50 protein-coding genes, 3 pseudogenes and 1 riboswitch are annotated in these 57,671 nt (G+C 62.3%); of the genes and pseudogenes, 33 read left to right on the top strand and 20 right to left on the bottom strand.

Features of this window, described 5'->3' with window-relative positions:
- Window positions 1-19: 19 nt before the first annotated feature.
- Together NKH37_RS22730 and NKH37_RS22725 are read right to left on the bottom strand one after the other, a co-directional pair.
- Window positions 20-502 (bottom strand): hypothetical protein, encoded by a 483-nt coding sequence (locus NKH37_RS22730; RefSeq protein WP_352589193.1) that lies wholly within the window; start codon window positions 500-502, stop codon window positions 20-22.
- A complete protein-coding gene (locus tag NKH37_RS22725; protein WP_353041383.1) occupies window positions 483-776 on the bottom strand; it encodes a hypothetical protein in 294 nt (97 codons plus the stop codon). Before NKH37_RS22725 ends, NKH37_RS22730 begins: the two co-directional genes overlap by 20 nt.
- 91 nt (window positions 777-867) lie before the next feature.
- Between NKH37_RS22725 and NKH37_RS22720 the strand changes: the two genes are divergently transcribed.
- From NKH37_RS22720 to NKH37_RS22690, 7 genes are read left to right on the top strand one after another with little or no spacing between them, the layout of a single operon-like run.
- Window positions 868-2,073, top strand: a complete 1,206-nt coding sequence (locus NKH37_RS22720) for an ROK family transcriptional regulator (RefSeq protein WP_245278510.1) — start codon at window positions 868-870, stop codon at window positions 2,071-2,073.
- On the top strand, window positions 2,070-3,329 hold the full coding sequence (locus tag NKH37_RS22715) for a M20 family metallopeptidase (protein ID WP_352483871.1): 1,260 nt from the start codon (window positions 2,070-2,072) through the stop codon (window positions 3,327-3,329). The genes NKH37_RS22720 and NKH37_RS22715 overlap by 4 nt, the downstream gene beginning before the upstream one ends.
- Window positions 3,330-3,362: 33 nt before the next feature.
- The gene (locus NKH37_RS22710) at window positions 3,363-4,424 is read left to right on the top strand and encodes a substrate-binding domain-containing protein (protein ID WP_352716355.1); all 1,062 of its coding nucleotides are present in this window, start codon (window positions 3,363-3,365) and stop codon (window positions 4,422-4,424) included.
- A gap of 59 nt (window positions 4,425-4,483) precedes the next feature.
- On the top strand, window positions 4,484-5,545 hold the full coding sequence (locus tag NKH37_RS22705; protein ID WP_031193416.1) for a substrate-binding domain-containing protein: 1,062 nt from the start codon (window positions 4,484-4,486) through the stop codon (window positions 5,543-5,545).
- A 35-nt stretch (window positions 5,546-5,580) separates the two neighbouring features.
- A complete protein-coding gene (locus NKH37_RS22700; protein WP_023717074.1) occupies window positions 5,581-6,555 on the top strand; it encodes an ABC transporter permease in 975 nt (324 codons plus the stop codon).
- 12 nt (window positions 6,556-6,567) lie between these two features.
- Window positions 6,568-7,767, top strand: a complete 1,200-nt coding sequence (locus tag NKH37_RS22695) for an alanine racemase (protein ID WP_023717073.1) — start codon at window positions 6,568-6,570, stop codon at window positions 7,765-7,767.
- A 9-nt stretch (window positions 7,768-7,776) separates the two neighbouring features.
- On the top strand, window positions 7,777-8,529 hold the full coding sequence (locus NKH37_RS22690; RefSeq protein WP_036244138.1) for an ATP-binding cassette domain-containing protein: 753 nt from the start codon (window positions 7,777-7,779) through the stop codon (window positions 8,527-8,529).
- Between the two features lie 104 nt (window positions 8,530-8,633).
- Here the strand turns inward: NKH37_RS22690 and NKH37_RS22685 are convergent.
- The 3 genes and pseudogenes from NKH37_RS22685 to NKH37_RS22675 form a co-directional block, all read right to left on the bottom strand.
- Window positions 8,634-10,058 (bottom strand): annotated as a pseudogene (locus NKH37_RS22685) (transketolase-like TK C-terminal-containing protein); the annotation flags it as partial.
- A pseudogene (gene traG / locus NKH37_RS22680) lies at window positions 10,025-11,464 on the bottom strand (IncP-type conjugal transfer protein TraG); the annotation flags it as partial. The pseudogenes traG and NKH37_RS22685, both read right to left, overlap by 34 nt.
- 518 nt (window positions 11,465-11,982) lie before the next feature.
- Entirely contained in the window at window positions 11,983-12,438 is a 456-nt protein-coding gene (locus NKH37_RS22675) for a YybH family protein (RefSeq protein WP_051409569.1), read from the bottom strand.
- Window positions 12,439-13,587: 1,149 nt separating this feature from the next.
- Between NKH37_RS22675 and NKH37_RS22670 the strand changes: the two genes are divergently transcribed.
- The 8 genes and pseudogenes from NKH37_RS22670 to NKH37_RS22635 all read left to right on the top strand — a co-directional run.
- The gene (locus tag NKH37_RS22670) at window positions 13,588-15,132 is read left to right on the top strand and encodes a Fic family protein (protein WP_352589116.1); all 1,545 of its coding nucleotides are present in this window, start codon (window positions 13,588-13,590) and stop codon (window positions 15,130-15,132) included.
- 182 nt (window positions 15,133-15,314) lie between these two features.
- Window positions 15,315-15,431, top strand: a riboswitch (TPP riboswitch).
- Between the two features lie 103 nt (window positions 15,432-15,534).
- On the top strand, window positions 15,535-17,370 hold the full coding sequence (gene thiC / locus NKH37_RS22665) for a phosphomethylpyrimidine synthase ThiC (RefSeq protein WP_353041382.1): 1,836 nt from the start codon (window positions 15,535-15,537) through the stop codon (window positions 17,368-17,370).
- Entirely contained in the window at window positions 17,367-18,368 is a 1,002-nt protein-coding gene (gene thiO, locus NKH37_RS22660) for a glycine oxidase ThiO (protein WP_023717066.1), read from the top strand. Before thiC ends, thiO begins: the two co-directional genes overlap by 4 nt.
- Window positions 18,337-18,534: a sulfur carrier protein ThiS gene (thiS, locus tag NKH37_RS22655; RefSeq protein ID WP_023717065.1), complete on the top strand. Its 198-nt coding sequence runs from the start codon at window positions 18,337-18,339 to the stop codon at window positions 18,532-18,534. The genes thiO and thiS overlap by 32 nt, the downstream gene beginning before the upstream one ends.
- A 3-nt stretch (window positions 18,535-18,537) precedes the next feature.
- Window positions 18,538-19,311, top strand: coding sequence for a thiazole synthase (locus NKH37_RS22650; RefSeq protein WP_023717064.1), 774 nt, complete (start codon window positions 18,538-18,540; stop codon window positions 19,309-19,311).
- Window positions 19,308-19,913, top strand: a complete 606-nt coding sequence (locus NKH37_RS22645) for a thiamine phosphate synthase (RefSeq protein WP_023717063.1) — start codon at window positions 19,308-19,310, stop codon at window positions 19,911-19,913. Before NKH37_RS22650 ends, NKH37_RS22645 begins: the two co-directional genes overlap by 4 nt.
- A complete protein-coding gene (locus tag NKH37_RS22640) occupies window positions 19,904-20,665 on the top strand; it encodes a hydroxymethylpyrimidine/phosphomethylpyrimidine kinase (protein WP_023717062.1) in 762 nt (253 codons plus the stop codon). The genes NKH37_RS22645 and NKH37_RS22640 overlap by 10 nt, the downstream gene beginning before the upstream one ends.
- Window positions 20,661-20,804 (top strand): annotated as a pseudogene (locus tag NKH37_RS22635) (ribosome small subunit-dependent GTPase A); the annotation flags it as partial. The gene NKH37_RS22640 and the pseudogene NKH37_RS22635, both read left to right, overlap by 5 nt.
- A gap of 228 nt (window positions 20,805-21,032) precedes the next feature.
- Here the strand turns inward: NKH37_RS22635 and NKH37_RS22630 are convergent.
- Window positions 21,033-22,310 carry a tyrosine-type recombinase/integrase gene (locus tag NKH37_RS22630; protein WP_352515843.1) on the bottom strand — a complete coding sequence of 426 codons (1,278 nt, stop codon included), beginning with the start codon at window positions 22,308-22,310 and terminating at the stop codon, window positions 21,033-21,035.
- A 716-nt stretch (window positions 22,311-23,026) separates the two neighbouring features.
- Between NKH37_RS22630 and NKH37_RS22625 the strand changes: the two genes are divergently transcribed.
- From NKH37_RS22625 to NKH37_RS22600, 6 genes are all read left to right on the top strand, one after another.
- Window positions 23,027-23,968, top strand: a complete 942-nt coding sequence (locus NKH37_RS22625) for an ArdC family protein (RefSeq protein WP_353041380.1) — start codon at window positions 23,027-23,029, stop codon at window positions 23,966-23,968.
- A 237-nt stretch (window positions 23,969-24,205) separates the two neighbouring features.
- The gene (locus tag NKH37_RS22620) at window positions 24,206-26,326 is read left to right on the top strand and encodes a ParB/RepB/Spo0J family partition protein (RefSeq protein ID WP_023717058.1); all 2,121 of its coding nucleotides are present in this window, start codon (window positions 24,206-24,208) and stop codon (window positions 26,324-26,326) included.
- 360 nt (window positions 26,327-26,686) lie between these two features.
- Window positions 26,687-31,045 carry a strawberry notch family protein gene (locus NKH37_RS22615; RefSeq protein WP_023717057.1) on the top strand — a complete coding sequence of 1,453 codons (4,359 nt, stop codon included), beginning with the start codon at window positions 26,687-26,689 and terminating at the stop codon, window positions 31,043-31,045.
- Entirely contained in the window at window positions 31,045-32,091 is a 1,047-nt protein-coding gene (locus NKH37_RS22610; protein WP_023717056.1) for a DUF7146 domain-containing protein, read from the top strand. The genes NKH37_RS22615 and NKH37_RS22610 overlap by 1 nt, the downstream gene beginning before the upstream one ends.
- Before the next feature lie 312 nt (window positions 32,092-32,403).
- A complete protein-coding gene (locus NKH37_RS22605) occupies window positions 32,404-33,339 on the top strand; it encodes a DUF2493 domain-containing protein (RefSeq protein ID WP_023717055.1) in 936 nt (311 codons plus the stop codon).
- A 785-nt stretch (window positions 33,340-34,124) separates the two neighbouring features.
- Window positions 34,125-34,454, top strand: coding sequence for a DUF736 domain-containing protein (locus NKH37_RS22600; RefSeq protein WP_023717052.1), 330 nt, complete (start codon window positions 34,125-34,127; stop codon window positions 34,452-34,454).
- Between the two features lie 194 nt (window positions 34,455-34,648).
- Here NKH37_RS22600 and NKH37_RS22595 read toward each other — a convergent pair whose 3' ends face one another.
- Window positions 34,649-34,864, bottom strand: a complete 216-nt coding sequence (locus tag NKH37_RS22595) for a helix-turn-helix domain-containing protein (protein ID WP_023717051.1) — start codon at window positions 34,862-34,864, stop codon at window positions 34,649-34,651.
- Window positions 34,865-34,990: 126 nt separating this feature from the next.
- Here NKH37_RS22595 and NKH37_RS22590 point away from each other — a divergent pair, with 126 nt between their 5' ends.
- The 9 genes from NKH37_RS22590 (at window position 34,991) to NKH37_RS22550 (ending at window position 41,012) form a co-directional block, all read left to right on the top strand.
- Window positions 34,991-35,269, top strand: a complete 279-nt coding sequence (locus tag NKH37_RS22590; RefSeq protein ID WP_023717050.1) for a DNA -binding domain-containing protein — start codon at window positions 34,991-34,993, stop codon at window positions 35,267-35,269.
- Between the two features lie 167 nt (window positions 35,270-35,436).
- Entirely contained in the window at window positions 35,437-35,622 is a 186-nt protein-coding gene (locus tag NKH37_RS22585; protein ID WP_352483886.1) for a transcriptional regulator domain-containing protein, read from the top strand.
- 46 nt (window positions 35,623-35,668) lie between these two features.
- Window positions 35,669-36,193, top strand: coding sequence for a DUF2285 domain-containing protein (locus tag NKH37_RS22580; RefSeq protein ID WP_352483885.1), 525 nt, complete (start codon window positions 35,669-35,671; stop codon window positions 36,191-36,193).
- Window positions 36,194-36,306: 113 nt separating this feature from the next.
- Entirely contained in the window at window positions 36,307-36,597 is a 291-nt protein-coding gene (locus tag NKH37_RS22575) for a helix-turn-helix transcriptional regulator (protein ID WP_023717048.1), read from the top strand.
- Between the two features lie 16 nt (window positions 36,598-36,613).
- Window positions 36,614-37,045, top strand: coding sequence for a replication initiator protein A (locus tag NKH37_RS22570; RefSeq protein WP_023717047.1), 432 nt, complete (start codon window positions 36,614-36,616; stop codon window positions 37,043-37,045).
- On the top strand, window positions 37,042-37,602 hold the full coding sequence (locus tag NKH37_RS22565; RefSeq protein WP_023717046.1) for a S26 family signal peptidase: 561 nt from the start codon (window positions 37,042-37,044) through the stop codon (window positions 37,600-37,602). Before NKH37_RS22570 ends, NKH37_RS22565 begins: the two co-directional genes overlap by 4 nt.
- 45 nt (window positions 37,603-37,647) lie before the next feature.
- Window positions 37,648-37,974, top strand: a complete 327-nt coding sequence (locus tag NKH37_RS22560) for a DUF736 domain-containing protein (protein ID WP_023717045.1) — start codon at window positions 37,648-37,650, stop codon at window positions 37,972-37,974.
- 433 nt (window positions 37,975-38,407) lie between these two features.
- Window positions 38,408-39,025 carry a lytic transglycosylase domain-containing protein gene (locus tag NKH37_RS34060; RefSeq protein ID WP_502898594.1) on the top strand — a complete coding sequence of 206 codons (618 nt, stop codon included), beginning with the start codon at window positions 38,408-38,410 and terminating at the stop codon, window positions 39,023-39,025.
- Window positions 39,026-39,269: 244 nt separating this feature from the next.
- Entirely contained in the window at window positions 39,270-41,012 is a 1,743-nt protein-coding gene (locus tag NKH37_RS22550; protein ID WP_023717043.1) for a relaxase/mobilization nuclease domain-containing protein, read from the top strand.
- Window positions 41,013-41,140: 128 nt separating this feature from the next.
- Here NKH37_RS22550 and NKH37_RS22545 read toward each other — a convergent pair whose 3' ends face one another.
- From NKH37_RS22545 to NKH37_RS22500, 10 genes are all read right to left on the bottom strand, one after another.
- The gene (locus NKH37_RS22545) at window positions 41,141-42,190 is read right to left on the bottom strand and encodes an L-idonate 5-dehydrogenase (RefSeq protein ID WP_023717042.1); all 1,050 of its coding nucleotides are present in this window, start codon (window positions 42,188-42,190) and stop codon (window positions 41,141-41,143) included.
- Window positions 42,187-43,593, bottom strand: a complete 1,407-nt coding sequence (locus NKH37_RS22540) for a TRAP transporter large permease (RefSeq protein ID WP_023717041.1) — start codon at window positions 43,591-43,593, stop codon at window positions 42,187-42,189. Before NKH37_RS22540 ends, NKH37_RS22545 begins: the two co-directional genes overlap by 4 nt.
- A 3-nt stretch (window positions 43,594-43,596) precedes the next feature.
- Complete coding sequence (locus tag NKH37_RS22535; RefSeq protein ID WP_023717040.1) at window positions 43,597-44,169, bottom strand: TRAP transporter small permease; 573 nt, start codon at window positions 44,167-44,169, stop codon at window positions 43,597-43,599.
- A 143-nt stretch (window positions 44,170-44,312) separates the two neighbouring features.
- The gene (locus NKH37_RS22530) at window positions 44,313-45,287 is read right to left on the bottom strand and encodes a sialic acid TRAP transporter substrate-binding protein SiaP (protein ID WP_023717039.1); all 975 of its coding nucleotides are present in this window, start codon (window positions 45,285-45,287) and stop codon (window positions 44,313-44,315) included.
- Window positions 45,288-45,338: 51 nt separating this feature from the next.
- On the bottom strand, window positions 45,339-46,058 hold the full coding sequence (locus NKH37_RS22525; protein ID WP_031193403.1) for a FadR/GntR family transcriptional regulator: 720 nt from the start codon (window positions 46,056-46,058) through the stop codon (window positions 45,339-45,341).
- 148 nt (window positions 46,059-46,206) lie between these two features.
- Window positions 46,207-47,169, bottom strand: a complete 963-nt coding sequence (locus NKH37_RS22520) for a DMT family transporter (RefSeq protein ID WP_023717038.1) — start codon at window positions 47,167-47,169, stop codon at window positions 46,207-46,209.
- A gap of 31 nt (window positions 47,170-47,200) precedes the next feature.
- Window positions 47,201-49,801, bottom strand: a complete 2,601-nt coding sequence (locus NKH37_RS22515; protein WP_023717037.1) for a TRAP transporter permease — start codon at window positions 49,799-49,801, stop codon at window positions 47,201-47,203.
- A gap of 56 nt (window positions 49,802-49,857) precedes the next feature.
- Window positions 49,858-50,811, bottom strand: coding sequence for a TAXI family TRAP transporter solute-binding subunit (locus NKH37_RS22510; protein ID WP_051409598.1), 954 nt, complete (start codon window positions 50,809-50,811; stop codon window positions 49,858-49,860).
- A gap of 94 nt (window positions 50,812-50,905) precedes the next feature.
- Window positions 50,906-52,237, bottom strand: a complete 1,332-nt coding sequence (locus tag NKH37_RS22505; RefSeq protein WP_023717035.1) for an aspartate aminotransferase family protein — start codon at window positions 52,235-52,237, stop codon at window positions 50,906-50,908.
- A complete protein-coding gene (locus NKH37_RS22500) occupies window positions 52,234-53,139 on the bottom strand; it encodes a MurR/RpiR family transcriptional regulator (RefSeq protein WP_023717034.1) in 906 nt (301 codons plus the stop codon). Before NKH37_RS22500 ends, NKH37_RS22505 begins: the two co-directional genes overlap by 4 nt.
- A gap of 96 nt (window positions 53,140-53,235) precedes the next feature.
- Here NKH37_RS22500 and NKH37_RS22495 point away from each other — a divergent pair, with 96 nt between their 5' ends.
- Together NKH37_RS22495 and NKH37_RS22490 are read left to right on the top strand one after the other, a co-directional pair.
- Entirely contained in the window at window positions 53,236-54,084 is an 849-nt protein-coding gene (locus NKH37_RS22495; RefSeq protein WP_023717033.1) for a beta-keto acid cleavage family enzyme, read from the top strand.
- Between the two features lie 167 nt (window positions 54,085-54,251).
- The gene (locus NKH37_RS22490) at window positions 54,252-54,644 is read left to right on the top strand and encodes a GFA family protein (protein ID WP_023717032.1); all 393 of its coding nucleotides are present in this window, start codon (window positions 54,252-54,254) and stop codon (window positions 54,642-54,644) included.
- A gap of 31 nt (window positions 54,645-54,675) precedes the next feature.
- On the opposite strand, the gene NKH37_RS22485 is transcribed toward NKH37_RS22490, so the two are convergent.
- Complete coding sequence (locus NKH37_RS22485; protein ID WP_023717031.1) at window positions 54,676-56,184, bottom strand: winged helix-turn-helix domain-containing tetratricopeptide repeat protein; 1,509 nt, start codon at window positions 56,182-56,184, stop codon at window positions 54,676-54,678.
- Between the two features lie 148 nt (window positions 56,185-56,332).
- Here NKH37_RS22485 and NKH37_RS22480 point away from each other — a divergent pair, with 148 nt between their 5' ends.
- Window positions 56,333-56,575: a DUF1127 domain-containing protein gene (locus tag NKH37_RS22480; RefSeq protein WP_023717030.1), complete on the top strand. Its 243-nt coding sequence runs from the start codon at window positions 56,333-56,335 to the stop codon at window positions 56,573-56,575.
- An 81-nt stretch (window positions 56,576-56,656) separates the two neighbouring features.
- Here NKH37_RS22480 and NKH37_RS22475 read toward each other — a convergent pair whose 3' ends face one another.
- Window positions 56,657-56,995, bottom strand: a complete 339-nt coding sequence (locus NKH37_RS22475) for a DoxX family protein (RefSeq protein ID WP_245278508.1) — start codon at window positions 56,993-56,995, stop codon at window positions 56,657-56,659.
- Between the two features lie 23 nt (window positions 56,996-57,018).
- Window positions 57,019-57,381, bottom strand: a complete 363-nt coding sequence (locus tag NKH37_RS22470; protein ID WP_031193399.1) for a VOC family protein — start codon at window positions 57,379-57,381, stop codon at window positions 57,019-57,021.
- Window positions 57,382-57,671 lie beyond the last annotated feature (290 nt).

Here is a 57,671-nt window from a genome sequence, read left to right as displayed (position 1 = left end):
CTGCGCACTTTTCCGCAGATCAACGTTCGTTGTTGTCATCCTCATAGCCTTCATAGTTGTCCTGCGGCGCATAATATTCCGCTGCGTCATAGACTTGGGTCTTCTTGTAGCGCTCTCCAGGCCAACCGCAGCGAGGCGCGAAAAGCCGTTGATCTTCAAGCCGCAGGCGATGCACTCGAAACGATTGGGCAGATATCTGCGTCTCGGTGATCTCGCCGTCCTCGAGTTTCTGTGTCGGCGCAGTGACGGGCTCACCCACGACCAACGCTTGGGAAGCGCACGATGGACAGTTCACCCGATGGCCGGCCGGGCGGATTGCCCAACCGGCCGCCGACTGGCTGAGCGTGGTGCGCTCCTCGTTGCTCTTGGCGGCCCAGGCGTTCTTGTGAGCGTCGACATCTCCCAGGACCGCCTTAGCGCCGTCATCGGCAGCGGCGGCGATGAGTTTGGCGGCGACTTTCGCCTCGGCATCCCCGATGAAGTCAGGCAGTGACATGCCCATCGAACCAAGGAGAACCTCGCATAACCGCCAGGCGATCGATGGATTGCGGTGCAATCTCGCATTTGATGAGCCCGTCGGCGACGATGCCGATATCGGACGACTTCACCTTCCTGAGCTTGGCAAGCGAGCGGTCGACGATCGGGTGCGGCGACGCAGCTTGGTCATCGCCACCAACGCCGCAAATCGGTAACACCTGGTAGTCGCCTTCGAAGGGCTTCCTGCTTTTCACCGGGACGTTAGATCGCCAGCGCTGCTGTTTTTCCCCGGTGTACAAACCCCTCTTTTGAGCGGCCAGTTGACTGCCGTCCAAAATGATTATTAAGTTCGGTGACAGAACGAATTAATCGGAGCTGCTGTTGAACGACGTGCCACGCATTTCTCGTCAGTTCTCGCAGCGCTCCGTCATGGAGGCGATCGTGCAAGGTGGGCCGATCTCGCGCGCTTCAATCGCAAAGCAGACCGGCTTGTCTAAGCAGACAATCTCCGAGATCGTCAGGACACTCGAGCAGGAAGGCTGGGTGCAGGAAACGGGGCGCACGAGCGGACATGTCGGACGCACGGCTGTCACTTACGAACTCGTATTTAACGCGGCCTACATCGCGGCGGTCGACCTCGGCGGCGCCAAAGTCCGGGTCGCCCTCACCGATCTTGCCTGCCAGATATTCGCGGAGGAAACGGCGCCGACCGATCCTCGGGGCGGACAGTTCGTCGTCGACCAGATCGTGGATCTAGCGCTTCAGGCGGCCCAGAGGCACCGCATCTCGCGCACAAAGATAAGGCTGGCGGTGATTGGTGTTCCCGGTGCACCCGACAAGAAGACCGGCCGCGTCCTGCTTGCCCCGAATATTGCCGGCTTTGGCACAATGAATGTCGTTCGCGCTTTCGAGCACGCATTCGGGTTTCATGTGGTGATCGAGAACGATGTCAATCTGGCGGTGCTCGGCGAGAACTGGCAGGGGTGCGGCCGCGGTATCGACAATCTCGCCTTCATAGCGCTGGGTACCGGCATCGGCAGCGGCCTCATGGTTGGAGGCAATCTGGTGCGGGGCGCCAGCAATGCAGCCGGCGAGATGGGCTTTTTGCCGATTGGCGCCGATCCTTTCGCGCCGACATCGTTGCGCGCCGGCGCTTTCGAGCGCGTGGTCGCAACCAACGCCATGGTTGAACGCTACGCGGCGCTGACGGGCAACATCGTCAACGTGCCGACGATTTTCCACAGTGCATTGGCCGGAGACAGGCATGCCGCGACGGTGCTCGACGAAACCGCGCGCTACCTGGCGCAAGGCATTGTGGCCATAGCGGCAATTGCCAATCCGCAAAAGGTCGTCCTGGGCGGCTCGATCGGGCTGCGGCCGGAAATCCTGTTGCGCGTTAGGGACCTGCTGCCGCGCTGCTTCCCCTATCCTATCGCCGTTGAGGCCAGCGAACTCGGGTCGCGGGCAGCGCTCATCGGCGCCGCCGCCATCGGGCTCGGCCAGTTGCACAACAAACTGTTCGGCGTCGACGCGCCCGACGGACGCATTTCGCTTCCCCCAGCCAGTTCGGCCGTGCTGCGCGAGGCCACGCTATGACCGCTTCAAAGGACATCACCGCCCGCTTGCGCGCCGCCCTCGATTGCGACGCAGCGGTGGAGCTTCTGCAGGGGGCAATCGGCCGCGAAAGCATAACCGGTCACGAAGAAAACTTTGTCGCCTTCCTTGAACACCGCATGCGCATGCTTGGCTTGAGCGAAATTCGGCGTGCGGAATTCGCGCCCGGCCGGCCCAATGTCTGGGGTGAGCGCAAAGGTGCCGGCGCCGGCAAGCGGCTGCTCTTCATCGGCCACACCGATACGGTTCATGTCGAGGGCTGGCGCGAGCACTGGGCTGGCACCGCCAGGCAGGATCCGTTTGCCGCGCCAATGATCGACGGGCAGATCTGGGGCCGCGGCGCCGGCGACCTCAAGGCCGGCATCTGCTCCGCGCTGTCGGCACTCTCTCTGCTCGACACGGCCGACATCGAACTGGCCGGCGACGTTGCCTTTGCCTTCGTCGGCGACGAGGAGAGCGGCCAGCCTGGAATCGGCGTCTCCGCCGGCATCAAGGACTTCGTCGGCCGCATCGAGAGAGGCGAAGTCGTGGCGCCCGATTTCATCGTCTATGTGGAGCCTACCCGCCTTTCGGTTTATCCGGCCCAAATCGGCTTCTTCATTACCGACATCACCGTCACCGGACGATCGGCCTATTTCGGCGTACCCGAACTCGGCAAGGATGCCTTGCGTGCAAGCCACGCCGTCATGAGCGCGCTGTGGAAGCATTCGGAAGATGTTGCAACCAGAGCCGAGCACCCGCTGATTGGGCGTGGCTTCCTGCTGATCACCGGGCTTGCGGGCGGAGGCTACATCGCGGTGCCCGAACGCTGCACGTTGTCGCTGATCCGCAAGCTGTTGCCCGGCGAGTCACTGGACGAGGCCGCCGGCGAAATCGAGGCAGTGGTGCGCGGCGCCATCACCGATCCTGAAATCATGTTGGCGTTCGCCTATCCGGCAGGCCGCGATCATCCGCTCGGGGGTAACGCCGCCGAGATTGCACCTGACAGGCCGGAGGTCGGCGCCCTTGCTGCCGCCATGGCCCGATCGATGGCTGGTCGCGGCGCCATCGAAGGCGCGCCATTCTGGTCAGAGTCATCATTTTTCACCAACCGGCTCGGCATCCCCGCCGTGTACTGCGCGCCAGGCGACATTCGCAACTGCCACACCTTCGACGAACACGTCGATGTCGAGGAATATCTGGCGGGCATCGTAGGCTTCGCCCGGTTCATGGCGGAGTATTGCGGCGTTACGGAATAAAGGACAACTGAGAGCGAAAATGGGAGAACTACCATGCTGATAGACAGACTTGTTGCTACAGCACTTGCAGGCAGTCTGATGCTGTTGGCCGGCGGAGCCGGCGCACAAACAGTGGGACCGAGCGGCGAGACGGCGACGCCCAGCGCCGAGGTTACTCTGTCGGACACAGATCTGGCCGCAGTGAAGGAGAAGGGCTACAAGGCCGCGCTGCTGTGGCACACCTCGTCCGACTTCACCAATGCGGTCAGCGCCGGCGCCAAGGATGAATTTGCCCGTGCTGGCATTCAGATCGTCGTGACCACCGACGCCGGCTTTGACGCGGCGCGCCAGCGCAGCGACATCGAAACCGCGCTCGCAGCCAAGCCAAACGTCATCCTGTCGCTGCCCCTCGATCCGGTCACTTCGGCCGAGGCTTTCCGTCAGGCGCTCACCGACGGGACCAAGCTGGTATTCCTTTCGAATCTGCCGAAAGGCTACAAGCACGGAACCGACTATGCCGCCATCGTCACTGACGACCTGTTCCAGATGGGCAAGCAGGCGGCCGATGCACTGGCCAAGGCGCTCGATGGCAAAGGCAAGGTCGGCTACATCTTCCACGACGCCAGTTACTATGTGACGAACCAGCGCGACCAGGCTTTCAAGACAACGATCGAGAAGGATTATCCCGGTATCAAGATCGTCGCCGAGCAGGGGATCTCCGATCCGGCGCGGGCAGAAGAGCTGGCCAGCGCCATGCTCGTGCAGCATCCCGATCTTGACGGCATCTACGTCACCTGGGCCGAACCGGCCGACGGCGTGCTGTCGGCCTTGCGGGCAAGCGGAAACACCGAGACCAAGATCGTCACGCTAGACCTCGCCGAACCGGTGGCGCTCGATATGGTCAAGGGCGGCAATGTGACCGCACTGGTGGCCGACAAGGCGTATGAGCTCGGTCGCGCCATGGCCGCTGTCGGCGTCAAGGCGCTGCTCGGCCAGGAAACGCCGGCCTTCGTCGTTGCCCCGGCGCTTACCGTGACCAAGCAGAACGTTGCGCAGGGCTGGAAGGATTCGTTGAACCGCGACGCACCGCAATCGGTGCTCGACGCGGCCAAGTGACAGGCGAATGCCGGCGGCCAATGAGGGCCGCCGACACCATAAAAACAAGGGGAACTGACATGCGCACAGCAATTGGAATGTTGTCGGCACTGGTAGCGCTCGTCGCCGCCAACGCCTTCGCAGCCGACGGCACCACCACGGGACCGAACGGGGAAAAGCCGACGCCGGCAAAGAGCGTCGTGCTCACACCAGCTGAGGAGCAGCAGATCAAGGACGGCAAATACACCGCCGCGCTGGTCTGGCATGAGATGAGCGAATACACCAACGCGGTGAACAGCGGCGCCCAGGACGAGTTGAAGCGGCTCGGCATCACGGTGGTCGCTCAGACCGACGCCGGCTTTGATGCAGCCCGGCAGAAATCCGACGTCGAGACAGTACTCGCCAAAAAGCCCTCGATTATACTGTCCCTACCGGTCGATCCCGCAAGTGCGGCCACCGTCTATGATCCTGCGCGCCAGGCCGGCGTGAAATTGGGATTCGTCGACAATTCGCCAGCAGGCTACGTTCACGACAAGGACTATGTGACCATCGTTTCGGACGACCTTTTCCAGATGGGCAATAAGGCCGGGATCGCAATGGCCGACGCGCTCGGCAAGCAGGGCAAGGTCGGCTACATCTTTCACGATGCCGATTTCTACGTCACCAACCAGCGCGATGGAGCATTCAAGCACACAATCGAGCAGGACTATCCGGACATGAAGATCGTAGCCGAGGCCGGAATGGCCGACCCCGCGCGCAGCGAGGAAATCGCGCAGGCGATGATCACACAGCACCCAGACCTCGATGGTATCTACGTCACCTGGGCTGAGCCGGCGCTTAGCGTGCTGTCCACATTGCGGGCGGCCGGCAACAGCCACACCAAGATCGTCACGCTCGACCTGAACGAACCGGCGGCACTGGACATGGTGAAAGGCGGCAACGTTGCGGCACTCATCGCAGACGAAGCCTATGACATCGGCGTGACGCTGGCACGCGCCACGGCCGCCTCGTTGATCGGCAAGAAGGCCGCGCCGTTCATGGTGGTCGATTCCCTCGCCGTCACCAAGGACACTGTCAAGGACGGGTGGAAGCGGTCCCTCAACAAGGACGTGCCCGCGACCATCGCGGCCGCCATGAAGTAGCGGCAGACAATGGCGCCCCGCCGGAGGAAGTGAGAATGTCGAGTATCAACACCAGCCCCGGCCGGGCAGCGAGCTTGGTCAGCCGCTTCAACCTGCAGCAATATGTCGTCTATCTCGGATTTCTGGCGATCTTTCTGTTCTTCGCGATCGTACTGAAGGACAGCGGTTTTCTGACGGTTCGCAACCTGTCGAACATCGTGCTGCAGACGGCACCCGTGACGATCATGGCGATCGGCCTTGTCTTTGTCATGTCGGCGGGCGAGATTGATCTTTCGATAGGTTCGATCGTTGCCGTGGCAGCTCTTGCTGCCGCGGTGGCGATAAACGCCTGCGGCTTGGTGGCCGGGGTGCTGGCTGGCCTCGGCGCCGGCCTGCTGATCGGCCTGCTCAACGGCGCCCTCGTGGCTTACGTCAAGTTGCCTTCATTCCTGGTAACGCTGGCGACGCTCGGGCTGTTTGCCGGCGTATCTCGCTCGATGACCGATTTGCGGTCGATCCCGGTCACCAACGACGCCTTCACCGGCTTCTTCGGCTCGGGTTCTTTGCTGGGTGTTCCGTCCTTGATCTGGTGGACGGTCATTGTCGTTGCGATCGCGCATCTCGTCTTTCGCGAGACGCGCTTCGGCGCCCATGTGCTGGCCACCGGCGACAACAGCCGTGCCGCCAGTGTTTCCGGCATCAGCGTGGCGCAGATAAGGCTGGCCGTTCTGACCATAAGCGGCGGGCTCGCCGGCCTTGCCGGGCTGCTCTATGCCGGCCGGCTGCAGGCCGCGAAATATACGCTCGGCGAAACCGACCTTATGACGGTGATAGCGGCCGTCATTGTCGGCGGAACCCTGCTCAACGGCGGCAAGGGATCGATTGTCGGCGCGCTGGTCGGCTCGCTGATGATGGGCATGCTGAACAACGGCCTCATTCTGATGGGCCTGTCCGTCTCCGATCAGATGATCGTGCGCGGATTGATCATTCTTGCGGCGGTCGCCGTATCGCTGCGCGAAAAGTCGCGTTGAAGGAGTTTTGTCATGTTCCTCGCTGTTCTGCGGCGCCGCAATCCGAGCTTTATAGAAAGCGCCATGCGCCTGCACCAGGAAGGAAAGCTGCCGGCTAATTCGTATGTGCTCGACCTCGATGCCGTCGAAAGCAACGCCCGGGTCCTGAAGCGCGAGGCCGACCGGTTTGGACTGAAGATTTTCGCCATGACCAAGCAGGTCGGCCGCGCCAGTTCGTTCTGCCATGCGCTCAAGCGCGGCGGCATCGATCAGGCCGTTGCCGTCGACATGGCCTGCGCGCGGGCAACGCACAGAGCCGGCCTGAGGCTCGGTCATCTTGGCCACCTGCAGCAGATCGCAAGGCACGAGGCCAATGCGGCGGCCAAAACGTTCAGGCCGGACTATTGGACCGTCTTCAACGACACCAAGGCTGAAGAAGCCGCTGCCAGCGCAAGGCTCGCCGGGTACACGCAAAACCTGCTTGCCCGCATCCGCGCCGATGGTGACGTTTTCTACCGCGGCCACGAAGGTGGTTTTGAGGCGGCCGATATCGCCGCGGTCGCCGAAAAACTGGATGGTCTCGACGGCGCACGATTCGCTGGCATCACCACCTTCCCGGCGCTGCTGTTCGACCAGACCACGCGAAAGGTCCTGCCGACACACAATCTGGCGACACTGGGCGGAGCTGCCGAAGCGCTCGCCAAGTCCGGCCGCAGCAACATAGAGGTGAACGCGCCCGGCACGACGTCGAGTGTCCTGCTTGGCGCGCTGGCCGAAGCCGGCGCCACGCAATGTGAACCGGGCAATGGCTTGGCCGGCACCACCGCGCTGCACGTCATGGAGGATCTGCCGGAGCTCCCTGCCGTTCTGTATTTGACCGAGGTGTCGCATTTGTCTGGCGGCAAAGCCTACTGCCTTGGTGGCGGCTTCTATATCGATCCGATCTTTCCGGACTATGAGGTGAAGGCAATCGTGTCCGCAGATCCCACCACGGCCGCCGCCGCGCTCAGAAACGTCGAGGTGCCGCCGCCTGCGGCAATCGACTATTACGCAATGATTGACGCTAGCGGCGCCAATGCTCCACGCCCCGGCGACACGGCGGTGTTCGGCTTTCGCGGCCAGGCGTTCGTGACCCGCGCCTACGTGGTCGGCATCTCCGGTGTCTCAAAGCGGGCCCCCCAAGTCGAAACGATCGAAAACGGTTTTGGCGAAACCGCTGCCTGGCCCGTCTAGGAGCAAGCGATGAACGCGACCATGACCGGCACGGCCCCTGTTTTGCAGCTGCGCGACATCCGCAAGAATTTCGGCGGCCTGACCGCCATCGAAAATTTCTCGCTCGAGCTCTATCCCGGCGAAATAGTGGCGTTGGTCGGCGATAACGGTGCCGGCAAGTCGACGCTGGTCAAGATCGTGACGGGGGTGCATGCTCCGACATCCGGGACGATCATCATCGAGGGGCAGGCGGTGGCAATGTCAAGCGCCACCATGGCGCGCGCCCACGGCATTGAGGTGGTCTATCAGGACCTGGCGCTCGCCGATCAGCAGACCGTCTACATGAACATGTTTCTTGGCCGCGAGCCGGTGAACCGCTTCGGCCTGCTCGACCGACGCCGGATGATTGACGACACCGAAAAGCTGGTGAAGGATCTCGACGTTCGCATCCCATCGGCTCACGCCACCATCCGCGATCTCTCGGGCGGCCAGCGCCAGGGCGTGGCGATCGCGCGCGCCACGCACTGGGCAAGCAAGCTGATCCTGCTCGACGAGCCAACCGCGGCGCTCGGCGTTGCCGAAACCGCCAAGGTCGAGACGATCGTTCTGTCGCTGAAGCAGCGCAATATTGGCGTGCTGATCATCAGCCACAGTCTCGACCAGGTGTTCAGGCTCTCAGATCGGATCTGTGTTCTGCGACGTGGCAAACAGATCGGCGTGCGCAAGACCAGCGAGACCGACAAGAACGAGATCGTCGCCATGATCACCGGGCTTCAGCACTAGCCTGGTCGATAGAGGCGCGCCGTTCCAGATACTGCGTTACCCGAGCAGTGAGTGGCATCACTTCAGATCCACGATCAGGCCTCGGCCAGAGAATGTTGCCAGCATCAATCTAGAGCACGCAGGTAGCGAATGGGGCGACCGCCGGCAATCCGGTCGGCCGCTGTGGCTATGGAATTGGCGTCGATGCCGAAATGCCCGTAAAGGTCGCCGATCGTGCCCGACTGGCCAAAATGCTCGACGCCGAGACTACGCGTGCGATGGCCGTAGACCGAGCCCAACCAGCCGAGCGCGGCCGGATGGCCGTCGGTGACGGCGACGATGGCGCAATGCGCCGGAAGGTCGGCAAATAACCTTTCGACATGGCTCCTGGCATGAACAACGCCGCGTTCGCGTGCCCGGCTCGCGGCAGTCCAGCCTGCGTTCAGCCGATCGGCCGAGGTCACCGCCAGGAGACCGACATCGCGACGGTCCTCCGCCATAATGCCGATAGCCTCGATGGCTTCCGGCGCAACCGCGCCGGTATAGGCAACAATTACTTCGGCATTAGGACCCGGATGCCGCAGCCAGTAGCCGCCGTCGATGATCTCCTGCTCGAGTACGGGCGTCACGCTACGCGTGATCTGCTCGACCGGGCGCGTCGAGAGCCGCAGATAGACCGAGCCGCCGGTCTCGTCGCGCAGCCAGGTGCGCTCCGACTGCACGGCGTCGCCGTCGCGCTGCATATAATCCAGGGCAAAGCGCATGATCACGCCCAACTCGTCGACGAAGGCCGGCTCGTAGGCGGCAAGCCCGTCTTGCGCTATGCCGATCAACGGTGTGGCGATCGACTGATGCGCCCCGCCTTCCGGCGCCAATGTGACCCCCGAAGGCGTCGCGACAAGGAGGAAGCGCGCGTCCTGGTAGCAGGCATAGTTGAGCGCATCGAGACCGCGCTGGATGAACGGATCGTAGAGTGTGCCGATCGGCAGCAGCCGTTTGCCGAAAACCGAATGCGACAGCCCAAGTGCCGACAGCAGGATGAACAGATTATTCTCGGCGATGCCGAGTTCGATGTGCTGGCCGGAGGTGCCGAATTCCCATTTCTGCGCCGAGGCGATGCGTTCGCTGCGGAAAGTGTCCGCGAGTGACTGACGCGCGAACAGGCCGCGCCGGTTGACCCAGGGGCCGAGATTGGTCGAAACCGTGACATCGGGTGATGCCGTGACGATCGCGTCGGCGAGCGGCCCGCCAGCCCGCGCAATCTCGTCCAGAATTCTGCCGAAGCCGACCTGCGTGGAGACGCTGCCTTTGGCTTCCGCGACGAGACGACCAGGGATCACGATGCGCTGGGCGTGCCGGCGCCGCTGGCCCTTTGCCGCGAACGGAACGGCATCGAGGAACCCTTGCAGCTCCAAATCCCCAACAGCCAATCCCTCGAAGGCGTCCCACTCCCGCCCGTCGCCGACCGACATCGAGGCGCGAAGGACCGCCATCTGATCCTTGGTCATCAGGCCGGCGTGGTTGTCCTTGTGGCCGGCGAGCGGCAGGCCGTCCTCTCGTCATTCGTGGCGAAGCTCACCCGCACATGACAATTGTCGAGGATGGAATTGTTCGGTCCGTAGGCCTTCTCGATCTGATTGAGCGATTGTGCAATCAGGAACGACTTGATGCCATACCCGGCCATGAAGGCCAGCGCGCTTTCGAAGAAATCGAGCCTGCCGAGCGCGGGAAACTCGTCCAGCAGCATCAAAAGACGCTGCCGGTGATCCTTCGCGTGAAGATTTTCGGCGAGCCTGCGGCCGATCTGGTTAAGCACGAGTCGCATCAGCGGCTTTGTGCGACTGATGTCCGATGGCGGCACGACCAGATAGAGCGTCGTCGGCCGTGCCTCCTCGACAAGGTCTGCGATCCGCCAGTCACAGTATGACGTCACCTTGGCCACAACTGGATCGCGGTAGAGGCCCAGAAAACTCATGGCCGTCGAGAGCACGCCGGAACGCTCGTTCTCGGACTTGTTAAGCAGTTCCCGAGCAGCCGACGCCACGACGGGATGCGGGCCTGCATCACCCAAATGCCGCGTCAGCATCATGGCGCGCAGCGTTGCCTCGATTGGCCGCTCTGGATCAGAAAGGAAGTTCGCCACGCCTGCGAGGGTCTTGTCTTTCTCCGCATAGAGCACGTGCAGTATTGCGCCGACCAGCAACGCATGGCTGGTCTTCTCCCAGTGGTTGCGGCGTTCCAATGTGCCTTCTGGGTCGACCAGGACATCCGCCACGTTCTGCACATCTCGAACTTCCCACTCGCCCCGTCGCACCTCCAGCAGAGGATTGTAGGCTGCGGATCCAGCATTGGTCGGGTCGAACAGAAGCACCTGGCCGAAACGGGCCCGCCATCCGGCCGTCAGTTCCCAGTTTTCGCCTTTGATGTCGTGGACGATTGCCGAACCCGGCCAGGTCAGTAGTGACGGCACGACCAGGCCGACGCCTTTGCCGCTTCGGGTCGGTGCGAAACATAGCACGTGTTCCGGACCGTCGTGGCGTAGATAGTGTCGGCCCAACATACCCAGGATCACCCCATCCTGACCGATCATCCCAGCGGCCTTGATTTCGTCTCGCGTCGCCCAGCGCGCCGAGCCGTAAGTCGTGGTATCCTTTCCCTCGCGCGCCCGCCACAGCGACGTCCCGATCGCTGCGACGATAGCCATGAGGCTTCCGCTCGCCGCAATCGCCGCGCCCTCCAGGAAGACGTTCGGCGCGTAGGCGTCGTAGAAAAACCACCACCAGAAAAAGGCTGGCGGCGGATAAACGGGGTGTCCAGCCAATTCGAACCACGGCGGACCGAGTTGGCTTTGAAAGTCGAGCCGCCCTGCCGTCCACTGTGTTGCTCCCCATGTTGTCGCGACGACGATCAGAAAGGCGGTGAGTATCTGGCCCCATAAAACCTTGCTTGCCGGCATCGGTCGTTTCCCAAATGGATGATCGGAACAACCGAAAAGCTCGAATTCCTAAATCCGCAAGAAAAAAGGGGCGGTCGAAGCAGCATGGCGTACCCGCACGTGGAAAGACTTGCCCGATGCGATCTCGAATGTTGAACGAGCATAGGGGGGCTGCTTTCTTCTGGAGCCGTTGAGCCGCTACTTGCCCAATGATAGTTAGTTGTCTCGGCTCAGATGGCATTTGACGAGATGGACGGGTTCTTGGAGAACCACGGATTGCGCATGACCAAATGAACAAGAGTCCTCAGCGGCGCGCCGAGCCGGAGAACACTCTAGTCCCGGCAAGTGGTGGTCAGCCGTTCTGCTGAGCTCGAATCTTACCGCCTCCCTGATCGGTAGCGCGATAGATCCAGAGCCGACTCGATGAGCAGACCCATCAAGTCTGTTCAATTTTGTTAATCAATTCAGTCACATCAACTATTGCCATGGACTTTCGTTGGAACTGTTGCAAGCCGCGCCGGCCTCACGGATCGCGGAATCTATTGGGCCGCACCTAAGTTCCAGATGTCCCGATGCAGGCGCCATGTCCCGTCGCCCCCTTTTTTCCAAACGACAATGTACTTGCCCGCAACGGTGGAAGGGGCACCGCCTTTGCTCGGCACACTGAGCGTAAATGCGCCAACTTCGTAGGCGAGATTCCCGCTCCCTTCCACTTCCAGCGCCTTCAGGGTGAGATTCTTCATCCCGGCCTTGATTGCGCCCTGCCAGAATTCTTCCACGCCCTTGCGGTCATCGACGCGTTTGCCGTCGGGTGGCAGCAGAGCGGCATCGTCGGTATACATTTGACCTACCGCTGCTGCGTTTCCGCTGTTGAAGGCGTCCATGAATTTTACCAACGCCGCTTCGATGTCCTCACGAGCCGAGTGGGCGGCCGCAGACAATGCAGACGAAAGAAGCAGCACAGCAGCAAATGCAAATGACTGAACCAGTCTCATTTCGTCCTCCCTTGCGTACCCGACATGCCCACCCGATGAATAGCGCCGACCCGAGGGCGCCGCGGCGTTCGATGGCTAGGCGCGGATTATATTAGACTTATCTGATATGACGGCGCAAGCGCAGCTGCGACCCTCTGAACGACCAGCGTAGCAGCTGCCGGAGAGCTTCAAAGCGGCGGCTACCGCCTCACTGCCCTCCTCGTCTCGACGAAAGAGTTCGTTCGAATGATGCTTTTCCGTGGCTTTGCTCGCAAGTTTTCGTCAGCCAGCGCAGGGCCTCCTCTTACGCTCGCTGGTCGTCAAGGCCCAGCGGCCACTAGCTGACAGTCCCCCCGCAGCCAAGCCGCTGGGCCCTCGACGTGGGGAACGAGCATTGGAGACGATGTCGCGCTTTCCGTTACAGCCCGAAGGCGGGTGACAGATGACCGTGTCAGCCTCTCCACCCGAGCTACGATTTCACGCATTCGATCAGGCACAGCTCTCTCGGGCTAGCGCGCCAAGCATGAGTTAGCTCCCGAATGAGCAGGTGCCACCCAGTTCAACTTCGGCCCTTGCGCGCGCAAAGTATTGGGCGAGATCGATCGGCAGTCCGGTCGGCAAATTGGGGCAGCGATGGCGAGAATGAATGCCAGGAACTTCCCTTCGGTGCCGCTTCGTCGATCTGTTTGCCGAGAAGACGCGCGCGCTGCGTGCCGTCCCCCATACCGCAGAGAACTCACTTCAGGTCACACACACACACACACGACGCCACCGAGATCCTGCATCAGTTTTCTACTCCGACGCCGCCACGTCACCAAGATCAGTCGCGAGCGTGATCGCGGCTATCAAATCGGGATCGCGCGCCGGAGCGCTCTATGAGTGAGCCCCGAACGGCGCGGTTCTCCTCGAGCAATCCGGCTCGACGTAAGGCGGGCCATCCGTGCCGGCCTCGTGACTAAGAGACGGGCGAATGGCGGTTCCTGGACTCACCTTTTTGTCATGAAGTCGCTTCCTTGAGCCGGTGGCGGAGTTCTTGCTTGATGACTCCAGCACCGTTTAGAATCGGTTTTCGGAAAATTTGTCTTGTGGCATCAATTTTCATGGAATAGGATCATTTTTCACAGGTGTTGGCCCAGCTGAACCAAAATTCGATGAAAGGATTCGCTTTTCATGCCTCCGGTGCAAGAGCACCAATTTTCAGGTCCTGTTACCGTTTTTCAGGAAATCCGCCTTCCTGAAACGGCGACCCCGGCCGGGTACAGCGCCCTGGTCGGAGCCTACAGGCTCGCCGTGCCCTTGCCCCGTAGGTTGTTCGCCACGGGCGAGCATCATCGCATTACCGAACGGGATGGCTGGCGGATCATGACCCCCCGCCACGCCCCAAATCCTACCCTCGAAGGCCACCTGACCTTTGCGCTCAAGTACGAGGGACTGGACCTTGCCGTCCTCAAGCGGCTGTTCCAAGTGACCGGTCCCACGCCGATCGAGGCGCTGGTCCGTGAAAGCCCGACCGGCAGTTATGCCCGCCGCATCTGGTTTTTATATGAATGGCTGAGGGGCGCCCGTATCGATCTGCCGGACGCGGCGGCCGGACGATACATTCCGGTTGTCGATCCCGAGCTGCAGTGGCCCGGACCCGACAAGACCGCTTCGCGCTACCGCGTAAGGGACAATCTCCCCGGCACGCGTGAGTTCTGCCCTCTGGTGTTCCGCACCAAGATTCTCGAAAAATTCATCGGCCTTGAACTACCGCGGCGCGCGGAGGCAATCGTAGCGGACGTGCCGCGCGACCTTCTTGCTCGGACCGCCGCCTTTCTTTTGCTCAAAGACTCGCGATCAAGCTATGCGATCGAGGGCGAGCGCCCGCCGCAAGATCGCATCCAGCGCTGGGGCCGCGCCATCGGCGAAGCCGGCCGCTGGCCGATCGATCGCGATGAGCTGCTGCGTCTGCAAAGAATTGTACTTGGCGACGCCCGTTTCGCAAGACTTGGCTTCCGAAAAGAAGGAGGTTTCGTCGGTGAGCATGACCGAGACAACGGCACGCCCTTGCCCGATCACATCAGCGCTCGGCCCGAGGACCTGCCGCGGCTAATCGATGGAATGGCGGCGTTCGATCAGGGCCCCGCGCAAAACCTTGATGCAGTCGTAGCCGCCGCAATCCTCGCCTTCGGCTTTGTCTACATTCACCCGTTCGAGGACGGAAACGGCCGCATTCACCGCTACCTAATCCACCACGTCCTTGCCATGCGCGGCTTCAATCCGCCGGGAGTGGTCTTTCCCGTCTCGGCCGCGATCCTGGACCAGATCAACGAGTACAGGGGCGTGCTCGAGAGCTATTCGCAGCGCCTTCTGCCATTGGTGGAATGGGAACCGACGCCGCAATTCAACGTCCGGGTGCTGAATGACACCGGTGATTTCTACCGGTTCTTCGATGCAACCCCGCACGCCGAATTCCTCTATGCCTGCGTTCAGCGGACGATCGAACGGGACCTTCCCGAGGAAACCGCATTTCTGCAGCGCTACGATCAGTTCCGGCAGCAGGTGGACGCCTTTATTGACATGCCCGAGCGGTTGACCGATCTGCTCTTCCGTTTTCTTCACCAGAATGATGGACATCTATCGAACCGCGCGCGCGAAAAGGAATTCGCCACGCTGACCAGTGACGAGGCAGGAAGAATCGAGGCGATCTACGCGCAAACCTTTGGTGCCCATTGAAGGTGTGATCATCAGGATCGATTTTTAGTCCGACGGTTTGTAATTCCCTTGTCCCTGCCTTCATCTCCGAGGCTTGACTTGTCGCCGAGACATGCACGATTTTTTCCGCACGGTCTGACCGGCCGCCGATCAGCCGCGGCCAGAACGCGCTTGACAAACCGGAGCCGTCCCGTCCAACCTCACGCATTCACCAGGGGAGTCCCGGCAAGGGGCTGAGATACTGCTGGCATTCGCGGCGCAGTGACCCGTTGAACCTGATCCAGTTCATACTGGCGTAGGGACGGTGCAAGCGCTTGCGGGAGTTTACGCCCGAGGTCCTGTTTCGGCAGGTCGACAGAAGCGTCTTTTCATCCTCCCGGCACAGAACTGGGTCTCCAATGCAACGAGCAAAGGAGCCTCAAGATGAATGCCCTCACCCCCGCCGTCTCGACGGGACCGCTGCCCGCCTCACGAAAAATCCACAAGCCCGGTGCCATCCACCCGCAGATCAGGGTGCCGATGCGCGAAATCTCCGTCCATCCGACGGCCGGCGAACCGCCCGTCACCGTCTACGATCCGTCCGGCCCCTATACAGACCCGACTGTCGAAACCAGCATCGAAAATGGCCTTGCACGGCTTCGCCACGAATGGATTACGGCGCGCGGCGATGTCGAGGCCTATGACGGCCGCCATGTCCGGCCGGAGGACAACGGATTCGCGACGGGCGAACGCCTGACGCCGGAATTTCCCATTCGCCATCGACCGCTCAGAGCCAAAGCAGGCAAGGCGGTGACGCAGCTTGCCTATGCGCGCGCCGGCATCATCACACCCGAAATGGAGTTCGCCGCCATCCGCGAGAACCTTGGTCGCGAGATCCTGCACGGCAAGCTTGAGCGCGACGGCGAGGCTTTCGGCGCGACACTGCCCGATTTCGTCACGCCGGATTTCGTGCGTGATGAGGTGGCGCGCGGACGCGCAATCATTCCCGCCAACATCAACCATCCCGAGAGCGAGCCGATGATCATCGGTCGCAATTTCCTGGTCAAGATCAACGCCAACATCGGCAACTCCGCCGTCACATCGTCGATGGCTGAAGAGGTCGAAAAAATGGTGTGGGCGATCCGCTGGGGCGCAGACACGGTGATGGACCTGTCGACCGGCCGCAACATCCACAACATCCGCGACTGGATCGTCCGCAACGCGCCGGTTCCGATCGGCACGGTGCCGCTCTATCAGGCGCTCGAAAAGGTCGGCGGCATCGCCGAGGACCTGACCTGGGAGGTCTACCGCGACATGCTGATCGAACAGGCCGAACAGGGCGTCGACTATTTCACCATCCATGCGGGCGTGCGGCTGCACTACATCCCGCTGACCGTTGACCGGGTCACTGGCATCGTCTCGCGCGGTGGCTCGATCATGGCCAAATGGTGCCTGCATCATCACCGGGAAAGCTTCCTCTACGAACATTTCGCCGAGATCTGCGACATTTGCCGCGCCTATGACGTGTCCTTTTCGCTGGGCGACGGCCTTCGTCCTGGCTCGATCGCCGACGCCAATGACGCAGCACAATTCGCCGAGCTGGAGACGCTCGGCGAGCTGACACAGATCGCCTGGGCGAAGGATTGCCAGGTAATGATCGAAGGCCCCGGCCACGTGCCGATGCACAAGGTCAAGGAGAACATGGACAAGCAGCTCGCCGTCTGCGGCGAGGCGCCGTTCTATACGCTTGGGCCGCTGACGACCGACATCGCGCCGGGCTACGACCACATCACCTCCGGCATCGGCGCGGCGATGATCGGTTGGTTCGGCACCGCCATGCTCTGCTACGTCACGCCCAAGGAGCATCTCGGCCTTCCCGATCGCAACGACGTCAAGATCGGCGTGATCACCTACAAGATAGCCGCCCATGCCGCCGACCTGGCAAAAGGTCATCCGGCGGCGAAAGTCAGGGATGATGCCCTTTCCCGCGCGCGCTTCGAATTCCGCTGGGAGGACCAGTTCAACCTGTCGCTCGATCCCGAAACCGCGCGGTCCTTCCACGATCAGACCTTGCCCAAGGAGGCGCACAAGCTGGCGCATTTCTGCTCGATGTGCGGGCCGAAATTCTGCTCGATGCGAATTTCCCACGACATCCGCACCGAAGCGCAGAAGGAGGGCATGGCGGCGATGGCGGCGAAATACCGCGAGGGCGGCGATCTCTACCTGCCGGCGGACGAGACCGGCGCACCGCTCATACCTCAGCCACGTGAGCCATCATGAAGGTGCTGGTCAAAGGGGCCGGCGTTGCCGGCCTCACCGCCGCCTTCGAGCTCGCCGCACGCGGCGCGGCGGTTTCCGTTGCCGAGACAAGGCCTGGCCTTGGGGGCAATGCGTCGTGGTTCGCCGGCGGCATGTTGGCGCCATGGTGCGAGCGCGAAAGCGCCGAGCAGCCGGTGCTGGATCTCGGGCGCGGTGCCGCCGACTGGTGGGATGCCGCAACCCCCGGCCAGGTGACGCGGGCCGGAACGCTGGTCGTGGCCGCGCCGCGCGATGCGGGCGAGATCGACCGCTTCGCCAGCCGCACCTCGGGCCATCGGCGTGTCGATGAAGACGAAATTGCGCTCCTGGAGCCCGACCTCGCCGGCCGCTTCCGGCGCGGATTGCTCTTCTCCGACGAGGCGCATCTCGACCCGCGTCAGGCGATGGCAGCGCTTCATGACAAGCTCGCAGCCATGGGTGTCGAGTTTCACTTCGGCACCGAGGTCTGGCATGTTTTTGGTTTCGATCATCAGATCGACTGCACGGGAATGGCAGCCATCGATGACCGGCTACGTGGCGTTCGCGGCGAAATGCTGATCCTGCGCACGCCCGACATCTCGCTGTCGCGCCCGGTCCGGCTGCTTCATCCGCGCTTTCCGCTCTATGTGGTGCCGCGCACCGGCCAGTGTTTCATGGTCGGTGCGACCATGATCGAGAGCGGGTCCGCCGAGCCGGCCACGGTGCGTTCGATGATGGAGCTTCTGGGTGCCGCCTATGCCCTCCATCCGGCATTCGGCGAGGCCGGGATCGTTGAAACCGGTGTCGGCGTCCGTCCTGCTTTTCCCGACAATCTGCCGCGTGTCGAGGCACATGGAAGCACCGTCGCAGTCAACGGGCTTTATCGCCATGGCTTTCTTCTCGCCCCTGCCATGGCGCGCCAGGCGGCCGACCTGGTCTTCCATCAAGACGGAACGAAGGAGCTTGCTCATGAAACTGACGGTCAACGGCAAAGTGCATGAGGTTGCAGCCACCACGCTGGCCGAGCTGCTTGCGGCGCTCGACTATGAAGGCGATTGGCTGGCAACGGCCGTCAACAGCGAACTCGTGCACAAAGCCAACCGGGCGGAATTCCGGTTGAGCGACGGCGACCGGATCGAAATCCTCTCACCGATGCAGGGAGGCTAGGCCATGTTCGATCTTCTCGGAACGTCGCTTGCCTCCCGCCTGCTTCTCGGCACCGCTCAATATCCATCGCCGGCCATCCTTGCCGAGGCCGTCAAGGCGTCGGGCGCTTCGGCGGTAACCGTCTCGTTACGCCGTGAGATGGCAGGCGGCGGGGCCGGCGAACAATTCTGGTCGTTGATCCGCTCGCTCGGCGTCAGAATCCTGCCCAACACTGCCGGCTGCCACTCCGTCAAGGAAGCGGTCACGACCGCGAAGATGGCGCGCGAAGTTTTCGGCACCAACTGGATCAAGCTCGAAGTGATCGGCAACCACGACACGCTGCAGCCGGACGTGTTCGGGCTGGTCGAGGCCGCCCGCATCCTGTGCGAGGACGGTTTTGATGTATTCCCCTATACCACCGACGATCTTGTCGTCGCCGAGCGACTGCTGGAGGCGGGCTGCCAGGTTCTGATGCCGTGGTGTGCACCGATCGGTTCCGCCCTCGGGCCGATCAACATTCCGGCGCTGCGCTCGATGCGCGCACATTTCCCAGGCGTTCCGCTGATCGTGGATGCGGGGCTCGGACGGCCGTCGCACGCGGCAACCGTCATGGAGCTCGGCTTTGACGCCGTACTCCTGAACACCGCAGTCGCCAAGGCGGCCGATCCGGTCGGCATGGCGCGTGCGTTCGGCAAGGCGGTCGAGGCCGGTCGTGAAGCTTTCAACTCGGGAATGCTCGAACCGCAGGACGTCGCCGTGCCGTCGACGCCGACAATTGGCAGGGCAGTTTTTTCATGAAGCTCGACCCCTTCTACCTGATCGTCGACAGCGCCGCCTGGATCGAACGGCTGGTGCCGCTTGGCGTCAAGCTGGTTCAGTTGCGCATCAAGGATAGGGACGAGGCCACGTTGCGGACGGAAATCCGCCGCGCGAACGGCGTCTGCGCGGTCCATGGTTGCCAACTGATCGTCAACGACCATTGGCGGCTCGCCATTGAGGAAGGCTGCGACTTCGTCCATCTCGGCCAAGAGGATTTGGCTGCGGCCGACCTGCTGGCGATTAAGTACCCCGGATTGAAGCTTGGGCTCAGCACGCACGATCATCTCGAACTGGAAACGGCCATCGCTGCCGAGCCCGACTATATCGCGCTCGGCCCCATCTATCCCACCGTCCTGAAGCAGATGAAATGGGCGCCGCAAGGGCTCGAGCGGATCAGCGAGTGGAAGCATCGGGTGGCGCCGATCCCATTGGTCTCCATCGGCGGCCTCAACCCCGACCGGCTCGACGGTGTCTTCGAGGCTGGTGCGGACAGCGCCGCGGTGGTCACCGACATCACCTTGAATGCCGATCCCGAAGCGCGCACGCGAGAATGGATCGAAAAGACAAAGCCATGGCGCTGAGGCGAGAACCGCATGTGCTCGTGGTCGGCGGATCAGACTCCAGCGGTGGGGCTGGAATTGCACGCGATATCGAGACGATCTCTTCCATTGGCGTGCGCACCTGCCTCGCTGTCACCGCGCTCACAGTGCAAACGCACGACGCCGTACTGGAAATCCTTCATTCGCCACCAAGCCTGGTGGCTGATCAGATGCGCGCCGCGCTGCAGGCCAACGAAGTGGCGGCAATCAAGATCGGCATGCTCGGAACAGCCGAGACCATCGCTGCGGTTGCCGCCGTACTGCGCGAAAATCGACAGGTGCCGGCAGTACTCGATCCAGTGCTGGCCTCCACCTCAGGCCGGGCGCTCTTACAGGCAGCCGCTATCGCTGTCATGAAGCGCGATCTGATGCCGCTTTGCTGCCTTGTCACGCCCAACCTTCCCGAACTGGCGCACCTTATTGGCTCCGAACTGGCAGTGGATGAGGACGATGCGCTCCGACAAGGACAAAGACTGTTGGCCGCCGGCCCTCAGGCCCTGCTGATCAAGGGTGGGCATGCCTCGGGACTCCGATCGACCGATATTTTATTACGCTCCGATCATGAACCCATCCACGTCGATACACCGCGCCTTGCCACATCAATGCGCGGAACAGGTTGCATACTGGCCAGCGCGATTGCGGCGCATCTGGCGAAGGCGAAGCCGCTTGAAGACTGCGTGCGCGAAAGCAAGCGGGTTGTCTTCGCCACGTTTCAGAGGAATGGAGCAGAATGAACCCGGCTATGCGGTACAAGCAGCTTTGGCCGCTAGTATGCTGGATCCTGAGCGTCTTGCTCGCTGGCGCAAACTCTTAGACGAAAATCGCAACAACACGGCGGTTCGAACCGGACCTCGTGGAAGCAATTCGGCCGCGGTCGCAGCGATCATTCATGAAGGAGGAGAGCTGGTCCTCTTGTTTCGAGGGGATCGGCAGCTCGTAGTTCGCAGTTTCGTTCAGTCCGGGGAGTCGGAGTGGATTCGAACGGCGTGACCGCCCAACCCAAATTAGAGAAAGTGGTGCGGGTGGCAGCGTGAACCTGCGACCCCATCGTCCCGAACGATGTGCGCTACCAGCAAAGCCGCAGCTTTTTGGGCCCGATCGTCACGCTTGCTTCGCAATGATCGCGTTTCCTTTCGAGCTTTGGGTGGGAAACATAGGGCCCCCCCTGCCGAGTTCATGTTTCATTGTCATCTGTCCTGAGACCGATTTCGTCGCCTCGGCGGCGACCTGCTTCTTGGCGATCTTCTCGGCGGCGTCTGCCTGGAAGTCGGGATGATGGTGGCCATAAGTATCGATCAGGACATCCACGGTGATGCCCAGAAAGCCCGCCGCCTGCCACATGTCGGCGCCGGCCCGCATCAGCCAGGTCGCAGCGGTGTGGCGAAGCGTGTGCGAAGTGACGTCGGGACCGAGGCCGGCTGCCTCGCGAGCTCTCCTGAAGCTCTTCTTTACCGACACCACCGGCTTTCCATTCCATTCCACGACAAAATCTTGCGATATTTTTCGGCCGATATTTGCGCTTTTGCCGCGCGCCTTGGTTCTGATATCGAGATCCGTGCACGCCCAGCGGCGGAGGTGAGCCAATAGCCGGTCCGGCAGGCGCACGGGCGGCTGGCGTTTTTTGGTCTTCTTTGCGCCATCGGCACGGCGGTAAAAGATGCCGCGGTCAAGGTCCACATAACCACGCCCTTTGGTTGGACGGACGGCGGCGCCGCAGACTGCGGCAGAGCGTGTTCCTGTATAAAGCGCGACAAGCATGAAGCGGGCGAGGTGTCGTCCGGTACGCCGGCCGCTCTCCTGGCCCTTCCATTTCTGCTTCATACGCCAAGCTGCCCAGATGAGAGCGGCCGCTTCACTGCGCGTCAACCAGCGCTCGCGTGCACCAGCCTTGTCGGGCAGGACAATCGTCGGTGCGGCAGTCGTGTAACCTTCCCTGCGATAGTAGTTGATGGCTGCACGAAAATCCTCGAGTTGGCGGCGCGCAACGGCTTCTGTGGGACAGGACGCGGCGTAGTCGCGGCAGAGTTTGCCGTTAATAGCGGCGAGGGTCTTTTCACCGAAGAAATCGAGGATGTTGTCCAGCCGAGCCGCCGTCTCTTCCGGCGCGGCATGCTTCGGTGCAACCTCTCTCAGGTAGACGCTGACGACATCGGCTATCAAGACATCTTCGGCACCGCGCGCTCGGTGGTACTTGCTGGCGATGTAGACCGCGAGCGCCTTTTCAGCTTCAGGTCCTGGATGGCCCTTTTCGCCGCTGCCAGCGCTGATGAACGTTGTTCGATCGCGGATAAACCATCCAGCTTTGTTTCGGAGTGTTCCGTCCTTTTTCCAGCTTTCGCCGCGCCAGACGAGGCGTGGCCCTTTCGACGCCCGCGGCATAGTTCCCTCATTCTGGTGATCGCCAGCAAGGTGACGTACTCCTTTCCTGCGATTAGCTCGGTTTCAAGTCGGCCGGCGTCACGTTCCTTGCGTAGGCCTGCTGCGCACATCGAGCCATCGGGAAAGGCAATTCGTGCTGCAATCGCGACGCGCAGGGGCGTGGTCTCGTCGAATTGGTCGGGGATTTTCAAAACGGAGCCCTCAGCCAATCTCTATGGTCCGATAGTTTCGCTCGGAAACAGACGGATCGCGGTTCGCATTGAGCACACTTTTCTGTCTCGCCATTCCGGATGCCCTGCCGCACGATCTTTTCTCTGAATATACGGCTGCGAAAAGCGCCGACTGGAGCGCCTGCGGCAAAGATGCTCCTTTGACCTGCTAATCGGAACGGTTGCGCTGACGCGCACTCCACGAGCCTTTCGGCTGGCTCCCCACTTCCGTGGCCGGTGGAACCGCTCCTGACTGGCTTCGGCTGTCTGTGCGGCTTCCGTTTTCATGGACTCACTGCCGGGTCGCTTGGGCCTACTCCCGTGCGCCCGGCTTAGTGGGTTCTGCTGATCGCCTCACGCTGCGGTTTCGAATGGTGTCTTCCACCTCGGAGTTGGTCGGCAACCGAAATCTTCATTTGAGTTCATAAAGTTGGAGGGCCGCGCTTGGCGCACTGACGGGTTGAAGGCTGGGAGAGAGGCTCCCGGCGCCCGGCGCGGAGACTCGCAATGACCAAGCATCGGCACCAAGCTGCCCCGACGCGGGCCAGCATATATGAGGACATCACCAGCAAGATCATCGGCGAGCTGGAGGCCGGTCGGCTGCCCTGGGTTCAGCCATGGGGAATGGCAGCTGCGAAGGCGCCGCTCGCCATGCCGAAGAACGCCGCCACCGACCGGCAATACTCTGGAATCAATGTCCTGATCCTCTGGGGTTCGGTGATCGAGCAGGGCTTTTCAGGACAGAGCTGGCTGACCTTCCGCCAGGCGCTCGCGCTTGGCGGTAGCGTCCGCAAGGGTGAGCATGGAACGACAGTCGTCTACGCCCATCGGTTCGTGCCCGACGACGAGAAAAAGCGTACCCGCGAAACCGGCGAGCAAGCCCGATCGATCCCATTCCTCAAACGCTTCACGGTGTTCAACGCCGCGCAGTGCGACGGGCTGCCCGACGATGTTGCGATGGCCACGCACCCGCCCCTACCCGGCCTGATCGAGCCGAAGGTCGAGAGGCTGATCAAGCAGACGGGGATCGATTTCCGGGTTGGTGGCAGCCGCGCCTTCTACGCTCCGGCCCACGATTATGTGCGGGTCCCGCCACCCCAAGCCTACTTCGAGCCGATCAATTGGCACCGGACCGCCCTGCATGAACTCGGGCACGCCACCGGTCATGCCTCACGCCTCAACCGGGATTTGTCTGGTTCCTTCGGCACCAAGAAGTATGCCTTCGAAGAGCTGGTTGCCGAGATATGTGCGGCTTTCTGTTGCGCCTCGCTGGGCATCACGCCGACCGTGCGTCACGCCGACTATATCGGCTCGTGGCTGGAGGTGCTGCGCGAGGATAACCGTGCGATCGTTCGCGCCGCCTCTCTGGCAAGCAGGGCTGCGGATTATCTCTTGGGTTTTTTGCCGGACAAAGTGGCCGCTGACGACGATCGGCGGGAGGCAGCGTAATGGCCGCCCGCTTCCAGTTCGGCGTCTTCCTGCGGATGCGTTCATGACCGAAGTCTGCCTCGATGCCGGACCCCGCTGCGGCGAAGTCGTTGCAGAGCGCCAGGACCGACCTGCTGCTCCGCGACAAGTGTCGCGTGGCTGCCGAGCACATCAGAGGGCGAGGAGTGACGGAATTCTCATGACGGGTTTGGAGGTCGAGAGAGAGGCTCTCGGCCGCCCGTCGCGGAGTACATCCCGATGGCTACTGCCGTTCAGAAGATCACCCTGTCGTCCTCGCGCGACATTCCGTTCAACAAGCTGGTGCTCTCCCAGTCCAATGTCCGGCGCGTCAAGGTCGGCATCTCGATCGAGGATCTTGCGGCCTCGATCGCCCGCCGCGGCTTGATCCAGAGCCTCAGCGTCTTGCCCGTCGTCGACAGCGACGGTAACGAGACTGGCATGTTTGAGGTGCCTGCCGGAGGCCGGCGCTTCCGCGCGCTTGAGCTGCTGGTGAAGCAAAAGCGCCTCGCCAAGACCGCCCTCGTGCCCTGTGTCGTGCGCGCCCGTCACAGCGCGATCGTTGCCGAGGAGGTGTCGCTCGCCGAGAACATTGAGCGAGCGCCGCTGCACCCGCTCGATCAGTTTCGCGCCTTCCAGGACATGCGCCAAAAAGGCATGAGCGAGGAGGAGATTGCCGCAGCCTTCTTCGTGCCGGTCAACGTTGTTAAGCAACGGCTTAGGCTGGCTTCTGTCTCCCCAGTGCTGCTCGATGTGTATGCCGATGACGGGATGACGCTGGAGCAACTCATGGCTTTCACGGTCTCTGAAGACCGCGCTCGCCAGGAGCAGATCTGGGAGGCAATCAGGGATGCCTGGTCGAAAGAGCCCTATCAAATCCGGCGCATGCTGACCGAAACGACGGTGCGCGCCTCCGACAAGCGCGCCGTCTTCGTGGGGACCGACGCCTATGAGGCCGCGGGTGGTATCGTCATGCACGACCTGTTCCAGTCGGATGACGGCGGCTGGCTGCAGGATGCAGCGCTGCTGGACCGCCTGGTCACAGAGAAGCTCAAGGCGGTTGCCCAGGAAGTTGCAGCCGAGGGTTGGAAGTGGGTCGAGGTCGCCATCAGCTTCCCCTACGACGCAACGCGTGGGCTGTATCATCTGCAGAGTGATCCGCTCGATCTCTCTGCCGAGGAGCAGGCTACCATCGATGCCCTCAACGCCGAGCATGCCAAGCTTGAAACCGAATATGAGGGTGCTGACGAGCTGCCCGAAGACGTCGATCAGCGACTCGGTGAAATCGAGACCGCGCTCGCCAATTTCGACAAGCGCCCAAGGCAATTCGATCCGGCCGACATCGCCGTCGCCGGCGCGTTCGTCAGCATCGACACTGACGGCTCACTCTCGGTCGACCGCGGCTTTCTCCGGCCTGAGGACGTGCCGCTGATGTCATTTGACGGCGCGAATGAATCGAAAAGGGACGGCAGGTCCGGAGCTGCCGACAGCTCGTCGGTGCACCGTGCCGTTGTCACCATTGGCGGCCAGGCTGTCGAGTGCGAGGAAGACGAGGACGATGCGGTCAAGCCCCTGCCGGACCGACTGATGACAGAGTTGACCGCACACCGGACACTGGCGTTGCGCGATGCGGTTGCCGGCAACCCTCACGTCGCCATGACAGCGCTCTTGCACAAGCTGGTCACTGACACGTTCCAGCACCGCACCACGAACGGGTGCCTGGAGGCCTCGATCCGTCACGTCTTCTTCCCTCTGCAGGCAGGTGACCTGAAGGACAGCCCCTCGGCGAAATCGGTGGCCGAACGCCATGAGGGCTGGAAATCGGACCTGCCGACCGAGGACGATGCACTTTGGGACTGGATCGCCTCACTTGATGAGACCAGCCGCGCGGCGTTGCTCGCCCATTGCGTCAGCTACGGCGTGAACGCGCTCCACGAGAAAGGCGACCGCTATGGCGGCGCTGTCTCGGCACACGGCGTTCGGCAGCGGATCGCGCAAGCTGATCGACTGGCACGCGCGGTCGGTCTCGATATGGTTGACGCCGGCTGGACACCGACAGTCGAAAACTATCTCGGCCGCATCACCAAGTCCCGCATTCTCGAGGCGGTGCGAGAGGCGAAGGGCGAACAGGCCGCGCAGCTAATCGAGCATCTGAAAAAGGGAGATATGGCGAAGGAAGCCGAGCGCTTGCTGACCGATAGTGGCTGGCTGCCCGAGCCGCTGCGCCTGGTCGACCTCGACGGCAGCGCTGGCGCTGATAACGGCGCCGGCACCGACGGCTATGGGGAAGAGCTGCCCGAATTCCTCTCAGACGACGATGCGCAGATTGAAGACAGCGAACCGCACATGGCCGCTGAATAGATCGCCTCGCGCGGAGCGGGTTCGGCCCGCTCCGCGCCCTTTCCTACCGCTGCCGGACGCTCACTTTCTCAGACACGGGCAAAGCTAATTGGCCGCTTCAGCCGCGTCCTTCTCGCTCGGCGGCTGCTGCCCCGCCGTCCCCACTGCGTGCCAAGATATCGCCCCGGGCTGCCAACCGCGTTGCCGCTGTCGTCGTTGGGCTGACGGCGGGTAGCGGCGCAGCGCCTGGATCGAAGAAGGATCGTTATCGGCAGGACCGCAGTCCAGAGGGGAGAGGCCGGCCAGGGCGGATTTGAGCCGGATTGGTCGAGAGAGGGCCGCCCGGTTCATTCCCGTTCCGCTCTCCTCGAGGTTTTCTCCATGTTTAATGTTTCTTCGAAGACTGCCGCTCCGGCAGTGCCGCTTCCGCTTGTCTCATCCCCGGCTGTCGAACCAGCTGCCGCCATCCACAGCGCGGCGCAGTTTCTTCTGCCCCATCTCGAACGCGGTCAGCGCGTCGACGTCTCGAGCCTTCGCTCGGCCATGGAAGCTGCCTTCGGTGCCTCCGATGCGTCCGGCGCATGGGACTGGAAATCAGCCTATGACGCTTGCGAAGTCGCGACGGTGCTGTTCCTGCGCAAATACGGAAAGTCGCTTTTCCGCAAAGCCGGTTCTGCGGCCGCCGCACTTCCGATGCTGGGCAAGATCGCCGGCCTGTTCCCAACTCACACGCGCCGCTCCGAAGAGACCGAAGCGCTTCAGCAGTTCAGCACCCCCATTCCGCTCGGTCTGGCGGCCGTTACTGCCGCGGCAATCACCCCTGCCGACCGCGTGCTTGAGCCCTCCGCCGGCACCGGGTTACTTGCTATTCTGGCCGAGATCAGCGGCAGCACGTTGCTGCTCAACGAACTGGCCGAGGCCCGCGCCGGGCTTCTCTCATTGCTCTTTCCGGCCATCCCCGTCACTCGCTTCAACGCAGCGCAGATCGATGATTGTCTCGATCCCGGCATTGCACCAAGCGTCGTGCTGATGAACCCGCCGTTCTCGGTGCTTGCTAACGTCAGCGGCCGCGTGTCCGACGCTGCCTATCGTCACGTCGCCTCTGCGCTGGCCCGGCTCGCCGAGGGCGGGCGGCTTGTCGCAATCACTGGCGCAAATTTTTCCCCAGAGCTGCCCATCTGGCGCGAGTCCTTCGTCAGGCTCCAGGAGCGCGGTCGCGTCGTGTTCACCGCCGCGATCGACGGCGCCGTCTACGCCAGGCATGGCACCACCGTCGAGACCCGGCTGACCGTCATCGACAAACTGCCGGCCGACAAACGAGGCACCCTTCCAGCATCGGCCGGCATGGCGCCCGATGTCGCCACACTGATCGCCTGGATTGACAAGCATGTTCCCGCGCGACTGCCGGTCAGCGCTTCGGCTTTCGTGCCCGCCGTCAAGGCGACGGGGCCCACCGCGCGCGGCGTGCGCGGCTATCTCGCCAGATCCGCCGGTCCCACTCCGGTGCGCAGCCTTGCCGAGCCGGAAGGCACCGCGCTTGCTTACGAGACATTGGACTGGACGCCTGCCGAAAGTAGGCGCATCACCGATGGCATCTATGAGGAGTACGGGTTGCAGGCGATCCGCATTCCGGGCGCCCATCCGCATCCGACCAAGCTGGTCCAATCGGCGGCAATGGCATCCGTTGCCCCGCCGAAGCCGAGCTACCGGCCGATTCTTCCTGCCAAGGTTGTCAGCGACGGCCTCTTGTCCGACGCGCAGCTAGAAACAGTCATCTATGCCGGCGAGGCCCATTCGGAGTTCCTCACCGGTTCCTGGACGGTGGACGACACCTTCGACCTTGTCTCTGCCGCGCGCGACGATGCCGCGCACGCCGTGCGATTCCGCCGGGGCTTCATGCTCGGCGACGGGACGGGCGCCGGCAAGGGCCGCCAGTCAGCAGGCATCATCCTGGACAGTTGGATGCAGGGCCGCCGCAAGGCGATGTGGATCTCCAAATCCGACAAGCTGATCGAAGACGCCCAGCGCGACTGGTCTGCTCTCGGCATGGAGCGCCTGCTGGTCACGCCGCTGTTGCGGTTCCCGCGGGGCAAGGCCATCCGCCTCGATCAAGGGGTCCTATTCACCACCTACGCCACGCTGCGCTCCGACGAACGCGGTGAGAAGATCTCGCGCGTGCGGCAGATCGTCGAATGGTTGGGCACCGACTTCGACGGAGTGATCATTTTCGACGAGAGCCACGCTATGCAGAACGCGGCAGGCGGGAAGGGAGAACGCGGCGACGTCGCCGCCTCACAGCAGGGACGCGCCGGGCTCCGCCTCCAAAACGCCCTGCCGAACGCCCGCGTCGTCTATGTCTCGGCGACGGGAGCAACCACCGTCCACAACCTCGCCTACGCGCAGCGTTTGGGCCTGTGGGGTGGCGACGATTTGCCCTTTGCGACCAGGGCCGAATTTGTCGAGACGATCGAGGCTGGCGGCGTTGCCGCCATGGAAGTGCTGGCCCGAGACCTCCGCGCAATCGGTCTCTATACGGCCCGATCGCTCTCGTACGATGGTGTCGAATACGAGCTGGTCGAGCACCAGCTTACCTCCGAGCAGACCCGCATCTACGACGCCTATGCCGGAGCGTTTAGCGTCATTCATAACAATCTCGACGCCGCGATGCGGGCCGCCAACGTCACAGGCGAGACCGGGACACTGAACCGTCAGGCAAAGTCGGCTGCACGTTCGGCTTTCGAGAGCACGAAACAGCGCTTTTTCGGCCATTTGCTCACCGGCATGAAGACGCCGACCCTGATACGCTCGATCGAGCGCGATCTCCATCAAGGCCATGCCGCCGTCATCCAGATCGTCTCGACCGGCGAGGCGCTGATGGAACGGCGCCTCGCGGAAATTCCAACCGAGGAATGGAACGACGTTCGCGTCGACATCACGCCGCGCGAATATGTCCTCTCGTATCTGCAGCATTCCTTCCCCGTGCAACTCTACGAGCCGTTCACCGACAGCGAAGGCAATTTGTCGTCACGTCCGGTCTATCGTGACGGCCAGCCCGTCGAGAGCCGCGAAGCGGTCGCCCGCCGCGATCACCTCATCGAGCAACTCGCTTCACTCGCCCCCGTCCCGGGGGCACTCGATCAGATCGTACAGCGCTTCGGCACCGACCTCGTAGCGGAAGTGACAGGCCGGTCGCGCCGCATCGTGCGCAAGACCAGCACTCGAGGCATCGATCGCCTTGTCGTCGAAAACCGCGCCGGATCGGCCAATCTCGCCGAGGCACAGGCATTCATGGATGACTGCAAGCGCATATTGGTGTTTTCCGACGCCGGTGGCACTGGCCGCAGCTATCACGCTGATCTCACTGCGAAGAACCGCCGCCTTCGAGTTCACTATCTGCTCGAGCCGGGCTGGAGGGCCGATGCCGCCATCCAGGGCTTGGGGCGCACCAACCGCACGAACCAGGCGCAGCCGCCGCTGTTCCGGCCGGTTGCGACCGATGTGAAGGCTGAGAAGCGCTTTCTCTCGACGATAGCCCGGCGCCTCGACACATTGGGCGCCATTACGCGCGGCCAGCGCCAGACCGGCGGCCAGGGCCTATTTCGCCCTGAGGACAATCTGGAGTCGCACTATGCCCGGGACGCGCTGCGGCAGCTTTACCTGCTGCTGGTTCGCGGCAAGGTGGACGGCTGCTCACTCCAGATGTTCGAGGAAGCGACCGGCCTAACACTGACGGATTCCACCGGCATCAAGGACGAGCTGCCGCCGATCACGACCTTCCTCAATCGGCTGCTGGCGCTTACCATCCCGCTTCAAACCGCCCTGTTTACGGCCTTCGAGCAATTGCTGAATGCGAAAATCGAGGGCGCCATCGCCTCCGGTGCCTACGACATCGGCTTGGAAACACTGCGTGCGGAGAGCTTCGTCGTCACCGAGCGACGCGTCATCCATGTCCATGCCGCCACCGGTGCGGAAACGCGACTGCTGACCATCGCCCAGCGCAAGCGCAACCGACCCGTTTCACTTGCCGATGCCCTTGCTCAGCTTCACGATCCCCGCGCGAAGCTCCTGGTCAACAACCGATCCGGCCGCGCCGCCGTACAGGTGCCAGCGCCAGCGCTGATGCTCGACAACGGCGAGATCGAATGGCGAGTCCGGCTGATCCGGCCGATGGAGCACCATCAGGCCTCATTGAAGATGATGGCGGAGAGCCACTGGGTTGAGGCTGAGCAGGCTGCATTCGCTGACGCCTGGAGTGCCGAGACGGCTGACGTGCCCGAATTCACGGACAGCACTATCCATGTCGTTGCCGGCATGCTGCTGCCGATCTGGAAGCGTCTGCCCAGGGAATTCTCACGTGTGTACCGGCTCCAGACTGACGATGGCGAGCGCATCATCGGTCGTCAGGTCCCGCCAGCATGGATCGCGGGCGCACTGGCAACAAGCTCGCCTTCGATCACAGCCAGTGATGCTTTCGTTGCGCTTCTGGGCGGTCGAACGATCCTCGACCTCGTCGATGGTCTGCAGCTTCGGCGCAGCCGCCTCATGGGCGTCAGCCGAATCGAGCTGACGGGCTTCAACGACACAATGCGTGACCGTCTTTCGGCTTACGGCCTCTTCCGAGAGATCATCTCCTGGAAGCTGCGCATGTTCGTGCCCGCCGACGCATCTGGACCCGCAATTCTGGGCAAGTTGCTGAAGGGTTATCCAGTCCAGCGCATCGACACGCGGGAGGATGCGTGATGGCCCGCCACGATGCGTCAGAACTGGCGCACCGCCTCGGCCGGCACGCTGAGGCGGTTTGTCGCTACTATCTTTCGAACGGGCATCGCGAGGGCCGCTACTGGCTTGTCGGCGATGTGCAAAACACGCCGGGCCGCTCAATGTTCGTGCGGCTCGTCGGGTCAGCGAACGGAAAAGGAGCCGCCGGCAAGTGGGCCGATGCGGCGACTGGCGAGCATGGCGACCTTCTAGACGTCATTCGCGAAAGCCGCGGCTTCAGCAACTTCAAGGACGTTGCGAATGAAGCAATGACGTTTCTCGGCTTGCCGCATCCCGAACCAGAGCAGATTTCTCCCCGGCCGAAATCGGTAGACACGCCATCCGGATCATCGGAAGCAGCGCGTCGGCTGTTTGCGATGTCGCAGCCGATTGCGGGTACGGTCGTAGAGGCGTATCTGCGCAACCGCAGCATTGCCGCTTTGCACGGGACCGAAAGCCTGCGTTTTCACCCGCGCTGCTACTACCGGCCCCACGAACATGCGCCGACTGAGACCTGGCCGGCGATGATCGCTTCCGTCACCGATCTCGACGGCCATTTGACTGGCGCACATCGCACCTGGCTTGATCCTTCCGGCAGGGGCAAGGCACCGGTCGGTACGCCGAAGCGCGCGATGGGCGATCTTCTCGGTCACGCGGTTCGCTTTGGCCTGCCGGGCGACGTCATGGCGGGCGGCGAAGGCATCGAGACCGTCTTGTCGCTTCGGTGCATCCTGCCCGATATGGCTATGGCAGCGGCACTCTCGGCAGCCCATCTCGCTGCCATGCTGTTCCCCCTCACGCTGAGACGGCTCTACATCGTGCGCGATGCCGATCCAGCCGGCGACAGCGCGCGTGACACCTTGATCAAAAGAGCGAATGCTGCCGGGATTGAGGCGATCGTGCTCTCGCCGGCACTTGGAGACTTCAACGAAGATCTCTGTACGCTTGGCGTGGATGATCTTCGAGCACGCGCGCGTGTCCAGCTCGCCCCGCAGGACATCGCCCGTTTCATGGCAGTGGCGGGATAATTCGAAACGAACAACCTGTCCGCTGTCGCTTGCATCGCTCGAATGCCCCCCGAAGTCGGAGAGAACCGCGCCTGCGGGCCTTCGAGAGGGCGATCGGCCAGCAAACGACCCGGACCCGCAATGTCTTCGGCCGACTATTTTCCGGCGCGCTCCCAAGGGAGCGCTTTCCATCGCGAAGCAAAATAGCCGGCCTTCCCCCTCCTCCGCTGACACTCCGGCCCTTCGCTTCGCTGCGGGTGCAGGTCCGTCCCGTCCGCCGGCTTCCGTCGCCATGAAGGCCGCGAGGTCGCGGTCCAACCGGCGGAGCATCTAATGAGCGAGCATGACGACTACGAACCACAGCACTCGTCTTCACCCATCGACCAAGTCCTCACCGAACTCCAGCTCTATGGCTACCGACCCTTCGCAGATGAGCCTGATCCTCGACCGCTTCCAGAGGGGCACTGCGTCGCCGGCGCGATCGCTGACATCTTCGACGCCCTCATCGTGGCACTGCAAGACAGTCGCCTCGAGCCCGATCTCGACGATCTTCTGTGGTCGACCGTCAACATCTTTCACCGCGCCGCAGATCGAATCGAGCGCGAACTCGACCACAACGAGCAGGCGCAACGCCGCAGCCAGCGTGAGCAAGACGGCAGCGAAGTGAAATCCGTCGAGCTGGAACACCTGACAGCCGAAGGGCAGACGCTGATCGAACGCCAATGCGCCTTCGAACTGATGCGTGATCAGGCCGCGGAGCACTACGAGCGCCACACCGGATCAAGTTGGCGACCGCGCAGCGGATCGATGGTCAACCACCGCAACCTGACCTCTGCGCTGATCGACAGCCGCGACTTTCTCAGCGCCAAGAAACGCGCCTCGCAGGAAGTCCTTCTGCCACCTGGCCCGAAAATCGCCTTCACCGCTGGGCTCGACTTCAATGACCACCAGCTGATCTGGGCCAAGCTCGACCAGGTCCACGCCCGGCATCCAGACATGGTCTTGATGCACGGGAAATCGCCGAAGGGTGGCGAAAAGATCGCCTCCTGTTGGGCAGACCATCGCAAGGTACCCCAAATCGGCTTTGCCCCTGATTGGACAAAGCATGCCAAAGCCGCCCCGTTCAAGCGCAATGACGCAATGCTGGAGTTGCTGCCGATAGGCGTCATCGTCTTTCCCGGGACCGGAATTCAGGACAATCTTGCTGACAAGGCAAAAAAGCTCGGCATCCCAGTCCTCGACTTCCGCCCCAAGGGAGGCGGCGCGTAAGCGCTGCCCGCCCCTACCCTTTTTTCGATTGTACGATACGGCCGCGATGGGGCAGCGCGGCGCCGCCCGTCTTATGCGATACTCAAGTCCGCGCCCTAGCAAAGGCGCGCGACGCCGTCACGCTTGCCGTCAACGTTTCAGCTGCGTCGCAGCTGGCATCACAGCTGCGAATAACGACGCCTGTTCAACCGAACAGGGGCTGGATCTGGGCGAACTCACCGAACAACCGGCGTGGGCAGGATGCTTGTTTCTGACCGGCCGTCGCATTGTTAGCGTTGTCGCTGACACGGCATGGCGCGACGCACAGCTCGAATCCACCACGGCGTGCCGTCTCGTTCCAAAGATCGCGGATATCCGGCGATGCACGTCAGCCGTGACTTGAACCGTGTCTTAAGCGCGGTGCTGACAACAGCTTGCGACTCGCGATGCCTGTACAGAGGAGCATCGACGCCGCTGATCGTCGTAGCCGGGATTTCGCCAGCGACGGTATCGCCAGGTTCTCCGTTGATGTCTCTATCTGGTGGGCCGCTCCAAACGGCCTCTTTAATGGGCTGATCTGGCCGAAGGTCGGCTGCGCCTCGATCGCCTAAGCCGCAATGGCGCCGATCGACTTTCTTCCCCTGCCGGCTACGCCGTCATTCCTCGCCAAACAACAAAGTCGCCTGGCTGCCATCCTCCGCTGGCGCTGCGGTCGCAAGCGATGCGGCGTCGATCGCCCCCGGCCCGCCGATCGCCATCGAGGCCGCAACGGTGCGGGCTCGAAACAGAGTTCAAGGAGAAAACTCATGGCGATAATCGGAACCTTCAAGAGGGCCGGCAACAACGAGTTCACCGGCGAAATCGTGACCCTCTCGCTCCAGACCAAGAACGTCCGGGTCGTGCCCGAGACCAACCGCTCTGGCGACAGCGCCCCCAGCCACCGTGTCTTCGTCGGGCAGGTCGAGATCGGCGCCGCATGGTCCAAGCGCTCCAATGACGGCCGCGACTATCTCGGCATGAAGCTGGACGATCCGAGCTTCACTGCTCCGATCTACGCCAACCTCTTCAACGATGAGGAAGGCGAAGGCTTCAGCCTCATCTGGTCCCGCCCCAACGGGCGCCGCAACGCCGAGTAAGGGCCCGACCAAGGCTCCGCCCGGACGAACAGGGCGGGGCCGATCTCCTTTCATCCGACAAGTTGAGCGCAGTCGCTGCGCAACGAGCTCCGTCGGACTGTGGGGCGACTACCGGTCGTGTTCGCGACTGGAGACTTCATTCTTGCATGTTGCCTCGCCGATCATCGAAAATTCGCGGTGCTTCCCGCGTCAACTCACGGTGCCGATTTTCTGATCAACTCGCAAGGCTCCACATTCAGCGCAGTGGCGATCCTCCCAAGAACACTGATGCTGGCCGAGACCCGAGCGCGCTCGATCGATCCCACGTAACGCATGCTCAGTCCAGAGCGGGCGGCCAGTTCCTCCTGCGTCACGTTCTGGTCATGGCGCAGACGACGCATGTTGGCCGCCATGATCTCCTTGAGATTCATGACGGATTAGGGACCAGAAAGGGAACTATCGTTCTAGGAATGATCGTTCCTATTCGCTATGATTGGTGCTCGATCTAAAGGACGGCTCCTTCGAGATCGCGATCGAAATATGAACGGTCAAATACCATGCTTAAACCGCTGCTCGATCCTGATGTCGCCGACATTGCGCCGGATGCCCCGGTCCTGACCGGCTATGACGAGGAGCGTCTGCTCACCTACATTCGCCTGCTTGATGCGGCAGCGGAAGATGCCGATTGGCAGGAGGTGGCCAGGATCGTCTTGCATATAGACCCGGAGCAGGAGCCGGAACGAGCGTTCCGGTCCTGGGAGACCCATCTTGCTCGCGCGCGATGGATGACGACCAGCGGCTACCGATATCTTCTCGCTGGCGGCGCTCCGCACTGACGCGACCGGCGCTCCACCTTGCTGAATCGGCATAATGGTTTGCCGATTCTCCAACTATCCAACTTCCTTATCCCCCTGAATGTTGACGCCGACGCCTCACATCCGGGTACGCGGGGAGGACAGGAGCAGTGCAAGGCGATTGGACCGATCCGGCGGCGTATGCACATATGTGCAGCTACCAGGCTACGGAGTTCGCTGCCGAGTATCTGATCCGGAATGACGAATTCGTGGCAGAGTGCAGCCAGCTTGCATCGCAATCCGCTGGTTCTGGAGAACCTGCCGGTCAGCCCGATCTCGCCGCCCGTTGGGGCGCGCGATTTCAAAACTGCCGCTGCCGGACTTCCGAAAGCTGACAATATCATCTGGACGGAACAGGCCTCGCCGCGCGTGCTCCGGGTCATGCGGGTACCTGCATCCCACCAGACAGTTCAACCTTCCAGCCTTGGCGGAGCCAGCGTTTGGCCGCAGGACGAAGGCCTTCACATTATTTGGTCTACCTTAATTGGGAAAAGTCATCTCGTCGCTGACGACCGCGCCGGTGAATTCAACGCTATCCTTCTGCCGCTCGACGCTGCATTCGAGACGCGGCTCGATGCAGCGCGCCGGTTCTGGCGCGCACTGAACGGCCGGGCAGCCAGTCCATCTTACGGCGCGCTGCCGCAACAGACCAAGACCAGGCATATCCTCAATTTACGCGCACATGATGGTCAACGCACGGGTGCAACCTATCGTCAGCTCGCGGAGGTGCTGTTTTCGCAAGAGCCGATTGTGCCCCGAGATTGGCGTGATCATCATCTCCGCCACAAGGTCCGAGCTATCTTACGCCGTGCAGCTTTTTTTGTCGCCGGCGGCTATCGCGATCTTCTCTTCTACCCCCACAACCGCAGCGAAAGGTCCGGCCGCCGAAGTCCTTCTTCGGGGTAGCAAAAACGCACCCCCCATCTTTGCCCTCCCTCGCCTTTCCTCATTTCGATCATGGTCCACTTCGCGCGTCCCGGCAGGCCAGGACGACAGCAGAACCGAATGGAGATCGAGCGATGTCGAAGGGTCCCGCGGACGCGCCCCAAAAGTATTTGCGCACGAAGGAGGCAGCACCCATCGTCGGGCTCTGCGCCCGCACACTCGAAAAGCACCGGACCTACGGCACCGGCCCAAAATACCGAAAGGTCGGCGGGCGCGTTCTCTACGACATCAACGACCTGCACGCCTGGATAGACCTGGGCGCACGCACCTCCACCAGCGATGCCAACGCGACCTATGTTCCGCCGGCAAAACCCCATGCAGCCCGCGCGCCCGCCTATGTCGGCAGGCGCGACCGCAGCTCCTGATCTGTGGCGCACCGAAATGCCGTATCGCGAGACCGTTCAGCAGCAATTTGCGCTGCCTCATGTCCCCTCATCCGGCTTCCCTCCACCCGGCACGCGGGACGTTGTGGCCTGGCAGCTCGTCTTGATGGTGAAATCCGGCCGCCTGACACCGATCCACTCTCATGCGGGCGAAGAATCGACCTGCGTTGAGGCGGCAAGTGTGCACGGCATGGCAACGATTTGGAACGCTGCCATCCTGGTCTGGGCTGCGTCGCAAACCATCCACGCGCAAGCCAGGAGATTGCAACCGCGCCGCCTGGTAGCGGCGAAACAGCAGCAAACCCTGATCTTCATGTCGCTGCGTAAACGGCGGCATGTCCACAGCCGGATAGCCGCACGCGAGCAGCCGAGTCCATACACGGCCAAGCGTCGTAAAACTTGCCTGCTGCGCCCCGGGATCGAGTCATGAGCAAGCGCACAAAGATCATCGCCACGATGGTTGGCGGCGTAGTGCTCGCCGCGGCGCCGGCATGGATTAGCCATCCGCCGCTGTCCATCTGGAACGCATCGGCGAGCATCCCCGTCGGGCTCTACCGCGTCCAGCCGGCCGACAAAATCGGTATTGCCAATATCGCCGTCATCATGCCGCCCGAGCCATTGGCGGCCTTCATGGCAAGACGCGGGTATCTGCCGAAAAATGTGCCGCTCCTGAAGCGTATTTTGGCACTGGGGGGCGCAACCGTCTGTCGCCAAGGCACAACGATCATCGTCAACGGCAAGACGTATGGACATGCGCGCGAGCGTGACAGTCGCGGTCGACCCCTGCCCATCTGGCAGGGCTGCCGCGACATTGCCGAGGCGGACGTCTTCCTTATGAACCCGGGTGCAGCCGACAGTTTTGACAGCCGCTATTTCGGCCCGCTCCCGCTCTCATCAATCGTTGGCCGCGCGCTTCCCGTCTGGACCACGGAGCCCACCACTCCGGTGCTGGAATTCACCAACGATCCCCTTGCTAGCGAGCCGTGACGGCTCGGTTCGACGTGCACTAACACCCATGAAAGGAGCACTGCAATGACTCAGATCGGAACATTCACGCGCAACGATGACGGCTTCTTCGGCAATCTCTCCACGCTAACGATCGAGGCGAAGATTGCCATTCTGCCTGCCGAGAAATCCAAAACCGAAAACGCGCCCGACCATCTGATCTATTGCGAAGGGACGGCGGTCGGTGCGGCTTGGGACCGCGCCGGAGACAAGGCTGGGGATTACCTCTCCGTCTCAATTGACGACCCGTCCTTTACGCAGCCGATCCGCGCCAAGCTGTTCCGGTCCGATGCAGAGAACAGCGTCTGGAGCATGCACTGGAACCGATCATCGAAGCGCGACGGGCGAGGCTGAACAAATGCTTCTGGAGCCCTTCGACGAATCTTTCTCGCCAATCCTTTTGATCCATTGGGCGCCGGTTAAACCCTTCGACCCGACCGCCCGCGAGGCAGCCCACAGAGGGCCGGACACTTGCTTGTGGCTCCGGACGCAGATTTCATCACAGTTTTGGCAAAGCCGGTTCGATCGGCGAGCCCCTGCCCTTAACGGAAGCGAACACCGTCGCAGGCTGGCGGCGCATCGGTTCTGCGGTCTGCGGGATGCAGCCCACAGAGGCATGACGACGTTTGCCGCATGTGTCATGCTCGGCTTCGTGGCGCCCGAAACTGTTGCAGCGGCTTCCTCTGCTGGTGAACGGCCGGCGCACTCCGAGTCGACGATCTTGTCGGCAGGCCCGTGGTCGCGGCATATCCGGGAAGCGTCAAAACGCTTCGCCATTCCAGAGCGGTTGCTGCGCGGCGTCATGCATGTTGAGAGCGTCGGCGATGTTCGTGCGCTTTCAAGCAAGGGCGCAATGGGCTTGATGCAGATCATGCCGGCGACCTGGGAAGAACTGCGCATCAAATACCGTCTCGGTGACGATCCCTATCAACCGCGTGACAACATTCTTGCAGGTGCAGCATATCTTCGCGAAATGCTCGACAGCTTCGGGCGCAGCGGCTTTCTTGCCGCTTACAATGCCGGTCCTGGTCGGTACAGGGAACATCTCTCAACCGGCCGGCCGCTGCCACGCGAGACGGTCGACTACGTCAGGAAACTCGCGCCGCTGCTCGATGGTGCAGTTCTCAGTCCGCGGCGCGCGCGGCAAAGAAGGGGCAGAGCCAGCTCACTCCGTGCAACGATCTTTGCGCATCCCCATGACATTCGGAACGCCGCTGCATCGGATGGCAATGGTTATGCCGAGACGATCTTTGCGGCGATTCATTCGTCCGCGATGCGGTCGCCAATGGGCCATCCTGTTGCGGACCTGACTGCGATCGAGCCACGGCCGGGTGAAACCGATTTCCAATCGAACCACGCTGTTTCCGGCCTATTCGCTCAGCCCTCTTTAGTCATATCGCGATGATCGCCACGTTCCTCCTCAATTCCATTCCGGCCTGTTCCGTCGCGGAAATTGCGGCGGAAGGGTTGTCCGCAGATGAGGACAGAGAGAGTGGCAGGATAAAGGGCCGCGAGGTGCGGCTCGGATCGGCCGATTGTTTTCCTTACAATTTTCGACTCATTTCGCGATGTGCTGCCACAATCAGCGATGTGCGCTATTCCCATTTTTTCAGTCTTTCAATGGAAACCGCACCTCGTGGCCGCCTAGCATGACGCGTGACGATAGCTTTCGCGTCCGCCCGGGTCGTATCCGCTCCCGCGCCGGCCAGCGCGCACGACCCTTCATCTTCCAGGCTCTTGCGGCCACACAGCGCGCCGGCGGTCACCTTACACGCGAGGGTCGGATCACCTCCCCGCGAGCTTCAACGTTTGGCCGCGGCAGATCAGCGAGCATCCGCGCCAGTCGCCTCATCTCTGACCGCTCACGCGGCGCCGTCGTCAAGACCCGTGTGGTGCGGCAGTTCAGAGGGTCTGCGCCACTCGCCACCCATCTCAAATATCTTCGCCGCGAAGGTGTTACACGGGATGGTGAGAAGGCGAGGATGTTCGGCCCTGACACCAAAGAGGCAGATCATGACGCCTTCTGCGATCGCTGCAAGGACGATCGGCATCACTTCCGTTTCATCGTTTCACCGGACGACGCAATGGAGCTCGGCGAGCTCAAGAACTTCACTCGTGACCTGATGGTCGACATCGAGCGCGACCTCGGCACGAGGCTTGACTGGGTAGCCGTCGATCACTGGAACACCAAACATCCGCACGTTCACATCCTCGTTCGCGGCGTTGCCGACGATGGCGAGAGTCTTGTCATCTCGCGCGACTACATCCGCCAGGGCATGCGCGATCGGGCGAGCGACATTCTCACCCAGACGCTTGGGCTCCGCACCGACCTCGACATCCGCCAGGCCATCGAGCACCAAGTCGACACTGAGCGCTGGACGCAGCTCGATCGCCAGCTTGCTCGTGACGCCGACCGTCATGGTATCATTGATCTCGCGCCACACCCTGATCGCCATCCCGACCAGTTCCTGGGGCTCAAAGTCGGCCGGCTGCGGCAACTGGAACGCCTGGGTCTCGCGAACGAGATCCGTCCCGGCCAATGGATGGTGGTCGAAGAGGCCGAGGCCACTTTGCGCGCCCTCGGTGAACGCGGCGACATCATCAAGCGCATGCACCGCAGTCTCACCGTGCATGGGCTAGAAAAGGGGACAGCCGACTACGTGCTGGCCGCCGAAAAAATTGATGCGCCCGTGATCGGCCGACTGCTCGAACGCGGCCTTGATGACGAACGGCGCGGCGCGGCCTATGCCATCGTCGATGGCATCGATGGACGCACGCACCACATTCGCTTCCATGATCCTGATGCGGCGGGAGATTCCGACCCGGGCTCGGTCGTGGAGTTGTGTCGCGATGCGAGTGCAAATGGCGGTGGCCGGGTCACGCTCGCCGTCCGCTCCGACCTCTCAATCGAACAGCAGGTCCATGCTTCCGGCGCGACTTGGCTCGATCGCCAACTCGTTGCACGCGAGCCCGCCGAATTCGGTGACGGCGGCTTTGGCAAGGACGTAGGACAGGCACTGCAAGATCGGGTAGATCACCTTGTCAGCCGCGATCTGGCCAGGCGCGAGGGACAGCGCGTCATTCTTGCCCGCAATCTGATCGATACACTACACGATCATGAGGTGGAATCGCTTGGTGCCCGCATCGCCGCCGAGACGGGCCTGTCATTCACGAAGGCTCCCAACGGCAATCATGTGGCTGGGATTTACCGGCGGCGTTTTTTGCTGGCTTCAGGCCGGCTCGCGATGATCGATAATGGACTCGAATTCAAGCTGGTGCCCTGGTCGCCGTCGCTCGAAAAGCGATTGGGTAATCAAGTTACCGGGGTCGTGTGCTCAGATACGGGGGGCGTGGATTGGAGCCTGGGAAAGAAGCGCGGCATCGGCTTATGATGGTTACACGCGTATGCTCTATCCTGATGCTGGGAAGCCGGCACGGTCCGTCGCACATCCTCTGTTTGTACCTGCACGGTGAAGCGCCAAATGGGCTCGTAAAAAACAGGGACGTTGCGAATCCTCAATCAGTCCGCGGTCAGCACGACCTTGACACTCTGAGTGCGGTCGGCGGCAAGTCGGAACGCATCGGGGGCGGAGGAAAGCGTGCGCTCCGCCGTCACCAGCTTCAGGACGTCCACCTCCCGCGACACAATGAGGTCGACTGCGCGACCGAACTCGCTGCCGAAGCGGAAGGTGCCTTTGAGGTCGATCTCCTTGGCCATCACCGCATTGGCGGGCAGCGGGATCTGGCCATTGGGAAGATTGCCGACCTGGACCACCGTGCCGCCGCGCCGGACGCTGGCGATTGCCGCGGCAAGGCCTGCGGCAGTGCCTGAAATCTCGAACGCCACGTCAAGCGAACCGCCGGCGGCGAGCGCCTGGAGCTCGCCGTCGCCGCTGGCAATGTCGATCGTCCTGTCGGCACCCAACCTGCCGGCGAAGGCGAGCGGCGCGGCGGCGATGTCGGCGACGGTCAGTTCAGCGCAGCCGGCAAGCCTGGCCGCGAGCATGGTCAAGAGACCGATGGGGCCGGCACCGAACAGGATGACGTTGCGGCCCCTGATGTCGCCCGCCCGCGCGACGGCGTGCAGGCTGACCGCCAACGGCTCGGCAAGCGCCGCCGCCTGGTAGGCCACATCAGATGGAACCTTGAAACATTGCGCGGGCTTGGCGTCGAACAGACTGGCGAAACCGCCCTGCATATGCGGCGTCTTCGATGCCGAGCCCATGAAATAGATGTTCTCGCAGAGATTGGCGCGGCCTTCCAGGCATCGCGCGCAATGCCCGCACCAGCGCGACGGATTGACCGCGACGTGGTCGCCGACGCCCAGGCCGGGTGCCGCGCCATTGATCTCGACGATTTCGCCTGAGATTTCGTGGCCGAGGACAAGCGGCGAGGTCACCACGAAATCGCCGGTACGGGCATGGCGGAAATAATGCAGGTCGGAGCCGCAGATGCCCCCGGCCTCGAAGCGCACCCGCACCATGCCTGGCGCCAGCGGTTCGAGCGGACGCTCCACGACGCGCAGGTCCTGCGGGCCGAACAGCGTCGCGGCAACCACCTGGCCGCTCACCGGATCAAGCCCATCTCGGTCGGCAGCCAGAGCGTGATGGCGGGTATGAAGGTGATCAGAAGCAGCGCCACGATAAGCGGCACCAGCCACGGCAGGATCGCCATGGTGGTGCGCTCGACAGAAAGCTTGGCGACACGTGACAGCACGAACAGCACCATGCCGAGCGGCGGGTGCAAAAGCCCGATCATCAGGTTGAGCGTCATGATCAGCCCGAAATGCACCGGGTTGATGCCGTAGACGGCGGCAACCGGCAGCAGGATCGGCACCAGAATCGTGATCGCGGCGATCGTATCGAGGAAGCAGCCGACCACCAGCATCAGGATGTTGACCAGGATCAGGAACACCCACTTGTTTTCGGTGAGCGCGAAAATGAAGTTCGAAAACAGCTGCGCTGCCTGGCTGACGGTGAGCAGCCAGGCGAAGATCGATGCGGCGGTGACGATGAAGAGCACCGAGGCGGTCGTTTCGATCGTGTCGAAGCTGGCCCTGGCAAGCAAACGCAGCGTCATCGTGCGGTAGCGCACCAGCCCGAGGAAAAGCGACCAGATGACAGCCGCCATCGCGGCTTCGGTTGGCGTGAACCAGCCCATCGTCATGCCGCCGATCAGGATGACCGGCGTCATCAGCGCCATGACCGCGGAGAAGTCGAAATACCAGTCCGCCGCGACCAGCACCAGCAGCGCGATGCCGACCGCGATGTTGATCGACAGGCCAAGCTGCACAAGCACGTAACAGCCAATCGGAAAGGCAGCCACCACCAGCACCTCGCCTGCTGCTTCGGCGAGCCGCCGAAGCTCGAAAGGTGTGTCGGAACCCCAGCCGCGACTGTAGGCAAAGATGGCAACCGTAATCATCATCAGCACGGTCATGACCACGCCGGGCAGGATGCCGGCCATGAACAGCGCACCGATCGAGACATTGGCCATCATGCCGTAGATGACGAAGGGCAGCGAGGGCGGAAAGATCGGCCCGAGCGTGGCGGAAGCGGCGGTGACGCCGACCGCGGCGTCGATAGGATAGCCGTGGTCCTTCATCGCCTTGATCTCGATCGTGCCAATGCCGGCGGCGTCGGCGAGCGCGGTGCCCGACATGCCGGAAAAGATCACCGATCCGATGATGTTGACCTGCGCCAGGCCGCCCTTCATCCAGCCGACCAGGGCAAGGGCAAAGGAATAGATGCGCCCGGTGACGCCGGCGATGTTCATGAGGTTGCCGGCCAGGATGAAGAAGGGAACGGCGAGCAGTGGAAAGCTCTCGACCCCGGCGATCATGCGCTGGGCCGCAATGATATCGGGCGCCACGCCGTAGATGACGAGGTAAAGGATCGAGGCGGCCGCCATCGAAACGGCGACCGGCACGCCGATGAGCATCAGGACAAGAAAGCCCCCTACCAGAAGCAGCATCGCTCAGACCCCCGCCGTCTCGAACGCCCCGGGACGCTCGAGCACCGAATAGCCGCGCCTGTAATTGCCGATGAAGACCTGGATCGAGCGCAGAAGCATCAGCACGAAGCCAGCCAAGACGGCGTAGAAGAACCAGCGCCGCGGCAGGTTGACTGTGACCATGCGCTCATGCGCCACGATCGTGACGTAGCGCCACATCAGCCATGTTCCGTAGGCGAAGAATGCAATGCGGATAATATCGACGGCGAGCGCCAGCCAGCGGCCAACGCGCTCCGGCAGATAGTGGTAAAGCACATCGACATGGATATGGCGCGAAAGGCGCACGCACATGGCGGCGCCGAGAAAAACGACGACGACGAGCGCGTTGATGGCGATCTCCTCGGTCCAGGCAAGGCTGTTGTTCAGCGCATAGCGGGTGAAGAACTGCAGGAAGACACAGACGACCATGCCCCAGAACACGGCAAGCGTGATCCAGTCCTCGATACCGTGGTCCGACAGGTCGACGTGTACCGGCACCTCCTCGAAGGCGTGGGCGATCTCTTCGACGGTGATCTCGGTGTGGTGTTCCTCGGCCATTGGCGCGGGCTCCCGAAGCTGGTGGTCGTCAAGGATTGGAAAGGCCGTCCGGCACAATTTCAAGCCGGACGGATGGGCAGGTTAAAGCGGCGAATCCGATTGCCGCCCTATCCTCTTGATTGAGCATCCGATTTCCCGATGCCCTATTTGATGGCGCGGATCGCTTCCCAATCGGCCTTGTTGTAGCCGAATTCCTCGAAGGTGACCTTCTCCAGCACATTCTTCTCGAAGTCGGCACGGTCGACATCGGTTACGCTGATGCCGCGGTCCTTGAATACCTGCACCAGTTCCTTTTCGCGGGCGACGATCTTCGCCGTGGCGCGGGCGGCAGCCTCCTGCATCACCTCGGTGAAGATCTTCTTGTCCTCGTCGGAAAGCGAGGCCCAGCGCGACGCCGATATGATGGTGTTGAGATGATCGACGATATGGCCGGTGAGCACGATGTTCTTCTGCACCTCGTAAAATTTCTTCGCCTCGATGGTGGTCAGCGGGTTCTCCTGGGCCTCGACCGTGCCGTTCTGCAGGGCGAGATAGACCTCGGCGAAGGCAATCGGCGCGGTGTTGGCGCCGCAGGCACGCGGCATGGCTAGATAGGCGGGCACGTCGGGGACGCGCATCTTCAAGCCCTGCATGTCGGAGCACTTGGCGATCGGCCGGTTCGAGGTCGTCTGCCGCGTTCCATAATAGGTGGTGGCGGCGATGTGATTGCCGGTCTTGTCCTCGTAGCCCTTGGTCAGGGCCTTGTAGACGTCGCTCTTGGTGTATTTCAGCAGATGGTCGGCATCGCGGAAAGTGTATGGGAAATAGGTGACGCCGATCGGTGGATATTCGCGCGCTGCGAAGCTCGATCCGGAAATGATGATATCGACGGTGCCGAGCATCAGGCCCTGGTTGATGTCTGCTTCCTTGCCAAGCTGCGAGGCCGGATAGACGTCGATGGCGTAGCGGCCCTGGGTGCGCTTCTTGATCTCGTCGGCCGCCCACACGGATTCGGTGTGGAAGGGCTCCGTCGTCTCGTAGACATGTGCCCATTTCAGGACCGTTTCCGCCGAGGCCGACGCCATGGGTATGGCAATTGCGGCGATCGCACCGAGCAGAACTGCGTATTTTCTCAGCATCTAATTCCTCCCTGGTTGGATTTGACGGCCGGATCTCCCCCCGGCCAACTGCTATTCCGCAACCTCCTTGGCTGCGGCTCTCTCATCGAAATTGCGTGAGAATCTGATTTGCGACTGGCGCAGATGCTGCTGCATGGCGGCCTTGGCCCGCTCGGGGTCGCGCGCGGCAATCGCATCGCGCACGGCACGATGCTCCTTTGCCGCTATCTGCCAGGAATCGTTGGTCTCGAAATAGATCGACAGGCGTTCGAAGTACGGGTTCATGCGCTGGTCGAAGAGCTCGCCGATGAAGCGCACCAGCACCGCGTTCTCGAGAATGCCGGCGACTGCAGTATGGAATTCCCGGTCGAGCGTAATGGTCATCTTGTTGGGGTGACGCATGGCCTCCATCCGGCGCAGCACGTCGTCGAGCCGTTCGATATCTGCAGGCCGGACGTGGAGAGCAGCTTCGGCGGCGATCGCGCCTTCGACGAATTCGCGCGCGCGCAGCAGCTCGAACGGGCCTTCCTCGATTTCGGGTTCGGAGGCGGGGGCGCTCGGCGGATCGGTGACGTAGATGCCCGAGCCGACGCGGATGCGTATGCGGCCTTCGACCTCCAGCGCTATCAGCGCTTCACGGACCGTCGGGCGGGAAATTCCGAGCTGGTCGGCCAGATCCCGCTCGGTCGGCAGACGGTCGCCGACGGAAAACTCGCCGGCATCGATCAGTTGCCTGAGCTGATCGGCGACCTGTCGGTATAGCCGGCGTGGTTCAACGGCCTGGATCGGCATGCGTGTTTAGTTCCCTCCCCGGCTCGCCCCTGGTACATTGGTCTGACCCATTGACCGCAAGCTTAGACAGACCATGCAGAGAGTCAAGCTCGACAGAACCGCGGCCCGCGCACCGGAAGGCGGCGGCATTGCGCAGGCATTCCATGCGTCAGCGCCGTCCTCCGCGAATGACCAGGACGTTCCCGGCGGCGACGAGGACGAGCCCGATGATCGCGTAAGCGGTCCAGGCATAGCCTTCCAGCGCCGTGGAGATCAAAAGCGCAAAGACGGGAAATATGACGGTCGCATAGCCGGCGCGGGCGCCGCCAATGCGTCCGAGCAGCGTCAGGTAGGCGGCGAAAGCCATGACTGTCGATATGACGGCGAGGAAGACCAGCGAGCCGATATAAGAGGCGGTCGTCGCGAACACGAACGGCTCACCGAGCAGGAAGGCCAGGAACGCCGACCACAGAGTGCCGTAGAGCATGCCCCAGGCGCTGGTTGAAACGAGCGGCAGGCCGCGGCGCTGGTTTGCGACGGAGACGAGATTACCGGCGCAGAAGCTCAGCGTGCCACAGAGGCACAGCAGAAGGCCCACCAACGTCCTGCCTGAAAGCCCGTTCGCGGCAATTTCGGGAAAGAACATCAGCGCTATGCCGGCGAAGCCAATAACGCCGCCGGCGAGAATGCGCGGCGCCGGGCGCTCGCCGATGACCAAGGCACCGAGCAGCATGTTGATGACCGAGGCGAGCGAGAAGACGACCGAGAGCAATCCGCTGACGAGATAGCCGGCGCCGTAATAGAAAAACAGGAAGTTCGATGAGAAGATGAGGATGCCGAGCACAGCAAAGCGCAGATGATCGGTGATCGGAAAGCGGAGCCGCCCGCCGGAAAAACCGGCCCAGGCAAACATCAGCAGCGTGGCGATGGCGAAGCGCCAGACCAGATTGACCTCGTTCGATACGCCGCTGCCGACCTGAAGTTCGATCGCGAACCACGATGCGCTCCAGGCGATGACCGTCAGCGCGTAAAGCCCGTAGTCGACGGGTTCGAAGGGGCGGTCGCGCGTCGTCGTGCGCTTTTCCGCGGTAGCCGGCTCCGGGGCGCCGTTTGGTTCTCTTGTTACCGACATGCTGGCCAAGACTCTTCCGCTCATAAGGCGCTTATAGACCAACCGTCCGCCTTCGCCGCTTCTGACCCCAGACGACGAGACCGAGCAACAGCAGTGCCGGGATGGCGAACCAATAGCGCGACGGCCGTTCCGCAGGGACTAGCACCTGATTGATTTCGTCGCCCGGCTGCAGGCCGAATTTGGCCGCCTGGCTGCCCAGTCGCACCACGCCGACCGTCACGTTATCGCCAAGCGCACTGACGTCCAAGCCCGCGGCCTTCAGGCGTTCGGCCGATGAATTTCCAGGCCCGAGTTGTAGTCGCACCAGCTTCGATATCTCATCGCCGTTGAGGTTCAGTGTCGTCAGGCGCAAGCGAACTGCGCCCCCCTCGGCTGTCTCGTCGACGATACGGCCGAGTTCGGAGGCAGGCACTGCCCGATAGGGTTCGCTCACCTGATCGAGCAAGAGTCCCGGCCTGAACAAGATGAAACAGGCCAGCAGCAACGCAATCGTCTCGTACCAGCGGTTGCGCACGAGCATCCAATTCTGCGTCGCTGCTACAAACGAGACCATGGCCAGCGTCGACGTCACCACCATCGCGACGAAGTCGAACGGACCTTCGAGATCGATCATCAGCAGTCCGGTGTTGAAGATGAAGATGAACGGCAGCAGGCCGGTACGGATCTCGTATTTGAAACCCTGAATCCCGGTCTTCACCGGATCGGCGCCGGAAATTGCCGCAGCAGCATAAGCCGCCAGCCCCACTGGCGGCGTCACGTCTGCCATCAGCCCGAAATAGAAAACGAACATATGGACGGCGACCAGCGGCACGGCAAGATCGTTCTGCGCCGCCAAATCGACGATGACCGGCGCCATCAAGGTGGCGACGACGACATAGCTTGCAGTGGTCGGCATGCCCATGCCGAGAATGATGCAGATCACCGCGGTGAACAAGAGCATGACGATGAAGCTGCCGCCCGAGATGAATTCGACCAGCTCGGTCATCACCAGCCCGATGCCCGTGAGCAGAACCGTGCCGACGATGATGCCGGCCGTCGCAGTGGCAATGCCGACCGTCGTCATGTTCCGTGCAGCGGCGGACAGGCCACCGACCAGATCGTCGAAACCGCGAAGCCAATGCCGTGCCAGCGCACGGTCCTTGCGGAAAAAGGCGGTGAGCGGCCGTTGCGTCACGATCAGCGCCATCAGGGCGACAGCGCCCCAGAATGCCGACAGGCCGGGCGACAGCTCCTCCACCATCAGGCACCAGATCAGCAGGATCACCGGCAGCAGAAAATGCAGGCCGGTGCGCGCCGTCTCGCCGAAATGCGGAATCCTTACGATCTCGCCCTCCAGATCCTCCAGCGGCAGGTCGGGATAGCGCGCACGGTAGGCGACAAGGCCGATGTAGACGGCGATCAGCGCGGCAGTGATCATCCAGGTCGCGGCCGCGCCGAAAACGATCTTCGTCCAGCCAATGCCGTAATAGACAAGCCCTGCGAGGACGATGAAGCCGCATATGCCCATCAGCCCACGCAGCGCACCCTGAAATGCGGAGTGCGTGCTGCGTGACGGCAGGCCCTTCATCCCCGTCTTCATCGCCTCGATATCGACGATGTAGAACAACGAGCCGTAGGTCAGCAGCGCTGGATAGAAGGCATGCTTGACCACCTCGGCATAGGAGATGCCGACATATTCCGCGATCAGGAACGCGGCGGCGCCCATCACCGGAGGCATCAGCTGACCATTGACGCCGGCCGCGCATTCGATGGCGCCCGCCTTGACCGCAGAATATCCGACCCGGCGCATCAGCGGGATGGTGAAGGTTCCGGTGGTCACGACATTGGCGATCGACGACCCAGAAATCATGCCGGTCAGGCCGGAAGCCACGACACCGGCCTTGGCCGGACCGCCGCGGTATTTGCCGAGCAGCGAGAAGGCAAGCTGGATGAAAAAGCCGCCGGCGCCGGCGCGCTCCAGCAATGTTCCGAACAGAACGAACATGAAGACGACATTGGTGGACACACCGAGGGCAACACCGAAGACCCCCTCCGACGTCAGCCACATCTGCGAGGCTGCGCGCGATAACGTCGCGCCCTTGTGGCCGAGCAGGCCAGGTAGGTGAGGCCCGGCGAAGATATAGATCAGCATGATCGCCGCGATGACGGTGATAGCAGGCCCGACGGCGCGACGCGCGGCCTCGAGCAGGATGAGGACGCCGGCGATCGAGACGACCAGGTCAGCCGTAGTCGGAAGACCCGGCCGATGGGCGATATCGCTGTAAAAAACCAACAGATAGAGGGCGGACGCCGCCCCGGCGATGCCTAGCACCCAGTCGGGCGGCGGCACCCGGCTGCGCGACGAGGTCTTGAAGGCCGGAAACGTCAGCATCGCCAGAAACAGGGCGAAGGCCAGATGAATGGAGCGGGCGATGCCGTCGCTGACAACTCCAAAATTGAGCATGAACGGAAGGGGCGAGGCATACCAGAGCTGGAACAGCGACCATGCCAGCGATACGCCGAGGATCAGCTTCGCGGTGCGGCCGGTCGGCTTGCGCCCACCGGTGTCGGCCTCGGCGACGATCTCGCTGAGCTTGTCAATGTCGATAACGGGTTGGTCAGGCGCTGCCGCCCGCTGGCTTTGATCTGTCATCGTTCCCCACAATTATTTGCGATGCGAGGTGCCCGTTGCGCCTCGCATCGGAGGCCTCAGAGCCAGCCCTTTTCCTTGTAGTAGCGCTCCGCGCCCGGATGTACCGGCGCCGACAGACCGGTCTTGATCATCTCCTTGGGATCGAGATTGGCGAAGGCCGGATGCAGTTTCTTGAAGTCGTCGAAATTTTCGAAGACCGACTTCACCAGTTCGTAGACCACCTCATCGGGCGTGCTGGCGTTCGCCACGACAGTGGCGCGGACGCCGAATGTCTTCACGTCGTCCGGATTGTTGGCGTACATGCCGCCCTTGATGGTGGCGACTGAAAAGTAGGGATGGGCTGCTAACAGCGCGTCCACTGCCGGACCGGTCAGTGGGATGAGTTTGGCGCCACAGGCCGTGGTCGGATCCTGGATCGCGGCGGAAGGATGACCGACGCCATAGAAGAAACCATCGATCTTGTTGTCGCACAGCGCGCTGCCCTGCTCGTCCGCCTTCAGCTCAGCGGCAAGCGAGAAATCGCCGAGCGTCCAGCCAATCTGCTTGAGCAATTCCTCCATCGACGAGCGGGTGCCTGATCCGGGATTGCCGACGTTGAAGCGTTTGCCTTTGAAGTCCTCGAATTTGGTGACGCGGGCGTCCGGCCGCGCCAGCACGGTAAACGGCTCGGGATGGACGGAGAACACGGCCCGCAGATCCTTGAACGGCTTGCCGTCGAAATTTCCAGTCCCCTCATAGGCCTGGTACTGGACGTCCGATTGGGTCAAGCCGAAATCGAGGTCGCCGGTCTGGATGGAGTTGACGTTGAAGACGGAACCGCCGGTCGACTCGGTCGAGCATCGGATGCCGGTTTTCTGCCGGTCCTTGTTCATCAGTCGGCAAATGGCGCCGCCCACAGCGTAGTAGACGCCGGTGACCCCGCCGGTGCCGACCGTGACGAAGCGCTGCTCGGCTCCGACGGATGGCAGCGCCAGCAGCATGCAGGCCGCCGCGCCGATCAGGGTTTTCATCGAACTATACATGGTTGCTACCTCTCTGGTGGTTGTCCCGGCCCGTCGCCGATGACGCGTTGGAATTGGGTTGAGGCGATCCGCGTCGTGCGGGTCAGGCCGCTGAAGCGATCGCAGCGTCGATCGCCTCACCGAGCCGTTCGACGATCCGATCGATATCCTGTTTGGAGATGATGAAAGGCGGCGCCACAAGCACATGAACGCCGCGCACACCGTCAATCGTCCCGGCCATCGGGTAAATCATCAGGCCGCGGGCCATTGCTTCGCGCTTGATGCGGGCGTTGAGTTCAAGCCTCTGGTCGAACGGCTCCTTGGTGGCGCGATCAACCACCAGCTCGATTCCCCTAAACAGACCCCGCCCGCGAATGTTGCCGACGTGATGGTGGTTATCGAAGCGTTGGTGCAGGCGTTCGTCCAGCTGCGCGCCCATTGCGCTGACGTTGTCGAGCAGACGGTCACGTCGGATGACCTCCTGCACGGCAAGGCCGGCCGCGGCCGCCATTGGATGCCCCATATAGGTATGCCCATGCTGGAAGAAGCCCGAGCCTTGGGCAAAGGCGTCGAAGATATGCCTGCCAAGCAGCACCGCGCCAATCGGCTGGTAGCCGCCGCCGAGCCCCTTGGCGACGGTCAGCAGGTCGGGAGTGATGCCGTCCTGTTCGCATGCATGCAGCGTGCCGGTACGGCCCATGCCGCACATCACTTCGTCGAGGATGAGCAGCACGCCGTAGCGGTCGCAGATCGCGCGAATGTGCTTGAAATAAGCGGCAACCGGCGGCACGGCGCCGAGTGTGGCACCCACCACCGGCTCGGCGACAAAGGCGATGACCTCGTCCGGGCCGAGTTCGAGGATCTTGTCTTCGAGCTGCTGGGCGGCGCGCACCGCATAGGCTTCGTCGCTTTCGCCATGCTTTTGATAGCGATAGGCATAACAGGGGTCGATGTGATGGGTCTCGATCAGCAACGGCCTGAATTGGGCGCGCCGCCATTCATTGCCGCCGGTGGCGAGAGCACCGAGCGTATTGCCGTGATAACTCTGCCGGCGTGCGATGAGATGGCGCCGTTGCGGTTCGCCTTTCTCGACAAAATATTGCCTGGCCATCTTGAGCGCGGCCTCGACCGCCTCCGAGCCGCCGCTGACCAGATAGACATGGTCCAACCCTTCCGGCGCGTCCTCGACCAGCCGATCTGCCAAGCGCTCCGCCACCTCGGTGGTGAAGAAGCTGGTGTGGGCGTAGGCGATGCGGTCAAGCTGGGTGTGCAGTGCAGCGATCACGTCGGGATGACCGTGGCCGAGACAGGACACGGCGGCGCCGCCCGACGCGTCGATATAGGACTTGCCCTCGGCATCGAACAGTTCGATGCCTTGGCCGCGAATGGCGACCGGCAGCGTCGAGTGGATGGTTCGATGAAGAATGTGTGTCATCGACGGTCCCTCATGGGCATTTTCTTCGGCGGACGTTGGTTGAGATGGGTCTTGAGGGCGGCGCCCTGCTCATCGAAACGTCGCAGCGACTCAACGGCGCCCTCGCCTGCCTGCCCTGCGACAAGAGCGCCGAGGACCTCCGCAACGATGAAAGCTGGCGTCATGGTGTGGAAAAAGGACGGGCTGCCCGTCGGCACGATGACCAGGTGATCGGCAAGCAGCGCCAAGGGCGCTACCCCGCTGTCGGTGACCGCAACGATCGGTACGCCGCGGCCGGCAGCATACTCGACAAGCTCGATGGTGAAGCGCGTGTAGGGCAGGACGCTGGCGGCGATCAGCACGTCGTCCTTGGTCGCGTGGGCCAGAGCGTCGCCGTCGGTTCCGCCGATGCCGTGCAACAGCACCGACTTCTCGCCGATCAGCGACAGGATGTAATGCAGATGCCAGGCCACTGCGTGGCTCGAGCGCAGGCCGAGGCAATAGACACGCCTTGCCGCACTCAGCGCCCTGGCCGTGCCGACCAGACGGTCGATCGACCTGCTTTCGGCGAGATGGGCAAGCTGGCTGGAAATTGAATCCAGAATATCGGCCGCCAGCGCGTGGTCGCCCTTGAGCTTTTGGTTGGCCACCTGGAGGCCCGCCTTGCCGGCAAAACCGATTTCGCCGTCCCGGATCGCGGCGGCGTAGATATCGCGTACGGTCTCGTAGCCATCAAGGCCGAGATGCTGGGCCAGCCGCGTCATCGTGGCCGGCTGCACTCCCGCGTGCCGGGCCTGCTCGCGCATGGACAACAACGCGACATCATACGGCTTATCAAGGACATAGCGCGCGGCGGACCGAAGCTGCGCCGACATGCCGTCGAAGGCACTGACGATCTGTCCAGCAAGCTCTCCCTGGTCCATGGATATTGCTAGCTCGCCAGACCAGCGATTGCAACGTCTGTTTCAGTGTGGTCAAAGATTGATTCATATGAATCTTGTAACTCACAGAGCGTCTCCATGAAGCCGGCCCATGGTCTCGATCGCGTCGCCATAGCTGTCGCGCCGAACGGGGGACGTCGCAGCAAGGCCGACCATCCGGCGATTCCGCTGACACCAGCCGAACTTGCGCGGACGGCCGCGGAATGCGCCGATGCCGGTGCGGCTATGATCCACGTCCATGTCCGCGACAGAAGCGGCAATCATCTGCTCGACGCCGACGCCTACCGCCAGGCGATCGCCGCCATCCGCGGTGCCGCCGGCGACCGCTTGGTAGTTCAGATCACTTCCGAAGCACTCGGTATCTATTCGCCGGCCCAGCAGATGGCCGTCGTACAAGATGTGAAGCCGCAAGCTGTCTCCCTGGCGCTTCGCGAAATCGTTCCTGATGCCGGATCGGAGCTCGCATTCGCGCGCTTCATGGCCTGGCTGCGCACCGAGGGAGTAGCGCCGCAGATCATCCTCTATTCGCCCGAGGAGGCCGTCAGGCTTTCGGACATGCAGCAGCGCGGACTGATCCCCTGGGCAAGCATACCGGTTCTCTACGTGCTGGGCCGCTACACGCCGGGACAGACGTCCGTTCCTGCCGATCTCCTGCCATTCCTCGCGGCGAACACGCCGCGCTTCGACCATTGGAGCGTCTGCGCCTTCGGCCGCAACGAAGCGGCGTGCGTGATCGCCGCCGCGTTGCTTGGCGGCCATATCCGGGTCGGCTTCGAAAACAATCTCTTCCTTCCGGACGGCAGAATAGCTTCGTCCAACGCCGAACCGGTAGCGACGGTCGCACGCATACTCGCCGACTGCGGCGTCAAGATCGCCTCGGCCGCCGAGTTGGCGGCTCAATGGAACGCGCCGTTTCGTTCCATATGACAAACCAAAGCCTATTTTCGGCGGCAAGCTCGCGTAAGGCATAGAGAGGCGGCTGCAATGTCATCGCCACGGAAGAACGACGTGTCCCCGCCTACGGCGCGGCGATTGCAACAACAGTGCCGGTCGTTGTAACCATTCCGGCCGCTTGATTTTGGAGGAGACGCAGCATGGACCGATTCACCGGCGGGTGCCTGTGTGGCAACGTCCGAATTGTCGCGTCGGGGCGCCCATACCGGGTCGGCCTTTGCCACTGTCTCGACTGCCGCAAGCATCATGGCGCCCTTTTTCACGCTTCCGCGATATTTCCTGAGGATGCGGTGACGATCGACGGCGAAACACGCGACTATGCCGGGCGGTTTTTCTGTCCGCGCTGCGGCTCGACGATTTTCGGACGCACCGCCGACGAAATCGAAGTGAACCTGGGATCCCTGGATGCGCCTGACCAACTGATGCCGACCTACGAAAGCTGGATCATCCGTCGCGAGTCCTGGTTGCCGCCGTTTCCGCTCACCAGACGATACGAGCGCGATCGTGACGCCACGGGTCGCTTTGAGGAATAGGTCGCACGAACGGTGCGACGGCGCCGGCGCGTCACTCCGGAAGGCCGGCCTTGCGGAAGCCGTCAACGAAATGCTCAAGCGTCCCAGCGTCGCGGAATGGCTCCGTCGTCGCCCAGTGCCGGGTTGTGAAATGCGGGTTGCCGACGAGGAACAGTTCGACCTCTGCACGCGCCTCGTCGAGCCGGCCGAGTTGGGCAAGGCTTGCCGCCAGGAAACGGCGTGAGCTTGTACGATAAGTCTCGTCCCTGCGCAGTGTCTCGACAGCAGCCTCGTATTCGCGGGCCGCGTATTGCGCCTGCCCGAGCGTCAGATAATACCAACTTGCCGGAAACGGGTTCAGCCGGAAGGCCTTGCGGATGTGCTCAAGGCCCTCCTCGACCTGCCCCGCCAAGATCGCGATGTCGGACAGTGCCGCCCAGGCATCGGCCTCGTTCGGGTCGAGCTCGATGGCCTTGGCGAATTCCGCATCCGCCTCGGCGAAGCTGCGCTCGTAGGCAAGCAGGTAAGCCAAGACCCAGCGGCACCCGGCATCGTTGGGGTCGATCGCCACGGCTTTGCGCGCCAGCTCTAAAGCAACGCTACGGGATGTTTCGGTTGGTCCGCCGGAATGCACCAATCCCATCCAGTGGTTCATGGCAAGCCAGCGATAGGCCTCGGCATATTCCGGATCGAGCGAAACCGCGCGGGTGAGCATCAGATGCGCTTCCCGCGCCGTCTGCGGCGAATCATCCATCAGCTTGCGCGCGCGCACACACAGATCGTAGGCCTCGAGATTTTTGGGCCGATTGCGCGGCGGTGGTGCGCGTAGCCGGCCGAGCAGCGCCTCGACGATCTTGCCGGTGACCTCGTCCTGAACGGCAAAAATATCTTCCAGGCTGCGATCGAAGCGTTCCGCCCATAGATGATCGCCGCTCGCCGCGTCGACCAGTTGTGCATTGATGCGCACCTGCCCGGCGGCGCGTCTTGCGCTTCCCTCCAGCAGGTAGCGCACGCCAAGCTCCTCAGCGATCCCGCGCACGTCCATCGCCTTTCCTTTGTAGGCAAAGGCCGAGTTGCGTGCGATGACGAACAGGCCGGAGATCCTCGACAGGTCCGTGATCAGGTCTTCGGTCAACCCATCGGCGAAGGATTCCTGCTCGGGATCGTTGCTGACATTAACGAAGGGCAGCACGGCTATCGATGGTTTGCCGGGCAGTGGCAAAGGTTTTCGCTTGGCGCCGCCGAGCTGTTCGACGGCGCCCGTGAAGCGGTAGCCGATGCGCGGAACCGTGACGATCCATTCACCACCGTCGGCGGCCGGACCAAGCAGCTTCCGCAGCAGCGCTATCTGGACGGTAAGGTTGCCCTCCTCGACGGCGGTGCCCGGCCACGTCGCGTCCATCAACTCAGCCTTGCTCAGGATTTCGCCGGACCGTCCGACGAGCGCCGCAAGCAGCTTTAGCCCGCGGTAGCCAACGGCAACGGGGACACCGTTCCGGAGGAGCGTTCCCGCGCCCGGATCAAGCGCGAACGGTCCAAAGGCAAAGCGCGATCCCTGCATACGGCGCATCTATAGCCCGTTTGGAAGTTTTGAGAACTATTTGGGAGAGCTTAATTACGGCGCTGTTCGTATCCTGCAGAATTCCTCCTCTTTCAGGTCGAGGGTCCTCCCAAATCGTATTGGACCTCAAACCATATGGAGGTTTGCCATGAACGATATTCCTACCTTTGCCTCGGGCCAGCATAAGGCAGCTCGGCTGGCGGAAGTGTCGCGTCGGCACCACAGCCTGGCGACGCTGCGAAACATTATCGCGGCCTGGCGCGAGCCGACACGCTTTCGCTGGGACCTCAAGCGATTGGCGGAGACCAATCCCCATCTGATCGACGATATCGGTCTGACGAGACGACAGGCCGAGGAAGAGATCGCCAAGCTGCCCTTCTGGCAGCGATAGGCGAATGCTGCAAAGACACGGATCGCCAACGACCGGCGGCTGATGGCAGATGAAGACGAAGCCGCCGCCTCGAAACGATGATCACAGGCTAGTGGTCGCGGCGACAATCAACCCGCCCAAGACGGCAACATTGATGGTGAAGCCGGTACGAAGGGCTTCGCGTTCATAGCCGCTGTAGCGCCAGAAATTGAGCGCCATGAAAGACGCCGCGATGGTGAAGACGGCCAAAGCTGCGGCGGGAAAGGGTCCACCAAGGCCCGTTGCGAGGCAAAAGCCGCCGCCGATCTCAAGCACCGATCCGGCCGCGAGAAGAGGCTTGGGAGCAGGAAAGCCCCGTTCGGCCAGGGACGCTGCAATCGCCCGGAATCTGAGGAAATGCTCGGCGCCTGCCCAGATAAAGACGCCGCCGAGCAAAACCACTCCGAGGTGGTGGAGGACCGCGATCATTCCTTGGTGCCGTCTTCGGTGTAAACCGCTAGCTCGTAACCGTCCGGGTCCGCAAAATGAAAGCGCCGGCCGCCGGGGAAGCCATAAATCGGCCTGACGATCTTGCCTCCCGCTTGCTCGACACGCTTGACCGTTGCCGGCAAATCATCGGCATAGAGAATGACGAGCGGGCCTCCTCCGGACCTCGCTGGGCCAGCCGCAAAGCCGCCTGACAAGCGCCCGTCGTTGAACTCGCAATATTGCGGGCCGTAGTCAGTGAAGGTCCAGCCGAAGGCCTTTCCGTAGAAGTCGCGTGACCGCTGAATGTCTTTCACGTTGAATTCGACGTAGTCGATCCGTTGGTCGTTGTTGTTGCTCATGACGCATACCTCTCGTGTGATGTACGACACCGAAAGATAAGCACGTATCTCGCTTGCCGGATTGAACAAAACGGCCATCGACGTATGAGCAGCAAACGGCGCTGCCGATGGCGATGCACGTGACATCACCCCTCATCTGCCCTCTTCGTTCCGGCCGGAAGAAAACAACCGATTCTTGCAACCGTTCGCCATCGCAGGGTCATTCTGCCCATGTCGGGCAGATGGTGGAGTTTCATTACCGCTGGCATCCATATTACGGCGGTCGTTTTCGGCATGAAGGTCGCGAGGAC

Source organism: Mesorhizobium sp. M1217 (genome assembly GCF_040318275.1).
Lineage (GTDB): Bacteria > Pseudomonadota > Alphaproteobacteria > Rhizobiales > Rhizobiaceae > Mesorhizobium.
The sequence above is the reverse complement of the archived record's forward strand: the minus strand, read 5'-3'. Positions and strand labels throughout refer to the sequence as shown.

Bases quoted from the DNA above. Each gene is read 5' to 3' on its own strand.
- NKH37_RS22730 (WP_352589193.1), bottom strand. From the start codon at position 502: ATGGGCATGTCACTGCCTGACTTCATCGGGGATGCCGAGGCGAAAGTC.
- NKH37_RS22715 (WP_352483871.1), top strand. From the start codon at position 2,070: ATGACCGCTTCAAAGGACATCACCGCCCGCTTGCGCGCCGCCCTCGAT.
- NKH37_RS22710 (WP_352716355.1), top strand. From the start codon at position 3,363: ATGCTGATAGACAGACTTGTTGCTACAGCACTTGCAGGCAGTCTGATG.
- NKH37_RS22705 (WP_031193416.1), top strand. From the start codon at position 4,484: ATGCGCACAGCAATTGGAATGTTGTCGGCACTGGTAGCGCTCGTCGCC.
- NKH37_RS22700 (WP_023717074.1), top strand. From the start codon at position 5,581: ATGTCGAGTATCAACACCAGCCCCGGCCGGGCAGCGAGCTTGGTCAGC.
- NKH37_RS22695 (WP_023717073.1), top strand. From the start codon at position 6,568: ATGTTCCTCGCTGTTCTGCGGCGCCGCAATCCGAGCTTTATAGAAAGC.
- NKH37_RS22690 (WP_036244138.1), top strand. From the start codon at position 7,777: ATGAACGCGACCATGACCGGCACGGCCCCTGTTTTGCAGCTGCGCGAC.
- NKH37_RS22675 (WP_051409569.1), bottom strand. From the start codon at position 12,438: ATGAGACTGGTTCAGTCATTTGCATTTGCTGCTGTGCTGCTTCTTTCG.
- NKH37_RS22670 (WP_352589116.1), top strand. From the start codon at position 13,588: ATGCCTCCGGTGCAAGAGCACCAATTTTCAGGTCCTGTTACCGTTTTT.
- thiC (WP_353041382.1), top strand. From the start codon at position 15,535: ATGAATGCCCTCACCCCCGCCGTCTCGACGGGACCGCTGCCCGCCTCA.
- thiO (WP_023717066.1), top strand. From the start codon at position 17,367: ATGAAGGTGCTGGTCAAAGGGGCCGGCGTTGCCGGCCTCACCGCCGCC.
- thiS (WP_023717065.1), top strand. From the start codon at position 18,337: ATGAAACTGACGGTCAACGGCAAAGTGCATGAGGTTGCAGCCACCACG.
- NKH37_RS22650 (WP_023717064.1), top strand. From the start codon at position 18,538: ATGTTCGATCTTCTCGGAACGTCGCTTGCCTCCCGCCTGCTTCTCGGC.
- NKH37_RS22645 (WP_023717063.1), top strand. From the start codon at position 19,308: ATGAAGCTCGACCCCTTCTACCTGATCGTCGACAGCGCCGCCTGGATC.
- NKH37_RS22640 (WP_023717062.1), top strand. From the start codon at position 19,904: ATGGCGCTGAGGCGAGAACCGCATGTGCTCGTGGTCGGCGGATCAGAC.
- NKH37_RS22630 (WP_352515843.1), bottom strand. From the start codon at position 22,310: ATGCCGCGGGCGTCGAAAGGGCCACGCCTCGTCTGGCGCGGCGAAAGC.
- NKH37_RS22625 (WP_353041380.1), top strand. From the start codon at position 23,027: ATGACCAAGCATCGGCACCAAGCTGCCCCGACGCGGGCCAGCATATAT.
- NKH37_RS22620 (WP_023717058.1), top strand. From the start codon at position 24,206: ATGGCTACTGCCGTTCAGAAGATCACCCTGTCGTCCTCGCGCGACATT.
- NKH37_RS22615 (WP_023717057.1), top strand. From the start codon at position 26,687: ATGTTTAATGTTTCTTCGAAGACTGCCGCTCCGGCAGTGCCGCTTCCG.
- NKH37_RS22610 (WP_023717056.1), top strand. From the start codon at position 31,045: ATGGCCCGCCACGATGCGTCAGAACTGGCGCACCGCCTCGGCCGGCAC.
- NKH37_RS22605 (WP_023717055.1), top strand. From the start codon at position 32,404: ATGAGCGAGCATGACGACTACGAACCACAGCACTCGTCTTCACCCATC.
- NKH37_RS22600 (WP_023717052.1), top strand. From the start codon at position 34,125: ATGGCGATAATCGGAACCTTCAAGAGGGCCGGCAACAACGAGTTCACC.
- NKH37_RS22595 (WP_023717051.1), bottom strand. From the start codon at position 34,864: ATGAATCTCAAGGAGATCATGGCGGCCAACATGCGTCGTCTGCGCCAT.
- NKH37_RS22590 (WP_023717050.1), top strand. From the start codon at position 34,991: ATGCTTAAACCGCTGCTCGATCCTGATGTCGCCGACATTGCGCCGGAT.
- NKH37_RS22585 (WP_352483886.1), top strand. From the start codon at position 35,437: ATGTGCAGCTACCAGGCTACGGAGTTCGCTGCCGAGTATCTGATCCGG.
- NKH37_RS22580 (WP_352483885.1), top strand. From the start codon at position 35,669: ATGCGGGTACCTGCATCCCACCAGACAGTTCAACCTTCCAGCCTTGGC.
- NKH37_RS22575 (WP_023717048.1), top strand. From the start codon at position 36,307: ATGTCGAAGGGTCCCGCGGACGCGCCCCAAAAGTATTTGCGCACGAAG.
- NKH37_RS22570 (WP_023717047.1), top strand. From the start codon at position 36,614: ATGCCGTATCGCGAGACCGTTCAGCAGCAATTTGCGCTGCCTCATGTC.
- NKH37_RS22565 (WP_023717046.1), top strand. From the start codon at position 37,042: ATGAGCAAGCGCACAAAGATCATCGCCACGATGGTTGGCGGCGTAGTG.
- NKH37_RS22560 (WP_023717045.1), top strand. From the start codon at position 37,648: ATGACTCAGATCGGAACATTCACGCGCAACGATGACGGCTTCTTCGGC.
- NKH37_RS22550 (WP_023717043.1), top strand. From the start codon at position 39,270: ATGACGCGTGACGATAGCTTTCGCGTCCGCCCGGGTCGTATCCGCTCC.
- NKH37_RS22540 (WP_023717041.1), bottom strand. From the start codon at position 43,593: ATGCTGCTTCTGGTAGGGGGCTTTCTTGTCCTGATGCTCATCGGCGTG.
- NKH37_RS22535 (WP_023717040.1), bottom strand. From the start codon at position 44,169: ATGGCCGAGGAACACCACACCGAGATCACCGTCGAAGAGATCGCCCAC.
- NKH37_RS22530 (WP_023717039.1), bottom strand. From the start codon at position 45,287: ATGCTGAGAAAATACGCAGTTCTGCTCGGTGCGATCGCCGCAATTGCC.
- NKH37_RS22525 (WP_031193403.1), bottom strand. From the start codon at position 46,058: ATGCCGATCCAGGCCGTTGAACCACGCCGGCTATACCGACAGGTCGCC.
- NKH37_RS22520 (WP_023717038.1), bottom strand. From the start codon at position 47,169: ATGTCGGTAACAAGAGAACCAAACGGCGCCCCGGAGCCGGCTACCGCG.
- NKH37_RS22515 (WP_023717037.1), bottom strand. From the start codon at position 49,801: ATGACAGATCAAAGCCAGCGGGCGGCAGCGCCTGACCAACCCGTTATC.
- NKH37_RS22510 (WP_051409598.1), bottom strand. From the start codon at position 50,811: ATGAAAACCCTGATCGGCGCGGCGGCCTGCATGCTGCTGGCGCTGCCA.
- NKH37_RS22505 (WP_023717035.1), bottom strand. From the start codon at position 52,237: ATGACACACATTCTTCATCGAACCATCCACTCGACGCTGCCGGTCGCC.
- NKH37_RS22500 (WP_023717034.1), bottom strand. From the start codon at position 53,139: ATGGACCAGGGAGAGCTTGCTGGACAGATCGTCAGTGCCTTCGACGGC.
- NKH37_RS22495 (WP_023717033.1), top strand. From the start codon at position 53,236: ATGAAGCCGGCCCATGGTCTCGATCGCGTCGCCATAGCTGTCGCGCCG.
- NKH37_RS22490 (WP_023717032.1), top strand. From the start codon at position 54,252: ATGGACCGATTCACCGGCGGGTGCCTGTGTGGCAACGTCCGAATTGTC.
- NKH37_RS22485 (WP_023717031.1), bottom strand. From the start codon at position 56,184: ATGCAGGGATCGCGCTTTGCCTTTGGACCGTTCGCGCTTGATCCGGGC.
- NKH37_RS22480 (WP_023717030.1), top strand. From the start codon at position 56,333: ATGAACGATATTCCTACCTTTGCCTCGGGCCAGCATAAGGCAGCTCGG.
- NKH37_RS22470 (WP_031193399.1), bottom strand. From the start codon at position 57,381: ATGAGCAACAACAACGACCAACGGATCGACTACGTCGAATTCAACGTG.